The 54,843-nt window shown below is 35.3% G+C and carries 40 protein-coding genes, 1 tRNA gene and 2 pseudogenes; 28 read left to right on the top strand and 15 right to left on the bottom strand.

What is annotated here, in order from left to right:
• Window positions 1-42: 42 nt before the first annotated feature.
• Window positions 43-115 (bottom strand) — tRNA-Lys (locus tag FQU23_RS13435).
• Between the two features lie 129 nt (window positions 116-244).
• Between FQU23_RS13435 and FQU23_RS13440 the strand changes: the two genes are divergently transcribed.
• Window positions 245-763, top strand: a complete 519-nt coding sequence (locus FQU23_RS13440) for a shikimate kinase (RefSeq protein WP_147674280.1) — start codon at window positions 245-247, stop codon at window positions 761-763.
• On the opposite strand, the gene FQU23_RS13445 is transcribed toward FQU23_RS13440, so the two are convergent.
• Both FQU23_RS13445 and FQU23_RS13450 read right to left on the bottom strand, forming a co-directional pair.
• Window positions 755-1,255, bottom strand: a complete 501-nt coding sequence (locus tag FQU23_RS13445; RefSeq protein WP_147674281.1) for a phosphoribosyltransferase family protein — start codon at window positions 1,253-1,255, stop codon at window positions 755-757. The two genes, FQU23_RS13440 and FQU23_RS13445, sit on opposite strands and share 9 nt — an antisense overlap.
• Before the next feature lie 45 nt (window positions 1,256-1,300).
• Complete coding sequence (locus FQU23_RS13450; protein ID WP_132111608.1) at window positions 1,301-1,693, bottom strand: RNA-binding S4 domain-containing protein; 393 nt, start codon at window positions 1,691-1,693, stop codon at window positions 1,301-1,303.
• 79 nt (window positions 1,694-1,772) lie between these two features.
• On the opposite strand from FQU23_RS13450, the gene FQU23_RS13455 reads away from it, so the two are divergent.
• The gene (locus FQU23_RS13455; protein ID WP_147674282.1) at window positions 1,773-2,759 is read left to right on the top strand and encodes an FKBP-type peptidyl-prolyl cis-trans isomerase; all 987 of its coding nucleotides are present in this window, start codon (window positions 1,773-1,775) and stop codon (window positions 2,757-2,759) included.
• Between the two features lie 75 nt (window positions 2,760-2,834).
• Here FQU23_RS13455 and FQU23_RS13460 read toward each other — a convergent pair whose 3' ends face one another.
• Window positions 2,835-3,788 (bottom strand): transketolase family protein, encoded by a 954-nt coding sequence (locus tag FQU23_RS13460; protein WP_147674283.1) that lies wholly within the window; start codon window positions 3,786-3,788, stop codon window positions 2,835-2,837.
• 55 nt (window positions 3,789-3,843) lie between these two features.
• Window positions 3,844-4,698, bottom strand: a complete 855-nt coding sequence (locus tag FQU23_RS13465; protein ID WP_147674284.1) for a transketolase — start codon at window positions 4,696-4,698, stop codon at window positions 3,844-3,846.
• A gap of 208 nt (window positions 4,699-4,906) precedes the next feature.
• Between FQU23_RS13465 and FQU23_RS13470 the strand changes: the two genes are divergently transcribed.
• The 3 genes from FQU23_RS13470 to FQU23_RS13480 all read left to right on the top strand — a co-directional run bounded on the left by FQU23_RS13470 (window position 4,907) and on the right by FQU23_RS13480 (window position 7,210).
• Window positions 4,907-5,488, top strand: coding sequence for a Crp/Fnr family transcriptional regulator (locus tag FQU23_RS13470; protein ID WP_147674285.1), 582 nt, complete (start codon window positions 4,907-4,909; stop codon window positions 5,486-5,488).
• A 90-nt stretch (window positions 5,489-5,578) separates the two neighbouring features.
• Window positions 5,579-6,094 (top strand): hypothetical protein, encoded by a 516-nt coding sequence (locus FQU23_RS13475; protein ID WP_147674286.1) that lies wholly within the window; start codon window positions 5,579-5,581, stop codon window positions 6,092-6,094.
• 21 nt (window positions 6,095-6,115) lie between these two features.
• Complete coding sequence (locus tag FQU23_RS13480) at window positions 6,116-7,210, top strand: alkene reductase (protein ID WP_147674287.1); 1,095 nt, start codon at window positions 6,116-6,118, stop codon at window positions 7,208-7,210.
• Between the two features lie 236 nt (window positions 7,211-7,446).
• Here the strand turns inward: FQU23_RS13480 and FQU23_RS13485 are convergent, their stop codons facing one another.
• From FQU23_RS13485 to FQU23_RS13505, 6 genes are all read right to left on the bottom strand, one after another.
• Window positions 7,447-7,758 (bottom strand): rhodanese-like domain-containing protein, encoded by a 312-nt coding sequence (locus tag FQU23_RS13485; RefSeq protein ID WP_147674288.1) that lies wholly within the window; start codon window positions 7,756-7,758, stop codon window positions 7,447-7,449.
• Window position 7,759: 1 nt separating this feature from the next.
• Window positions 7,760-8,047 (bottom strand): rhodanese-like domain-containing protein, encoded by a 288-nt coding sequence (locus FQU23_RS13490; RefSeq protein WP_132111624.1) that lies wholly within the window; start codon window positions 8,045-8,047, stop codon window positions 7,760-7,762.
• A gap of 294 nt (window positions 8,048-8,341) precedes the next feature.
• Window positions 8,342-8,674 carry a DUF1003 domain-containing protein gene (locus FQU23_RS13495; protein ID WP_245181123.1) on the bottom strand — a complete coding sequence of 111 codons (333 nt, stop codon included), beginning with the start codon at window positions 8,672-8,674 and terminating at the stop codon, window positions 8,342-8,344.
• A 74-nt stretch (window positions 8,675-8,748) separates the two neighbouring features.
• Complete coding sequence (locus FQU23_RS16325) at window positions 8,749-8,877, bottom strand: hypothetical protein (RefSeq protein ID WP_262887288.1); 129 nt, start codon at window positions 8,875-8,877, stop codon at window positions 8,749-8,751.
• A gap of 40 nt (window positions 8,878-8,917) precedes the next feature.
• Window positions 8,918-9,307 carry a hypothetical protein gene (locus tag FQU23_RS13500; protein ID WP_147674290.1) on the bottom strand — a complete coding sequence of 130 codons (390 nt, stop codon included), beginning with the start codon at window positions 9,305-9,307 and terminating at the stop codon, window positions 8,918-8,920.
• A gap of 175 nt (window positions 9,308-9,482) precedes the next feature.
• Window positions 9,483-10,037 (bottom strand): RBBP9/YdeN family alpha/beta hydrolase, encoded by a 555-nt coding sequence (locus tag FQU23_RS13505; protein ID WP_147674291.1) that lies wholly within the window; start codon window positions 10,035-10,037, stop codon window positions 9,483-9,485.
• A gap of 233 nt (window positions 10,038-10,270) precedes the next feature.
• On the opposite strand from FQU23_RS13505, the gene FQU23_RS13510 reads away from it, so the two are divergent.
• The 3 genes and pseudogenes from FQU23_RS13510 to FQU23_RS13520 all read left to right on the top strand — a co-directional run bounded on the left by FQU23_RS13510 (window position 10,271) and on the right by FQU23_RS13520 (window position 12,237).
• The gene (locus FQU23_RS13510; protein ID WP_147674292.1) at window positions 10,271-11,107 is read left to right on the top strand and encodes an alpha/beta hydrolase; all 837 of its coding nucleotides are present in this window, start codon (window positions 10,271-10,273) and stop codon (window positions 11,105-11,107) included.
• 108 nt (window positions 11,108-11,215) lie between these two features.
• Window positions 11,216-11,680, top strand: coding sequence for a hypothetical protein (locus tag FQU23_RS13515; protein WP_147674293.1), 465 nt, complete (start codon window positions 11,216-11,218; stop codon window positions 11,678-11,680).
• Window positions 11,681-11,997: 317 nt separating this feature from the next.
• A pseudogene (locus tag FQU23_RS13520) lies at window positions 11,998-12,237 on the top strand (winged helix-turn-helix transcriptional regulator).
• Window positions 12,238-12,243: 6 nt separating this feature from the next.
• Here FQU23_RS13520 and FQU23_RS13525 read toward each other — a convergent pair.
• On the bottom strand, window positions 12,244-12,864 hold the full coding sequence (locus FQU23_RS13525; protein ID WP_147674294.1) for a hypothetical protein: 621 nt from the start codon (window positions 12,862-12,864) through the stop codon (window positions 12,244-12,246).
• Between the two features lie 1,467 nt (window positions 12,865-14,331).
• Here FQU23_RS13525 and tgt point away from each other — a divergent pair.
• The 16 genes and pseudogenes from tgt (at window position 14,332) to FQU23_RS16410 (ending at window position 44,049) form a co-directional block, all read left to right on the top strand.
• Window positions 14,332-15,462 (top strand): tRNA guanosine(34) transglycosylase Tgt, encoded by a 1,131-nt coding sequence (tgt, locus tag FQU23_RS13530; protein WP_147674295.1) that lies wholly within the window; start codon window positions 14,332-14,334, stop codon window positions 15,460-15,462.
• A gap of 103 nt (window positions 15,463-15,565) precedes the next feature.
• Window positions 15,566-16,654, top strand: a complete 1,089-nt coding sequence (locus tag FQU23_RS13535) for an LptF/LptG family permease (protein ID WP_147674296.1) — start codon at window positions 15,566-15,568, stop codon at window positions 16,652-16,654.
• Window positions 16,641-17,558 (top strand): DMT family transporter, encoded by a 918-nt coding sequence (locus tag FQU23_RS13540; RefSeq protein WP_147674297.1) that lies wholly within the window; start codon window positions 16,641-16,643, stop codon window positions 17,556-17,558. Before FQU23_RS13535 ends, FQU23_RS13540 begins: the two co-directional genes overlap by 14 nt.
• 260 nt (window positions 17,559-17,818) lie before the next feature.
• Window positions 17,819-18,772 carry an acetyl-CoA carboxylase carboxyltransferase subunit alpha gene (locus tag FQU23_RS13545; RefSeq protein WP_132111648.1) on the top strand — a complete coding sequence of 318 codons (954 nt, stop codon included), beginning with the start codon at window positions 17,819-17,821 and terminating at the stop codon, window positions 18,770-18,772.
• A 141-nt stretch (window positions 18,773-18,913) separates the two neighbouring features.
• Window positions 18,914-20,458, top strand: a complete 1,545-nt coding sequence (dnaB, locus tag FQU23_RS13550; RefSeq protein ID WP_132111650.1) for a replicative DNA helicase — start codon at window positions 18,914-18,916, stop codon at window positions 20,456-20,458.
• Between the two features lie 168 nt (window positions 20,459-20,626).
• The gene (locus FQU23_RS13555) at window positions 20,627-21,889 is read left to right on the top strand and encodes an asparagine synthetase B (RefSeq protein ID WP_147674298.1); all 1,263 of its coding nucleotides are present in this window, start codon (window positions 20,627-20,629) and stop codon (window positions 21,887-21,889) included.
• A 543-nt stretch (window positions 21,890-22,432) separates the two neighbouring features.
• Window positions 22,433-23,866: an alpha-L-fucosidase gene (locus FQU23_RS13560; protein WP_147674299.1), complete on the top strand. Its 1,434-nt coding sequence runs from the start codon at window positions 22,433-22,435 to the stop codon at window positions 23,864-23,866.
• A gap of 411 nt (window positions 23,867-24,277) precedes the next feature.
• The gene (locus FQU23_RS13565; protein WP_147674300.1) at window positions 24,278-27,619 is read left to right on the top strand and encodes a glycoside hydrolase family 2 TIM barrel-domain containing protein; all 3,342 of its coding nucleotides are present in this window, start codon (window positions 24,278-24,280) and stop codon (window positions 27,617-27,619) included.
• An 861-nt stretch (window positions 27,620-28,480) separates the two neighbouring features.
• Entirely contained in the window at window positions 28,481-31,765 is a 3,285-nt protein-coding gene (locus tag FQU23_RS13570) for a SusC/RagA family TonB-linked outer membrane protein (RefSeq protein WP_147674301.1), read from the top strand.
• 30 nt (window positions 31,766-31,795) lie between these two features.
• The gene (locus tag FQU23_RS13575; protein WP_147674302.1) at window positions 31,796-33,559 is read left to right on the top strand and encodes a RagB/SusD family nutrient uptake outer membrane protein; all 1,764 of its coding nucleotides are present in this window, start codon (window positions 31,796-31,798) and stop codon (window positions 33,557-33,559) included.
• A gap of 594 nt (window positions 33,560-34,153) precedes the next feature.
• Window positions 34,154-36,226, top strand: a complete 2,073-nt coding sequence (locus tag FQU23_RS13580; RefSeq protein WP_147674303.1) for an arylsulfatase — start codon at window positions 34,154-34,156, stop codon at window positions 36,224-36,226.
• Between the two features lie 57 nt (window positions 36,227-36,283).
• Window positions 36,284-37,858 (top strand): sulfatase, encoded by a 1,575-nt coding sequence (locus FQU23_RS13585; RefSeq protein ID WP_147674304.1) that lies wholly within the window; start codon window positions 36,284-36,286, stop codon window positions 37,856-37,858.
• Window positions 37,859-37,968: 110 nt separating this feature from the next.
• A complete protein-coding gene (locus FQU23_RS13590; protein WP_147674305.1) occupies window positions 37,969-40,266 on the top strand; it encodes a glycoside hydrolase family 20 protein in 2,298 nt (765 codons plus the stop codon).
• Window positions 40,267-40,342: 76 nt separating this feature from the next.
• Window positions 40,343-41,593, top strand: coding sequence for a glycoside hydrolase family 27 protein (locus FQU23_RS13595; RefSeq protein ID WP_147674306.1), 1,251 nt, complete (start codon window positions 40,343-40,345; stop codon window positions 41,591-41,593).
• 8 nt (window positions 41,594-41,601) lie between these two features.
• A pseudogene (locus tag FQU23_RS13600) lies at window positions 41,602-43,731 on the top strand (glycosyl hydrolase family 95 catalytic domain-containing protein); the annotation flags it as partial.
• 6 nt (window positions 43,732-43,737) lie between these two features.
• Window positions 43,738-44,049, top strand: a complete 312-nt coding sequence (locus tag FQU23_RS16410; protein WP_410503918.1) for a glycoside hydrolase family 95-like protein — start codon at window positions 43,738-43,740, stop codon at window positions 44,047-44,049.
• Between the two features lie 669 nt (window positions 44,050-44,718).
• Here the strand turns inward: FQU23_RS16410 and FQU23_RS13610 are convergent.
• The gene (locus FQU23_RS13610) at window positions 44,719-44,871 is read right to left on the bottom strand and encodes a hypothetical protein (protein ID WP_165425773.1); all 153 of its coding nucleotides are present in this window, start codon (window positions 44,869-44,871) and stop codon (window positions 44,719-44,721) included.
• Between the two features lie 104 nt (window positions 44,872-44,975).
• Between FQU23_RS13610 and FQU23_RS13615 the strand changes: the two genes are divergently transcribed.
• Both FQU23_RS13615 and FQU23_RS13620 read left to right on the top strand, forming a co-directional pair.
• A complete protein-coding gene (locus tag FQU23_RS13615) occupies window positions 44,976-45,761 on the top strand; it encodes an alpha/beta fold hydrolase (protein WP_147674307.1) in 786 nt (261 codons plus the stop codon).
• A 312-nt stretch (window positions 45,762-46,073) separates the two neighbouring features.
• Window positions 46,074-46,730 (top strand): VOC family protein, encoded by a 657-nt coding sequence (locus FQU23_RS13620; RefSeq protein WP_147674308.1) that lies wholly within the window; start codon window positions 46,074-46,076, stop codon window positions 46,728-46,730.
• 12 nt (window positions 46,731-46,742) lie between these two features.
• On the opposite strand, the gene purU is transcribed toward FQU23_RS13620, so the two are convergent.
• Window positions 46,743-47,597 carry a formyltetrahydrofolate deformylase gene (gene purU, locus FQU23_RS13625; RefSeq protein WP_147674309.1) on the bottom strand — a complete coding sequence of 285 codons (855 nt, stop codon included), beginning with the start codon at window positions 47,595-47,597 and terminating at the stop codon, window positions 46,743-46,745.
• A 225-nt stretch (window positions 47,598-47,822) separates the two neighbouring features.
• The gene (locus FQU23_RS13630) at window positions 47,823-48,533 is read right to left on the bottom strand and encodes a DUF4197 domain-containing protein (protein WP_147674310.1); all 711 of its coding nucleotides are present in this window, start codon (window positions 48,531-48,533) and stop codon (window positions 47,823-47,825) included.
• 385 nt (window positions 48,534-48,918) lie between these two features.
• Here FQU23_RS13630 and FQU23_RS13635 point away from each other — a divergent pair, with 385 nt between their 5' ends.
• On the top strand, window positions 48,919-52,371 hold the full coding sequence (locus FQU23_RS13635) for a methylmalonyl-CoA mutase family protein (RefSeq protein ID WP_147674311.1): 3,453 nt from the start codon (window positions 48,919-48,921) through the stop codon (window positions 52,369-52,371).
• 978 nt (window positions 52,372-53,349) lie between these two features.
• Window positions 53,350-54,843 (top strand): SprB repeat-containing protein (locus tag FQU23_RS13640; RefSeq protein WP_147674312.1); only part of this gene is annotated, 1,494 nt, incomplete at its 3' end.

Consider the following 54,843-nt stretch of genomic DNA (forward strand, 5'->3'; position numbering starts at 1 on the left):
TTGCATTCAATTTGAAATATTAGGTGTTGATCACTTAATTTGTGACCCGACTGGGGCTCGAACCCAGGACCCCATCATTAAAAGTGATGTGCTCTACCAACTGAGCTATCGAGTCTTGTATTTCATTGCTTGAATGCGGGTGCAAATATAAGGACTTTATTTGATGTTTTCCAAAGTTTTTTGCTTTAAATTTGTCTTTTTTTAACAATAAATTTTAACGTCTTAGTTTACAAGGTTTTATTCTATGAAGAAAATTATATTATTAGGTTATATGGGTTGCGGTAAGTCGACAATCGCGAAAACACTGGCAAAAATCAATGGGCAACCATTTGTTGATTTGGATGCCTATATCGAAAAAAAGGAGGATTTGTCTATAAATGCTATTTTTGAACAGTACGGAGAAATCAAATTTAGGAAGATGGAGCATGAGGCATTTGTTGAATTATTAAACGCTCCCGGACAAATGATAATTGGTCTTGGTGGCGGAACTCCATGTTATGCGAATAATCATGAGTTGTTAAAACGGGATGATGTCGTATCTATATATTTGAAAGCGTCAATTGACACCTTATTTAATAGACTGGTCGTTAATAAAAGCAAAAGACCCCTTATCGCCAATAAAAATGAAGAGGAGATGAAGGAGTTTATTGCGGTGCATCTTTTTGAAAGAAGCTACTATTACAATCAGGCGCAACATAAGGTTACAGTAGATGATAAAACTGTCGATCAAACAGTTCTTGATATCCTTGCGATTTTAGCTTAAATAAGCATGGCTAGTACCATTTTCTTCAAATACAACTTGAACATGCTCTAATAAGGATGTAGATAGTGAGATTCCTTTAAAATCTGCTTTTACGGGATACTTCTTATGATTGCGATCTACTAGAACTGCTGTCTTGAATTTTTTCAAAGGAACGTCTAGGAAATGTCTAATGGCATAAATTAAGGTCGTGCCTGAATTTAGTACGTCATCTACAAGGATTAATCCCTTGTTTGCATATTCTTCTTTTAGTAGCGAGGTGTGTATTGCTGATTCTGGATTGATTTTGTTGATTTTTACTTCGCACAGCGAAACCTTTAAGTTCGAAATGCTTTGTAGTTCTTTTGCAATTTTTTCTGCAAAAATAAATCCATTGCTGGCAATCCCTGCAAGAACAACCTCGTTTTCATCGACAAAGGTTTCGTAGATTTGGTACGCTATTCTTTTTATTTTGTGTTCAATCTCTTGATTCGTTAAAATGATATTTTTGCTCATTGTTTTTGTTTAAAATTAATTTTTTAAAGAGTTCTAGTTTCAAGACTAGTTATCTTCCGGTTCGTCAGTTTTGATTTCATTTCCAAATTCGTCGATATCCCTTCTATCTTTCTTGGTAGGTCTTCCGGTACCATTTTTTCGATAATGCTGCTTTGACAATTTCAATAATTCCAAATGCTGGAAGGATTCTGCAGGCGTATCATTTCTTCGATACATATCTACCAGTTTAGCTCCTACACGGTTTTCGGGAATGTCTAAGACGGTTATGATTTGCGTAATTTGGTCTTTTCTAAAGGTGATTTTATCAGTAGGAAAAACCTCCTTAGATGGTTTCGCAACAAGCCCATTTACAGTGACATGATTTTTTTTACAGGCTTCTGTCACCATATTTCGAGTCTTGTAATATCGAACGCACCATAAATATTTATCTATTCTCATAATAATTCTAAAATCGGAGTTAAATAGTTTACAAAAATCAATCAAAATTGTATCTTGCGCACTTAAAAAATCAGCTATAATGAACAAATTTAAGTTTTATTTTATTTTATCAATTACAACCCTCTCTTTATTTTCATGTTCAAAGAATAATGATAATGCTGAAATTACTCCTCCTAGAAAATATCCAGTACAATATGCCACAGATATTACTGATATTGAAGAATATTTAAACACCTATTATATAACAGTTACTAATAATCCTGGTGCTCCAGATGATCAGGACGTAGTTTTTACTAAGATTCCAGCAGGAGGAACTCAACCTTCTATTATGTCTTATAAGGATAAATCAACGTTTCCGAAATTGCTTAGTAGAGATGTAAAGCTTCATGATATTACTTATAAATTATATTACTTAGTGTTAAGAGAAGGAGTAGGAGTTGCACCTTGTAATGTAGATAATGTTTTAGCATCCTATAAAGGTGGTTATTTAGAACAAACGGTAGCAGAAAGTGTAACTACATTAACAAAAACTGAGTTTGAAGAGGTTAAATTCCCACAACAAATGTTAAGTTTATTCAGCGTTATTAGTGGTTGGAGTGAGGTTTTTCCTCAATTTAAAACTGGAACTTATACTACTAAAGACGACGGAACGGTATCGTACAGAGACTTTGGAGCTGGGGTTATGTTTGTTCCTTCTGGGTTAGGATATTATGCTTCAGGTAGTGCCGCTATTCCTGCTTATGCACCTTTAATTTTTAGTTTTAAATTATATGAAATAGGTCGTTTAGATCAAGACGGTGATGGTATACCATCTTACCTAGAGGATTTAGATGGAGATGGTTATCTTAGAGTTTTAGCTACTGGAGTGGCGAATCCTGATGATTCAGATGGAGATGGAATTCCTAATTTCCTTGACGTTGATGATGATGGAGATGGTTATGGTACAAGAAGCGAAATTACTAAAGCCGATGGAACAATTATGGCTTTTGATGCTATACCGAGTTGTGATGGTAATACAACCAATCCTACTCGAATCAAAAAGCATTTAGATAAAAGCTGTCATTAATAAGTACAGACAGAGAATAAAAAATCCCATCTTGTTTAAACAAGATGGGATTTTTTTTTTGGGATAAGAAATGAATTATTTTCTTTTAATAACTCTTTCTACAGCTTCAACAATTGCTTGATTGTTTAATTTGTATTTATCCATTAATTGTTCTGGTGTTCCTGATTCTCCAAAGCTATCATTAACAGCAACAAACTCTTGTGGAGCTGGATTGTTTAATGCTAACACTCTAGATACGCTTTCGCCAAGACCTCCAAGAATGTTGTGCTCTTCAGCAGTAACAACACATTTTGTTTTAGCCAATGATTTTAGAATAGCTTCTTCATCCAATGGTTTGATCGTATGAATGTTGATTACTTCTGCAGAAATTCCTTTTGCTTCTAAAGCTTCAGCAGCGATAAGTGCTTCCCAAACTAAATGCCCGGTAGCTACGATTGTTACATCAGCTCCTTCGCTTAATAATATTGCTTTTCCAATAACGAAAGGTTCGTCAGCTGGCATGAAGTTAGGTACAACTGGACGTCCAAAACGCAAGTAAGCTGGACCATGATGATCAGCAAGTGCTATTGTAGCTGCTTTTGTTTGGTTGTAATCGCAAGTATTGATTACAGTCATTCCAGGCAACATTTTCATTAATCCAATATCTTCAAGGATTTGGTGCGTTGCTCCATCTTCTCCTAATGTTAATCCAGCATGTGAAGCACAGATTTTTACATTTTTTTCAGAGTAAGCTACTGATTGACGAATTTGATCGTAAACTCTTCCTGTAGAAAAGTTAGCGAAAGTTCCTGTAAAAGGAATTTTTCCACCAATAGTTAAACCTGCAGCAATTCCAATCATGTTTGCTTCAGCGATTCCGATTTGGAAAAAACGCTCTGGATGATTTTTCTTGAAATCATCAAATTTTAACGACCCAATTAGATCAGCACAAAGTGCCACTACATTTTCGTTCTTTTGACCTAGTTCAGTCATTCCCGCTCCAAAACCTGAACGAGTATCTTTACTTCCTGTATTTGTATATTTTTTCATTGTATGATTTAGATTTTTGTCAGTATTCTACTGAACACTAATAACTGAATACTTTCTAATAGTCTAATTGACCTCCAACATTATAGTTTTGAGCTAATGCATTTTCAAGTTGCTCATTATTTGGTGCTTTTCCGTGCCAAGCATGCGTATTCATCATGAAATCTACTCCATTCCCCATTTCAGTATGCAATAAAACACAAACTGGTTTTCCTTTTCCTGTTCTAGACTTAGCATCTGTCATTCCAGCAATAATTGCTTCGATGTCATTCCCTTCTTTGATATCAATAACATCCCAATCAAAAGCTTCAAATTTAGCACGGATACTTCCCATTGCTAAAACTTCATCAGTAGAACCATCAATTTGTTTTCCATTTAAGTCAATTGTAGCTATAATGTTATCTACTTTTTTAGCAGATGCATACATAATTGCTTCCCAGTTTTGACCTTCTTGCAATTCACCATCACCGTGAAGTGTGTAAACTAAATGATTGTCATTGTTTAGTTTTTTAGCTTGAGCAGCTCCAATACCTACAGACAAACCTTGTCCAAGTGAACCAGATGCAATTCTAACTCCTGGTAAATTGTCGTGAGTAGTTGGGTGTCCTTGTAATCTTGAATTAATTAAACGGAAAGTAGCTAATTCTGAAACTGGAAAATAACCACTTCTTGCTAAAACGCTGTAGAAAACTGGAGAGATATGTCCGTTTGAAAGGAAGAAAAGATCTTCTCCAATGCCGTCCATATCAAAACCTTCCTTGCGGTCCATTAGATTTTGGTATAAGGTTACCATAAATTCCGTACAACCTAGTGATCCTCCTGGATGACCTGAGTTGACAGCATGTACCATTCGAAGGATATCTCTTCTGACTTGGATAGTTAAATCCTTTAATTGTTGTGTGTTAGGCTTCATTTTGTGTGTAAAAGTTAAACTGTCGCAAAGGTAATTTTTATTTTGGCGTAAGACAAATGATTTTTGATTTTGTTCTTAGAGTGATTTATAAGGATAATTACTAGAAATTGAGGCTGTAACAATGACTTTTTTTGATTTTGATAGAGTAGTTTTGAATCTTTTTAAGCTTGTTTTTTTTAAATGCTACTGTAATTATTATCTTGCGAGTATGTATGAGCAATTAGCACGAAGTATTGGTGAGAAAGTAACACTAACCGCAATGGAGTTTGATTTGTGTAAGACTTTTTTTATTCCAAAAAAAATAAGGAAGAAGCAAACTTTACTATTAGAAGGAGATGTTTGTACCTATAATGCTTTTATCGAAAAAGGAATTTTACGTTCCTACACGACTGATGCCAAAGGAAATGAACACATCATACAGTTTGCTTTTGAAGGCTGGTGGATTACTGATTTATCCAGTTTTTTAATGGGAGAGAATTCTACTTATACAATTGAAGCCATTGAAGATTCGGAATTATTGTTATTAACGGCGGCAGCAAGAGAAGAATTAATGGATGCGTTACCGGTTTTTGAACGTTACCAAAGACTTCTATTAGAAAACGCTTATATTGCTTTGCAGGCAAGAGTAAATTCAGCGTTGACCGCAACTGCCGAAGAAAAATATACCAAACTTACCATTGCCTACCCTAATATTGTAGCGCGTGTACCCCAACACATGATCGCTTCCTACCTCGGTCTTACCCCAGAAACACTAAGCCGAGTGCGAAAACAAATTACTCTTCGAAAATAAAATTGATTTAGATCAATGGCATTTCTTATTCTATCTCAATGGAACTAAGCGGCGTCTTACTGTAGTTTTGCAGCAGTAAAAACAAGAGAAATGCAAAACGTAAGAACCATTGCCGTTATTGGAGCCGCTGAGAAAAGAAATTTTACAGTACTCAAAGAATTAGGAGAGCAGTTTCAACTGCTTTTATTCGATAAAGATCAAGATGCACTTTCAGAAATTCACGAAAGCCTTTTGGCACAAAATCGCCACGGCTATATTGAAAAAATGGATTGTGCTGTAAATGCAAGTTGGGAAGCTGATATTATAATTCTTTCTGGCTTTTGTATAAACGATGCAGCAGCTGTCGAAAAAATAAAGGAAGTTGCTACAGCAAAAATCATCATTGTTATGGAAAACGAAGAGGAGTTTACTTCATCGATAAACAACCAACTCAGTTTTGATCTTATTTTTCCTCATTCTAAAATAGTCGAAATTATCAATCTCTCTATTGATGAAAATACAGAGAAAGAATTTCTACTAGAAGGCCATAATTCAAAAGCTTTGGATACAGTTTCTGGAATTTTCGAAGGCTGTGGCTTTACGACTTACATATCGCAACTTAATTAATAAAATATAAATAATAGAAATATGAGTAATTCCATTTTATTACGTCCATTTAAACATAACGATACCAATTTTAATAACCGTATGGCAATGGCGCCTATGACCAGAAGCCGTGCCGGTAATGAAGGTAATTTAGCAACAGAACAGATGGCTATTTACTATGCTGACCGCGCTGATGCTGGTTTACTAATTACCGAAGGTACCGTGGTAAGTACAAAAGCAGTCGGTTTTATTAATGTTCCCGGGATTTATAGCGAGGAGCAAACAGAAAGTTGGAAACAAGTGACACAAGCAGTACATGACAAAGGCGGAAAAATATTTGTTCAACTTTGGCATACTGGGAGATTATCACATCCTGACTTGCACAATGGAGCGTTGCCGCATGCGCCTTCGGCAATTAATCCAGAAGCAAAAGCATTTGTAGCGACTGGTTTTATAGATACAGTGACACCAAAAGAAATGACTGTTGCCGAAATTAAAGCAACAATCCTAGATTTTAAAAACAGCACTAAAAATGCGATTGAAGCCGGCTTTGACGGAGTAGAATTGCATGCAGCAAACGGCTATTTGTTTCATCAATTTTTTAATAGAACTTCAAATACACGAACAGATGAATACGGTGGAAGTATAGAAAACAGAGCCCGAATTTTGTTCGAAACATTAGATGCTTTAAACGGAGTTATTGACTATTCTAAAGTTGGAGTTCGTTTAAATCCCTCTATGCACGGAGTACAAGGAATGACAGTAGATCAAGATACAATTCCTACACATGAGTATATCGTGAATCGTTTAAATGACTATGGTTTAGCTTATGTACATTTAACGGAGCCTTTTACTGATGTGAGCGAAGTTCCTTATGCTGTCGCTCAAGTAGCGAAACATTTTAGACCAATATATAAAGGGCTTCTAATGATTAATAAAGGATTTACTAAAGAAACTGGAAACCAAGTGCTAACAGATGGAGATGCCGATATGGTAGCTTACGGAGTGCCATTTATAGCTAATCCAGATTTAGTGGAACGCTTTAAACAAGATGCGCCTTTAAACAAAGCTGATCAAAGTACTTTTTACACTTTCACTGTTGAGGGATATAATGACTATCCAAAAATGGAGGCCTAATTTTTATTTGAATATTTAATTTGTTCGAAGGTTTGACGACTTTACCGCTGAATACTACTAATGCAATGCTAGTATTTAATGATTGTGTTTTAAACCTTAATAAAATAGAAAGCCCCAAAATTGGGGCTTTTTATATGCACTATTTTAAGATCGCTTTCCTGGTTTGCTTCTCATGAATTTATTTCTACCGAATAATTTCGAATAAAACAGCACCATTAATAAGTGCTATACATTCCTTATATTTTGTTTTGCAAACTGCTCCAGCCGCCACCGTTATAAACGTGCTCAAAACCATTCGATTTTAAAATGCTTTTTGCAGAGGCGCTTCGCATTCCTGATGCGCAGCAAGTAATGATAGTTGCATCTTTTTTTAATTTCGAAATATGATTCGAAAGATCATTCAGCGGAGTATTAATGGAACATTTTATATGTCCCTGTTTGTATTCTCCCGGACTACGAACATCAAGAATTACGGCTCCTTTTTTTACTAATTCTGCGTAATCTACTTTTGGCCCAAGACCAAATATTTTTTTTAATAAGTTGATCATTTTACTTTGTTGCTTGCGATTGATAATAATTTACGTCTAGCCAAGAGCCACCATTATGACACTCGATTCCGTGTTGAGAAAGGAAGTTCTGTGCTTGTCCGCTTCTGTTTCCAGAGGCGCAACATAAAATTAGAGGCGATTTCATGTTTTTTAATTCTTCGACTCTTTGCGGTATTTCATTCAGGGGGATGTTAATGGAGCCCGCTACATTTCCGCCCATAAATTCTTCGTACGAACGAACATCTACAACGGTTCCTTGCTTTTCTTTGATTGTATTTTCTAAGCTCATTTTCTGTGGTTTTATAAATTTTGAATTGCGCTAAAAAGCAGTATTACTGCTCGATCGTATCGATATTGTATTCTACTTTGATAAGACAAAAGTAGTACAAAGTAAAAGTATTGTCAGTAACTTTTGTTACACAAGTAAATAATTAACGTTCCGTATTAAAACAGTTAAATTTCAAAAATGGTTCCGCCTAAAGCCCATTTTAAATCTTATTGCACCTGCGCAGAAGGGAGTTTTTACTATTTTTTTTCGAAATAAAAAATATTCAGGATAGAGAGATTTTCTTTTGTAATAAAATCAGGGCTGTTTTCTCATTTCTTCTAGCATGTTAATTATTTTATCCAGTTTGTGGACTTCAATATTATTGAGTTGTGTGGCCAGCGCTTCTATTTCCATTTTGGCATCTATGTTAGTCTGATAATCGGCTTGTGCTTGTGCGCGGTCTCTTTCGTTTTGTCTGTTTTGGGCCATCATGATAATTGGTGCTGCATAAGCCGCCTGCGTTGAGAACACCAGATTGAGTAAAATAAAAGGATAAACATCCCAATGTTTTACAAAGGCAATCAGGTTTAATGTCATCCAGAGAACGACCAGAATCGTTTGTATAATTATGAATTTCCAGGATCCCATACTTTTTGCGACTGCGTCGGCAAGGCGACTTCCAAAACTTAAAGATTCTAACTGTTTTTGATGCCAAGTGTTTTTTACTCCCATACTACGGTAATTTGATGCGTTAATAATTTTTTAAATTGGCGTAAGCTCTTTGTGGTTGCAATAATTTTCATTAACCAAAAAAGCAGGGTTATTTCGGCTTCTTTATTTAATTTTTCCATATTGCTATAATTATTGCGATATTGAGCTAAGAAAATAGTTTTACTCTTTTACATATTTATTTTGGAAACAATCGTAACATTCATCATTAAGAAACAGTTGATTGTCAGCGCGCGAGAAAGACTGTTTCCAATCATTTTCATAAACTATTAATTTCTTTTCACCTCCAAAAATGGAAGTCCCAGTTTGAATCGTATAGGCGGTTTCAGAAACCAAAGCTTCATCGACATATTTTTTTATTTTTGAGTTCGAAATTTCAAGTTGAATCGTTTTTCCGGTAGATTTTGGGGTTTCCGTTCTTCCGTCAATCCCACCAGAGGATTCAACCCAATTCCATTTTCCAATGATAGAGTTGTTCTTTGTGCTACTCGATTCAGAGGAACAGCTTATTATTGAAAAAAGAACTAAGATTAGGCATGTTATTTTTCTCATCACTATAATTTTCGAATAATTAAAAAATAAGTTGGAGTTTTTACTAACTTAGAAAGTTTAGCTTATCCAAATTTAAGTATTTTCGGATTTGTTTTTACATGTCGGGAAAGAAGCAGCTGTTGTTGTAGCGATCTATTTTTGTGTGAGAACTAAACTTTCAATTTGAGAGATAAAATTACTTATTGCTTTCTATTATTTGCAGCAGCGACTGCAAAATCTCTTGACCTTCTTCCCAATATTCCAATTTTGATTCGGAATTGAGATGGCCTTTCTCACCGATATTTATAAAGGAGCTTCCCCATTTTTCGGCTAAGAATGCTGCTCTTTCTACTGAGATATACGGATCATTAGAACTGGTAATCACGATAGACGGAAATTCTAATTTCAGCAAAGGAATAGGAGCAAAGTTTCTAATTTCCTCTGGCGTGTGAGCGGGAGAATCTACATCAGCGGGCGCGACAAGCAAGGCTCCGGCTATTTTATGCCCTTTATTTTCTTTAGACCAATGATTGATCAATGAGCAAGAAAGACTGTGAGCAACGATAATTATTTCGCCTTCGGCAGCTTCGATTGAAGCAGTTAAACTTTCGAGCCAATCTTCTAAAATTGGGTTGTTCCAGTCCTTTTGAGTCACTTTTTCAGAAGTGTCAAAATGCTGTAGCCAATAGTTTTGCCAATGCGTCTCTCCTGAGTCACCTAGTCCAGGAAGGATTAAAATAGTATAATTCATGTATTCCTGTTTTAATATAAGTCTGAATCTAAATTCAATAATTTTTCTATCACCCCACATTTCGCTGTATTCGTGTTGATTCGAATAATCAAAACATACTTTTATTCGAAAGAAAATCATCTCTTACAAATCTAATGAATTCCATTTCGTTCTGTTATCATAAAAGGAATTTTCATTGAAATGTAAATCAGTGAAGCAGCTTTTTCATTAATGTATATATTTGTAAAAAAACCATGCGTTACAAAATTGGCATCCTCGTTCTCTTAAGTAGTATTTTAAGTAGTTGTGCTACAAAAAAAATAACAGACGTCTCTTATTTAGTTGCTTCGAAAGAAAATACGATAGAGGAGCCCAAGCTGAATGTTTTTATTCCTCGAAATTCTAAAGCTAAATCGCTTCCTGTTTTAATATTTGTTCATGGCGGCTACTGGAATAGTGGTAGCAAAGGGACTTATGATTTGCTAGGCCGCAACTTCGCACGAAAAGACGTTGTTACTGTGATTCCTGACTATACCTTAAGTCCAAATACGGATTATGACGGAATGACCAAGCAAATTGCTGCCGTGATTCAGTGGACAAAAGACAGTATAAGTAAGTACAAAGGTAACCCAAATCAAGTTTTTGTAACGGGACATTCAGCAGGTGGACATCTGGCTGCATTAGCGGTTATGAATCCGAAATACGGAATTAAACCAAGCGGTATTTCTGGAATTATCTTGAATGATGCAGCTGGTTTAGACATGAAACATTATTTAGAGGAAAATCCACCTACAGCTGAACACGATTATTTAACAACATGGGGCAGCTCGCCCGCAAAATGGCAGGATGCTTCACCCATTTATTTTTTGGATAAAAACACACCGCCTTTTTTAATTTATGTAGGTGATAAAACCTACACTTCCATAAAGGTAACGAACAAACGTTTTATAGATGCTTTGTATCCCTTTCAGCCAGAAGTTACAGCTGTAATATTAAACAAAAAACACGTTCCCATGATTACACAGTATTTCTGGCCGTATAATAATCGTTTTAATGAAGTGATAGACTTTATGAAAAGCCAGCAGAAATAATTTCTTTTTTAAGATTAATGAAAATCAAAGTAGGGTAAATTAGTGCACAGTTGTCTTACTTATGAGGGTGCCAATAAAATACTATTGCAATAACATTAATTTAAAATTATGAAAACAGTTAAAACACTTTTAATTATAATGATTTTTACTTTCTTGCCAAAAATGAATGCGCAAGAAGCCAGAGTTAGCCATGATAGCAAAGTAGAAGCAAAACATACTTTGTCGTATTATCAACAAAGAGGTCGTGAAGACGCGCAATACGCTCAAAAGTTTACCGCAAGTACGCAAGCCGAAGAACGAGTTTTCTGGAAGGAGCAAAAACAGTACGAAAAAGACTTACGTAAAGAAAATAGACGTGGCTACAAAGTGTATATTCAAGCAAAGAATGATTCGTATGCTGAGCACCATCACAACTGTAACGGAAATTGTCATCATAGTAACTATTGGTATGAAAATGCAGCACATTACCATTATGAATACAGTCAGCCTCGATATGAAAATCGATCTTCTAGCGCCAAAGTGAAAACACTAATAGGGGTTAGTGCGCCAAAGGTAAGAGTAGGAATTTTTTAATTTACGAAAACAAGAAATTACACTACCCCCAAAGTGTAAGTTGAGAGGAAGGACTACGACTTTAAAGTCGGAGGCTTTCTTTTTTTATTTGGTATAATTTGGCTCGAAAATAATTTCCAAATTAAGAATGAGAATCAACCTTATTTTGATTTCTTTTTAAACAGCACATTTTTACTACTTTCAATTTTCATTTTGAAAAATAAAAAAATAATAAATTCTAGATTGTCATATGATTAAAAGTAAAATTGAGCGAAAAAAATTATTGTTTACTTAATTATACTTTGAGTTTAGGAGGGACTTAATGGAAACCATCAGTATTGTTCCATTTATTGGATGGTAGTTAACGTTCTAGATTACTATAAAAGAAAATTCCTGAAATTTCAAATATAATGTTTACCCAAACCGTAAGAGAATTAGAAATGGACGGTCTTATTTCTAGAAAGATTTTCCCGGTCGTTCCGCCAAGAGTTGAATACAAACTAAGCGAGCGCGGTAGATCGCTTGAAGCTATTTTACGGAGTTTGGATACCTGGGGAATTGAAGATAATCCTAAATAATTTAAATTAATTATAAGTTGGAGTCATAAGAATCTCTTCTTCGTAGTTTGTTTTGGTAGAAACTCTAGTCTCTTTCAGACAAGTACCTTTGGGGTCTTTGGCCAAGCAGCTTATTAAAACTTCGTCAATAAGTTTATCATTTTTGTCCACTGTAATAATTTTAATAAGTTCTTTGTTAGCATAATAAAAATGCTGTGTGTGGAAAGTGGTGAAATTATCTACTATTTTAGCAATAGTTCTATTTTTATTATAATGGTAAATGCTTTCGTTTTCTTTGTATTGTTTTTTAGTATAACAGCTAATGCGTTCGCGCTGTTTGGGTTTCCAACGTGTCTTACAGTAATAAGGTTCTCTATCTGGATACGATTCGACAACAAACCATAATTTCTTTTCAGTTTCTTGTAATAGGTTGCCTAAGGAGTCAACAGTTTTTGAGTATTTGACACGGCCATTTTTAGTAAATACCATCTCCTTTTTAGATAAAAGTTTTTTCTCATTATTTATTACTACATATATCTCTTCGGTTAAAAATTTTATCTCTTCGGGCAGTAGTAGCTTCTTGCTGTCTTTTTTTGTGGCACAGGATAGTAATGATAAAAATAGGATTAAAATTAATAAGGCTCTCATAATAGTTAATTATTAATTATGAGTTTAAGTTACTAATTTTAAATGATTTAAAACGTAATTGATATTTAAATAATGCATGATAGATTTTTAGCTAAGAGTCTCGTATTTTATTAATAACTAAAAATGAAAACATTTAATTTAAAAGGTAACTGATTGTACAATAACTAGATAATGACTCACGGTTATGAACTATATAAGTGTTATTATAAGAGGGTTTCATAAAGTTTGTCATTCCGCAGGAATCTCAAGCGCTATACTTCCGTAAAGCAATTAAGTGGAGTAATTGTAATATAAGGAAGTGACAAGTGGAATGAGTACTAAGCTGGAGACTTCACACAGCAGTTTAGTTTTATTTAAGGTTGAATCAATACTTCGTAGAATTGGTTGTGGCTTTGTATTTAGTAGACATCGTTTTTTAATTTTCTAAACCAGTACAATTTAGTTTGCTAACCTCTTGAATATCATATTTAATCAATATACATTAGATATATAGTTTTTGTTTTACTATGTGGGCACGGATTGTAAATCCGCGCTATCGGGCTCTTTCTTACCATTAAAACGAATGGACTTTTTACCAACTTTTGACGCTATTTTATTTTCTAAAAGTATTTAGCGAGTAAATAAGTTAAAGAATTTAAAAAAAATCAATAACAAAAAAATAAAACAATACCCATATTCCTATGAAAAATAGTCCAAGATATAAATTGTTTAAATTTTTACTTAAGTCCTTTTTAATAAAAAGTCGATACATAACCCAACCTATAAAAAATATTGTTAAACCTATTGCCATCCAAATTCCCATCTCTTATTTATTTTTAGTCATGATTAATTCCTAATTTACTCTAATTTTTCCTCATATCCATTAACTTGTAAATAAGTCTGACTGCGTCAGACTTATCAACCTATATTTGAGTGGATCAGTCTGATAAGTATCAGGCTTAGCAATAAGCTAATATATAATATTTTCGTTACAAATTATCAAATCATCAAATTGACTTTTTGTTTTAATCGTCTGCGTAGAAAGAATTTTGTTTTTGATAATAGTCGTTCTAGTGATTGCGTGAGGGATAGTAGCGGCATCTCCCGATTTAGAAAAACAAGGCTTTTGGCCGTAGTTTTTGTTGATTGGGAATACAGCGAATAGCCCGACCTGAGTTAAATTGCAAGGTCGAACATTGAAGTTATTACGAAGGGCACGCCCAAATGATTCTAGAACGATAAATGGTGATTTGTAATTTTAACAATCGCCTGTAAACATCAGAAATTTTTACATTACAATCCCATTTTTACAGGAAATCCTAAATCTTAATTAATTTTTGTAATTATCTAATTTTCAAATTGTCGAATTAACCTATCTTTGCGCTCCCGAATGGTCGGGAGAAAAAAGCATCTATGAAATGTGCTGTGCTGATCTTAATCTAAAAAAAGAGATTGCTAGCATATTACATCTGACTGAAAAAAGCATCTATGAAGTTTGATTTATTACAAAAAGACCCGCAGACGAAAGCCAGAGCGGGAAGCATTACTACTGATCACGGTGTTATAGAGACGCCTATTTTTATGCCCGTTGGGACCGTAGCCTCTGTAAAAGGGGTGCACCAACGAGAATTGAAAGAAGACATAAACCCAGATATTATCCTGGGAAACACCTACCATTTATATTTACGCCCACAAACGGAAATCCTAGAGAAAGCAGGTGGATTGCATAAATTTATGAACTGGGATCGTAACATATTGACTGATTCTGGTGGGTACCAAGTGTATTCACTTTCGGGAAATCGAAAAATTAAGGAAGAAGGAGTAAAGTTTAAGTCACATATTGACGGTTCGTACCACTTTTTTACGCCAGAGAATGTGATGGAAATTCAACGTACTATTGGTGCCGATATTATCATGGCATTTGATGAATGTACGCCTTATCCTTGTGACTACCGTTATGCACAGCGCTCTATGAAAATGACACACCGCTGGTTAGACCGTTGTGTGAGCCATTTGGAGAAAGTGCCAGTGAAATACGGTTATGACCAAGCATTTTTCCCTATTGTACAAGGAAGTTGTTACAAAGACTTGCGTCAACAATCGGCTGAATATATTGCGAATAGCAACCAAGTAGGAAACGCAATTGGCGGACTTTCAGTAGGGGAACCTGCCGAAGAAATGTATGCCATGACGGAGGTGGTTTGCGAAATTTTGCCAGAAGATAAACCTCGTTACCTAATGGGTGTGGGGACTCCGATAAATATTTTAGAAAACATAGCCTTAGGAATTGACATGTTTGACTGTGTGATGCCTACACGTAACGCTAGAAACGGAATGTTGTTTACGGCTAACGGTACGATTAACATTAAAAACAAAAAGTGGGCGGATGATTTTTCTCCTATTGACGAAATGGCAATCACTTATGTGGATACTGAGTACACAAAAGCCTACTTGCGTCACTTGTTTGCGGCTAATGAATACTTGGGGAAACAAATCGCTACCATTCATAATCTTGGGTTTTATATGTGGTTGGTTCGCGAGGCCAGAAAACATATCTTAGCCGGAGATTTTAGAACTTGGAAAGAAATGATGGTTCGTAATATGAGTCAGAGATTATAAAAAATGTTTAAAGTTTTTTAGTTTAAAGTTTAAAACTCCTAGCGTGATTTTGCAACTGTTCTAAACTTTAAACTTTTAAATCTTAAACCTTACACTTTTTTAAATGCTTTCAATAATTGATAAATACATTCTGAAAAGATACCTAGCCACTTTTGCGGCCATGTTGGGTATGTTTATTCCTATCGGGATTGTTATTGATGTATCAGAGAAGGTGAATAAGATGATTGAGAACAAGGTTCCATTGCTAGAAATTGCGATCTATTATTACCATTTCACGATTTACTTTGCTAATTCCCTTTTTCCAATATTCCTGTTTTTATCGATTATTTGGTTTACCTCAAAACTGGCCAATAATACCGAAATCATTGCAGTACTAAGCTCGGGGATTTCTTTTACCCGTTTTTTGAGACCGTATATTATTGGTGCTTCGCTGATCTCAGTGTTTGTTTTGATTATGGGATTCTATGTGGTTCCGGCATCGAGTGAAGGCTTTAATAATTTTAGATATACTTATCTAAAAGGAGGCGGAAAGGAAGCCATGCGAGGCGATAATACCGATGTGTACCGCCAGATAAACGACAATGAATTTCTCTATGTGAACAGTTTTAATAGCGCTTCTAAAGTGGCTTTTAACTTTGCCTTAGAAAAATTTGATAAAGAAAAATTAGTTTCTAAGGTTACTGCTAGTCGTATTAAATGGAATCCTGAGGATAGCACCTATACAATGTATGATTATAACAAAAGAACTGTTGGTGTTTTAAGCGATAAGATAGAAAAAATGCCAGAGAAAAAGACTAAGTTCAGTTTTGATCTCGAAGATTTAACGCCGGTAGTTTATATTGCCGAAACCTTAAGCTTGAAAAATCTGTATCAGTTTATTTATAAAGAAAAAAAGCGTGGTTCTTCTAATATCAATGTCTATATGGTGGTTTTGTATAAAAAGTATAGTGTGCCGGTTTCGGCATTTATATTGACCATAATTGCTGTTTCTGTTTCGTATAAAAAACGAAGGGGAGGAATGGGAATGAATCTAACCATTGGTATTGCGATTGCTTTTGGCTATGTGTTTTTTGATAAGATTTTTGGTACACTGGCCGAAAAATCTACTTTTTCACCACTTTTAGCAGTGTGGTTCCCCAATATTATTTTCGGAATATTAGCGATATTTTTACTACGCAATGCAAAACGATAAATTAAAAAGTTACATCAGCCTTCATCTAATCGTGTTTATTTGGGGTTTCACGGCAATTTTAGGAGCGCTAATTACAATCACTGCCGATGCTATTGTTTGGTATCGAATGCTTTTGGCTGCAGCCTTCCTATTTGTATTTATAATTTTCAAGAAAAAATCTTTTCGGGTTCCTTTAAATTCTTTTTTGAAATTAATTTTTGTAGGATTCCTGATTGCGATGCACTGGATTACCTTTTTTCATGCCATCCATATCTCTAATGTTTCTATAACTCTTTCTGTTTTCTCCTTAGGTGCCTTTTTTGCCTCTATTTTAGAACCGCTTTTTTATGGTCGAAAAGTATTGTGGTACGAAGTATTCTTTGGAGTCATCATAATCGCTGGTTTAGCGATGATTATGAAAGTGGAGGTGAATTACTTAAGTGGAATGCTTTATGCTTTGGTTTCGATAATATTAGGTGTACTGTTTACCCTTATGAACGGGAAATTAATTCAAAATCATGACGCTACCGTGATCTCCTTTTATGAGTTTCTCGCCGGTGTTTTTTTTATTTCTATTTATTTTTTATTCGAAAATAAATTCACTGCCGACTTCTTTGTATTGTCCTATAACAATTGGATGCTAATGATAATTTTAGCGTCAATTTGTACCGCTTACGCCTTCACAGCATCTGTAAAAGTGATGAAAAAACTAAGTCCGTACACGGTTATGCTTACAACCAACTTAGAGCCGGTTTATGGAATTATATTAGCTTATTTTATCATTGGTGGAAAAGAGAAAATGAGTTTCTCCTTTTATATTGGAGCCGTAATTATCCTTATTACGGTAATATTGAATGGTATTATCAAACACAAGGCGGGCAAAAAAGTTCAGCCTATTAGTGAGGTGAATTCTGATTTAATATAGTAAAATCGCTGTAAATCAGGCTTTTTTTAGTTGTTAATTCGCTAATTATGATCAAATTGAAGTTAGTGTATAAAAGTGTTATTTATTACTTTTCTTGATCTTGTCAAAACCGAAAGGAACGGGATGGCTAAGAAAGAAATTAATGATAAAATCACATTTAGATAACGGCTTTTAAGACTAAAGTAAAAAATAAACGATTGCAAACGATTTAAAATTTTATATTTGCAGTTCCAAATAAAAAACAAAAACGCACAAATCCTATGGAATATTTAGATTTTGAGCTTCCGATAAAAGAACTAGAAGATCAGTTAACAAAATGTATCGTTATTGGTAAAGAATCAGATGTTGATGTAACAAATACCTGTTCGCAAATCAATAAGAAACTTATCGAAACCAAAAAAACGATTTACAAAAATCTGACAGCATGGCAACGTGTACAATTGTCAAGACATCCTAGTAGACCGTACACTTTAGACCACGTAAGAGCACTTTGCGGTGATACTTTCCTAGAACTTCACGGTGACAGAGGGTTTAAAGATGATAAAGCAATGATTGGTGGTCTTGGAAAAATTGACGGTCAATCTTTTATGATTGTGGGTCAACAAAAAGGATACAACACTAAGACGCGTCAATACAGAAACTTTGGGATGGCAAATCCTGAAGGATATCGTAAAGCTTTGCGTTTGATGAAAATGGCAGAGAAATTTGGCATTCCAGTTCTTACACTGATTGATACTCCGGGTGCATATCCAGGACTTGAAGCTGAAGAACGTGGACAAGGTGAAGCAATCGCTAGAAATATATTTGAAATGGTTCGTCTTAAGGTGCCTATTATTACAATTATTGTGGGTGAAGGAGCTTCGGGTGGTGCATTAGGAATAGGAGTGGGAGATCGCGTTTATATGCTTGAAAACACTTGGTATTCGGTAATTTCTCCAGAGTCTTGCTCTTCTATCTTATGGAAAAGCTGGGAATACAAAGAAATTGCTGCTGAGGCATTAAAATTGACTTCTGCCGATATGAAAAAGCAAAAGTTAGTGGATGATATTATACCTGAACCATTAGGAGGTGCTCACTACGATAGAGAAACGACTTTTAATACGGTTGAGCAGTATATCATGAAGGCTTATAACGAGCTAAAAGACTTATCAACAAAAGATTTAATCGCTCAGAGAATGGACAAATACAGTAAAATGGGCGAATACAAGGAGTAATTCCTACAAACGTAAAAAAGTCCGTCTCGTCCATAAACGAGACGGTTTTTTTTTGGTTATAAACAAAAAACAGATACTTATAAACAAATCTTTGTAATAAGTCAACAGCAATATTTTTTAAATTTTGGTTACTTTCGCTATATGGAAAACTTCAGGAATATAAATCCCGTTAAGGTTGACAAGTCAACAATTATTAACCTTGAAAAAGGAAAGCTACCCCCACAGGCTTTAGACTTAGAAGAAGCGGTTCTTGGGGCGATGATGATTGACAAAAAAGGAGTAGATGATGTAATTGATATATTATCACCTGACGCTTTTTACAAAGACGGACACAAACATATTTTTGAAGCGATAGTGCAGTTATTTACTGAAACACAGCCTATTGATTTACTTACCGTATCAGCACAATTAAAGAAAAACGCCAAATTAGATTTAGCTGGTGGTGATTTTTATTTAATTCAGCTGACTCAAAAAATTTCCTCATCAGCACACATCGAGTTTCACTCGAGAATTATTCTTCAAAAATTTATTCAGCGAAGTTTGATTCGAATTTCATCTGAAATTATTGAGGATTCTTATGATGATTCTGCAGATGTATTTGACTTATTAGATAAGGCGGAATCTAAACTATATGAGGTTACCCAAGGGAATATTAAACGTAGTTCAGAAACAGCCCAAAGTTTAGTATTACAAGCTAAAAAGAGAATCGAAGAAATTGCTGGCCAAGAAGGATTAAGTGGTGTAGCTACAGGATTTGAAAAACTAGACAAGATTACCTCAGGATGGCAGCCAAGTGATTTAATTATTATCGCGGCAAGACCGGCGATGGGAAAGACTGCATTTGTATTGTCGATGGCTAGGAATATGGCGATTGATTTTGGAATGCCAGTAGCTTTATTTTCACTTGAGATGGCATCTGTACAATTAATTACGCGTTTGATTTCGTCTGAAACGGGATTGTCTTCAGAGAAATTACGTACCGGTAAGCTAGAAAAACACGAATGGGAACAGCTGAGTACTAAAGTTAAAAATTTAGAGAAAGCGCCTTTGTTTATTGATGATACGCCTTCACTTTCTATTTTCGATTTAAGAGCGAAAGCAAGACGTTTAGTTTCACAGCACGGAATTAGAATTATCATTGTGGATTATTTGCAATTAATGACTGCGGGAGGAAATGGTAAAGGTGGCGGAAATAGAGAGCAAGAAATCTCTACAATTTCCCGAAACTTAAAAGCCCTAGCAAAAGAGCTAAATGTTCCTGTAATCGCACTATCTCAACTATCGCGTGCGGTTGAAACTCGTGGATCTAGTAAAAGACCTTTGCTTTCTGACCTTCGTGAATCGGGAGCGATTGAGCAAGATGCTGATATTGTTTCCTTTTTATACCGTCCTGAATATTATAAAATTGACGAGTGGGATGATGATGAAGCTTCACCTACAGCAGGACAAGCCGAAATCATGATCGCGAAACACCGTAATGGTAGTATAGAAAACGTTCGTTTGAAGTTTATTGGACACCTTGGAAAATTCGACAATTTAGAAGATCATAGTGGTAATTATGATGATTTACCCTCTTCAATGAATCAAGACGATAATCCTTTTATAACTAAAAATTTACCTTCGGCACACGAAGCATTTGGGTCTAATCTCAATGACGACGATGACGACAGCGATATGCCTTTTTAATAATTTCCCCAAGCCTATTTTTAATAGGCTTTTTTTATAATTTAGATAAATTGCTTTTTTTTGAGTCGTTTCTTTCAAATGTTAATCTTGGATAGGAATTGATTTAAAAAGTTAGATTTGAGTAAATTAAATATTTCCTTTGCTATCTTTGATTGAAAATCTTATCTCATGATTCCTAAAAGAGTACTTTTTATTCTAGTTTTTCTGGTGTCGATTGCAGCAAAAGCATCTTTTATTTTGTTGCCAATGGATGAAAATACGCAAAAGAATCATTTGAAAGCTTATGGAATTACTTTTTGGTGTTTAGAGAAAAATTACAAAGCCAGTTGGTTACTCAATTATCGCGGCGGCTCTTTCCTCTTGCCAGACGCACCAGAAATACGTAAGGAATGTCAGATTCGCGGCGTTAGTTTCGAAGTGCTTTCTGATAGTGAAGAAGTTCAGATTTTAAATGAAATAGCTAGTCCATCGCAAAATATGGAGTCCGTCATTCTTGAAAAAGCACCTAGAATTGCGGTCTATACTCCAAAAGGGAAACAGCTTTGGGACGATGCGGTTACGCTTGTTTTGACTTATGCCGAAATTCCATTTACACCTATATATGATGAGGAAGTTTTAACCGATCAATTAGTACTTTATGACTGGTTGCATTTGCACCATGAAGATTTTACGGGACAATATGGTAAGTTTTTTGGCTCGTATCGAAATGTTCCTTGGTATATCGAGGACAAGAAAAGCGCAGAGGAATTAGCCGCTAAATTGGGCTTTACCAAAGTTTCTGAGGAGAAAGGGGCTGTCGCCAAAAAAATAAGAGATTTTGTTGTTGGCGGAGGCTTTATGTTTGCCATGTGTTCTGCTACTGACAGTTTTGATATTGCATTGGCGGCTGATGGAGTAGATATTTGCGAATCAATGTTTGATGGAGATCCAAGTGCTGCGAATTATCAATCCCAGATGAATTATGGAAATACTTTTGCTTTCAAAGATTTTACTCTCGAAAGAAGTCCTGAGAAATATGAGTTTTCAGATATCGATATGACGGAGAAACGCCGCATACCAATGGATAAGGATTATTTTACATTAATGGAGTTTTCGGCTAAATGGGATCCTATTCCCAGTATGCTTTGCCAGAATCATACCCAACTTGTAAAAGGCTTCATGGGACAAACTACTTCCTTTGATGCTGCACTAGTGAAGTCGAATATTTTAACGATGGGAAGCTGCGAACTCAATGGAGAAGCGCGGTATATTCATGGCCAAAAAGGAAAAGGAATGTTCACCTTCTACGGCGGTCATGATCCAGAAGATTTCCAGCATCAAGTAGGAGAAGCACCAACAGTTTTAGATTTACACCCAAACTCTCCTGGTTACCGTTTAATTTTAAATAACGTACTATTTCCTGCTGCTAAAAAGAAAAAACAAAAAACCTAATCTTTTAAGGGGCTAGCTGATAGGTTATTATTTTCTAATTCTATTTTTTTATAACGGCGAGTGTTAATTTTTTTAATGCTCTGTATTGCTGTACTTAGGATATTCCACTTCGATTTTCATATTGATTTAAATTTCTCCAAAAACTGGTAGGCACTGTTTTTTGATTCATGAAAACTTATGTAGATTTGATTTATTGATATTTTATTGATAATTATGTGTTTACCCTATATTTTCGAGTGAATATTTACTATATGTATAATTTGTTAGATAAAGAGAGAGGGTATTTCAATTATTAGGATTGATAATCCCAATCAAAAATACTAGTTAAAAGATTCAATTTTTCAATAGTTCTAAAGAATGCAGCTAGTACAAACATATTATAACAACACCTACAAATGAAAATATTTAAAATACAAGCATTAGTTTTAGCACCATCTTGTAGGTGATTTGTACCTCTATTTGTCCAGAATATAACGGAAACAGTTATCATAGTACAACCTACGCTTATGAATTAGTGAAATTTAAATTTATTTAAAAATAATTATGGATATACATACAAAATTTAGAAAGCTATTATTAAGTATTATTTTACTGTGTGTATGCTCAGTAAATGGACAAGTAAAATCCCTGCCGTTACCAAACAAACAACAATTGGCTTGGCAAAAGGCTGAGATTGGTGTAGTTTTTCATTACGATTTACATGTGTTTGGCACATCAAAATACAACCAAGGGACGAACAGGATTACTCCAGTTGAGGATTATAATATTTTCAATCCACAACAATTAGATGTTGAGCAATGGGTGATTTCGGCAAAAGCTGCGGGCGCAAAATTTGCGATCCTAACTGTAACTCATGAAACAGGTTTCGCTTTATTTCAATCGGATGTGAATCCGTATTCAATGAAGAGTCTAAAATGGAAAGACGGGAAAGGCGATCTTTTTAAGGATTTTACAGATGCCTGTCGCAAACATGATATTAAACCAGGTGTTTATTTAGGTATCCGTTGGAATTCATTTTTTGGAGTGCATGATTTTGTAGTAGACGGAGACCCAAATGGATCAATGCAGAAAAAAAGACAGGCTTATTACAATAAAATGGTAGAAGGAATGGTAAAAGAAATTTGTACTAATTATGGTCCTTTATTCGAAATATGGTTTGATGGTGGCGCTAGTACTCCAGAAAAAGGTGCGCCAGATGTTTTACCAATAGTAAAAAAATACCAACCGGATTGTTTGTTTTATCACAACGACCAGCTTGCCGAAGCACGTTGGGGCGGTTCTGAAAGCGGAACGGTAAACTATCCATGCTGGTCTACTTTTCCATACAATTTTACAGGTTCAGGAGAAAGTGCTATTCCTGGAATTTCAAAAAATGGATTTAAATTACTTAAAGAGGGCGATGTAAACGGCGAATATTGGGTGCCAGCTATGGCAGATGCTCCGTTGCGTGGTTTTAATGGAAGACATGAATGGTTTTGGGAACCTGGAGATGAAAACAGTATTTATCCTTTGAAAGAGCTAATGGATATTTATTATAAATCTGTTGGGCGAAATGCAACTTTAATTATGGGATTGACACCAGATAATACGGGGCTTTTGCCAAAAGAAGATGTGCAACGTCTAAAGGAATGGGGTGCTGAAATTAAAAAGAGATTCGATTCCCCTCTGGCCGTGACAAAGGGAAAAGGAAAAATTATTGAATTAAAACTGAAGAAGGAAACAGCGGTAAATCAATTTGTAATACAAGAAAATATTGCTTTAGGACATCGTGTAAGAGCTTTCAGTTTACAAGCATATGTGAATGGGAAATGGCAAACGATCAATAAGGGAACTGCTATAGGGAATAAATATATATATCTTTCTGACACACCGATTCGTACAAATAAATTAAGATTGCGGGTTGATGAATCAGTAACGGAGCCAGATATTGTAAATTTTTCGGTATCTAATGTGCAGGATGTAAGTCTCGATTTGTAAAGGAGACCAGTCTTAGATAGGGTTGCGCAAGAGGTAAAATAAAACTGCATGAAAATGAAATAACTGATTATTTTGTTTTTGCAATAGCAATTAGAAAAGTCAGTTTTCTTAAGTGAAATGTAATTTTTAAGGAAAAACACGAATAAACTGGTAGGTACTGGTGTAATTCGTTCGAAATTCAGTATATATTTGGAATTCTTTATTTTTCTAAAAATCAGTAGGAATGAAAGAAACGGATGTCTTTTTCCATGGGTAAAGTTTTTTTAAACAGTATTATTATAACTAAGAGTTATATAAAAGCGCATAGAAGGATGCAATAAGAATAAGAGGTTGTTTGAGTAGTTATGCTTTGACACCTTAAAGAATAGCATAACAAACAAAAATGAATACTTAATATTTAACCTTTTTAATATGAAAATTAATAGCCTTTTAGTTATTAGCTCTTTATTTTTTTTCGGTGTTAATTCCTACGGTCAGAAAGCTGACATCTGGCATTATATTGAAAATGAAAATGTGATCAGTGAGAACAAAGAACCTGGTCGCGCCACATTTACATCCTTTACTTCTGCTGCCGATGCAGCAACTGGAAATGCAAAGTACAAGCAAGTCCTAGACGGATTGTGGAAATTTAAATATGTTGACTCCCCAAAAGATCGTCCTACCACTTTTATGAATCCTTCAGAGAATCTAAGCGGTTGGGATAATATAAAAGTACCTTCAAACTGGGAAGTAGAAGGCTATGGTATTCCTATATATGTAAATCATCAATATGAATTTGCCGATTATAAAGCGCCTATCGCAAAAGATATGGAGCTGGATGGAGTTTATCCAAAATACCCAGGAAAAGTTCCTCATGAAAATAACCCAGTAGGTTCGTACCGTAGGGATTTTGACATCGCCAATGATTGGGATGGAAAAGAAATTTTTCTACATATCGGTGCAATGAAATCAGGAGGTTTTGTATGGTTAAATGGAGAGTACGTAGGATATTCTCAAGGGAGTAAATTGCCTAGTGAATTTGATATTACAAAACACGCTAAGGCTGGAAAAAATACTATTGCTATCCAAATCTTTAGATGGACAGACGGTAGTTATTTAGAGTGTCAAGATTTTTGGAGAATTAGCGGAATTGAGCGTAGCGTTTATGTATATGCTCAGCCAAAAGTAAGAATCAAAGATTTTGAAGTAGTTTCAACCTTAGATAAAGCCTATGAAACTGGTGTTTTTAGTTTAGATGTCGAGCTTAAAAACCATTTATCAAAAAAGCAAAAATTAAAAGTTGCTTACAGTATCCTTGATGGAAATACAGTATTGCAAAAAGGAGTTGAGGCAATTTCTATTGAGAAAGACGCCGCTGATAAATTGTCTTTTTCTACTGAAATAAAAAATGTAAAAGCGTGGAGTGCAGAGCATCCTAATTTATATACTTTAAATATTGATGTTTTAGATTCTAAAGGAAAAGCGATTGAATCGACTACTCGTCAAATTGGTTTTAGAAGTGTCGAAATTAAAAATGGATTATTATTGGTAAACGGACAACGCATTACTTTAAAAGGAGTAAATGCGCAAGAAACAGATCCAGAAACAGGTCACGTTATGTCAGAAGAGATGATCATGAAAGACATTCGTTTATGGAAAGAAAATAATATAAACGCTGTTCGTTTAAGTCATTATCCTCGCGGAAGTAGATTTTATGAATTGTGTGATGAGCATGGTATTTATGTCGTTGATGAAGCTAATATCGAATCTCATGGTATGTATTATGGAGACCATTCATTGGCTAAAAAGCCAAGTTGGGAAAATGCGCACGTGGACAGAATGACGCGTATGGTTGCCCGTGATAAAAATCATCCTTCGGTAATTATCTGGTCTATGGGGAACGAAGCTGGAAACGGTGTGAATTTTTATGCAGGTTACAAAGCGATCAAAGCCTTAGATAAATCTAAAAGACCTGTTCAATATGAACGTCCTTATAAAGATTATGACGGAAGCAATTATGATATGGATTGGAATACGGATATAATTGTTCCGCAATATCCATCACCAGCTGCATTTGAAGAAATAGGAAAATCTAAAACAGACAGACCATTTATTCCAAGTGAATATGCGCATGCAATGGGGAATAGTACAGGGAATTTCCAAGATTATTGGGATATTATTGAGCAGTATGATAACTTACAAGGTGGATTTATTTGGGACTGGGTAGATCAATCTATTTGGAAAACAAATGAAAAAGGAGAACGTTACTATGCTTACGGAGGAGATTATGGTAAAAACATGCCTTCGGATAATTCGTTCTTGAACAATGGAATTGTTTTTCCAGACAGATCGCCACAACCGGCACTTTTTGAAGTAAAAAAAGCACATGAGTTTATAAATTTCAAGCAAAAAGGAATCAACGGTCATAATGAATTAAGAATTTTAGTAGAAAACTTATATGATTTTACAAATCTGAATCAATTTGATTTAATAGCTACAATTAAAGCAGACGGAAAAGTATTAAAAACTGTTCCAGCTGAAACTTTAGATGTAGAAGTTCACACAGGAAAATTAATCCGTGTTGATTTAAAAGGGATTGATTATAAAAAGAATACGGAGTATTTTGTTGAGGTTTCAGCAGTTACTAAAAAAGACTGGGGAATTTTACCAAAAGGATTTGAAGTAGCTCATGAGCAAATAAAAATTGACAGATTGCATGTTGAAGAACAAGCAGCTGTAGCGCAAGGAGCTTCATTAAAAGTAAAAAATACTGATAAAGGTGTTGTTGTTTACAATGATGTTGTTAGCTTAGAATTTAATAAAAAAGAAGGTCGTATAACCTCTTATGTATTCAAAGGAAACGAATTGCTGAAAGACGGAAAAGGGCCTAAGCCTAATTTCTGGAGAGCGGTGACTGATAATGATTCTGGAAGCAGAATGTACGCAAACAATATTGAATGGAAGAAAGCTTCATTATTTTCTGAGGTGGAAAGCATGTCAACTAAAAAATTAGCAGACAACTTGATCGAATTGAATGTAACTTATGAGTTGCCAGGTGTAAACACTAAGTTTCACAGTACCTATCAAATTGATGGAAACGGAATTGTAAAAGTGGAGAATCTTCTTGATAAAACCGCTTATAAAGCTGATTTGCCAAGACTAGGAATGCGTATGCAATTGCCGCAACAGTATAGTAAGATGACTTATTTTGGTCGTGGTCCATGGGAAAACTATTCTGACAGATACCATTCTGCTTTCTTAGATTTATATGAGTCTAGTGTAAGTGATCAATACGTTCCTTACATCCGTCCGCAAGAAAACGGTTATAAAACAAATGTGAGATGGGTAGCTTTAGCTGATGAAAAAGACAACGGTCTTTTAGTTGTTGCCGATAATGTAAAGAAAGGTTTAGGGATCAGTGCCTTGCATATGACCATGGAAGACTTTGATACGGCTGATGGTTTAGATTATGGAAATAAAGCTAAAATTGAAACTAAATATAGAATTGACGGAGTTCCTGTAATTAACGCGAGCAAGCACACGATCGATATCAAAGAACGTGATTTAGTGGAGCTAAATATCGATCTTGGACAAAGAGGTGTAGCTGGAGACGATAGTTGGGGATCTACGCCACAGGATAAATACAAGATTAAGGGAGATGTGGCACAAGGCTATTCTTTCTACTTGATTCCTTTCGAAAAAGGAACTAAAGAATCTATGTTAAAATTATCAAAAGAGTATGCTAATTCAAAAGTAAAAACAGCTACTAAATAGCAGCAGGATTTTATAAATAGAATTCACTATAACCTTGTATTATAGGTGTTTATGAATTTAAAATTAAAGAAAGAGTAATGGGGTGTAAAAGCCCGATTACTCTTTTTCTTGTTAAAAATACAACTGGTAGGTACTGATTGGTATTTGCTTTTAGTTTTTTTAAGAAATATAAATGGTTTAGTTTTCGATTGATATATACATAGGTTTTTTCCTAATTTCAAATATGAGTGCGTTTTAAATATAGAATGTTTTTAACATAATATTATACTTAATGACAACTTAACTCATTTGGACGACTAAAATTAATCGACAAACGGAGTTAAGTGGATTTTGTTTTTCGGCTTTTAGTACACAAATACATGTAGGAATTTCAACTTGTTTTCGTAAGGTTTATTTTTTAAATAGTAAATGAAATAGCATTCAGAATTGACTTTTTTGACTAGCCGTTTAGAAACTGGTGGGTAGTGGTCTTTTTCGTAAATAATCTATTCTATTTTTGACAGTAGCTTTTATTTTCATTAAATAACTAATTCAGCCAAATAAATGAAAACTATTTTATTTCGAACGGCACTTTATTTATAAATCGTTTTACTAAATCGATTGAGTTCAAAAAAAGTAAAATAAACCTGACAATAGCTAAAAGAGCTACGCTTTCGATTAACGCAATAGAGTACCTAAACATAATACCAATATAATTAATAACCAAACCACTAAAAATGACGAAAGGAAAAACTATTTAGCAAGCAAATGCAAGAAAAACGGAGAGGAGATTGTAAATCTCACTAACTCTTAAAAAAGTTGTTATTGCCAAGGTGTAATAGCTCAATTTTATTTAGTCACGAACTAACAAAAAACTAAAGTATGATTAAAAATTATAACACTAAATCGATTTTTAAAATTAAAAAAATCGTATTTGTTCAGCTTGTTCTGGGAACCTTTATGGTTAGTACAGCATACGCTGAGAATAGTAATGAAGGAGCACTTTTAGAAGCATCTACTTCTTCTACGATTGAAAACACAAGTAAATTAAGCATTAATAGTAGCATTGAGGTATCTAAAATTGCAAACCTAGATGGTGTTGCTTTTGAAAAAATAACAGGTCAAGTAGTTGATGAGCAGGGAATTTCTCTTCCTGGAGTTAACGTATTTAAGAAAGGGAGTAAAACAGGAGTTTCTACTGATTTAGACGGTAATTTTACGATTAACGCTGACAAAGGAGAAGTTTTGGTTTTTTCTTATCTTGGATTCCTAAACCAAGAAATACAAATTAAAGATAAGAAGGTTTTAAAAGTTGTATTGAAGTCTGAGGCTCAACAAATGAGCGAAGTAGTAATTGTAGGTTATGGGTCTCAGAAAAAGACGAACTTAACCGGATCAGTTACTCAAATTGATGCTAAAGTTTTAAAAGATAGGCCAATCACAAGATTATCTCAAGGATTACAAGGAGCCGTGGGTGGTTTGAACATTACTAGTAATGGTGGAGGACCTAACGCTACCCAGTCAATAAATATTCGTGGGTTTACAGGATTAGGTTCTGCTGGGTCGCCATTAATTGTTATTGATGGAATTCAAGGAGGTGATATCAACTCCATTAATGCTAATGATGTTGAAAGTGTTTCCGTTATAAAAGATGCTGCAGCCTCAGCTGTTTATGGATCAAGTGCGCCTTATGGAGTGATCCTGATTAAAACGAAGCAAGGAAAAAAAGGGCAAGCTGTTTCTATAACGTACAACAACAACTTCACCTTTGATACTCCAATCGGACTTCCAACAATGTTGAATTCGTTAAAATTCGCAGAAATATATAATCAATCTCTTGCAAATGGAGGGGGAAACCCTTTTTTCAACCAGGATGCAATTGATAGAATGACAGCGTATCAAAATGGAACTCTTGCAACAGAAACAGTAGCGAACTCCACAGGTGATTCTTATAAAGCATGGGGCGGTGCAAATGCCAATAATGATTGGTATAAAATTTATTTCAAAGATGTATCATTGAGTCAGCAACACAATATTGGCGTAAGTGGAGCATCTGAGAATTCAAATTACTATGTAGGTTTAGGTTATAATAAAAAAGAAGGAATGTATCGCTATGGTGAAGATAACTACAAACGTTATAATCTTCGTACAAACCTTTCAAGTAATCTTACAGATTGGCTTACTTTCAATTTTAGAGGTGCTTTTTCTCAAGATGTGTATGATACACCAAACACTTATGGAGGTAAAACGGGTGGGAATTATATGCACCAAATAGGTAGAAAGCATCCAAATTTAGCGTTGTATAATCCTGACGGAGCAATTTCTGACGAGAGTGATATTTTGTTGATGAAAGAAGGTGGAAGAAATATAGTAACAAACGACAAGCCGATATTTACAGGTGAGTTTGTAACTAAATTTACTAAAAACTGGAGTGGAACTGTTAATTATACTTTTGATGGTGTATTTAACAATGAAACGAATCATACTAAGATTCTTTATACGGCATTACCAAGCGGTACATTAGCTGAAGTAGGAGGAACTGCTCCAAATAGATTTTCAAGATACTTTTCTAAATACCAAAAAAATATCATCAATGCATTTACTAATTATGATTTAGATCTTAAAAAGCATCAGTTTAAATTTTTAGGAGGTTATGTTCAGGAATTAACCACATTTTCTTCTTTGTTTGGTGCTAATAATAATTTGTATTCTGATAAGATTCCATCTATCTCAACTTCATATGGAACCACTCCTTCTGTATCTGACAATGCCTATAAATTAGCCATTCAAGGATATTTTGGAAGAATAAATTACTCTTATGATGATAAATACTTGCTTGAGATTACGGGGCGTTATGATGGTAGTTCTCGTTTCTTAAAAGATGTAAGATGGAAAGCATATCCCGGAGTTTCTGTAGGTTGGAACGTAAACAAAGAAAATTTCTGGAAAGATGGAATTGCTGATGTCGTTAACACACTTAAATTTAGAGCTTCTTATGGTTCATTGGGTGCTCAAGATCCTAATCTTTTAGGGAATTATCCTTTTTACCCAAGTTTAGGAACGGTTTCTCCTACATCAAGTAACTGGTTTTTTGGTGCAAATAGAGAACCTTACGTAAACACTCCAGGATTAGTAGATCCTACGTTAACATGGGTTACAGCTACTACAAGAAACTTTGGTATTGATGCTTCATTTTTGAACAGAAGATTGACAGCGATTTTTGACATGTACACTAGAAAAATGGATGACTACATAGGTCCTGCTCAACAATTACCTGGTGTTTTAGGAATTAATGCACCTCAAACAAACAGTACTGCTTTGGAAACAAAAGGATTTGAACTGACATTAGCTTGGAATGACCAAATAGGGGATTTTAAATATGGTGTACGAGGAGTTTTAAGTGACTATAAAGGACGTGTTACTAAATATCCTAACCCTAATAAGTTATTGAACACTTGGTATGAAGGACAAGAGATGGGTGAGATATGGGGATTTGTAACGGATCGTTATTTTACTGAAACAGATGATTTAGCAAACGTAAAACAATTCAACTTGTCTAATTGGTCTGCTGGAGATATCAAGTATGTTGATTTAAATGGTGATGGAAATATTGACTGGGGCAATTCCACTGTAGATAATCCTGGTGACAGAAAAGTAATAGGGAATTCTACACCTAGATACAGTTATAGTTTATTTATGGATGGTAGCTGGAAAGGATTTGATTATAGCATCTTTATTCAAGGTGTGGGTAAAAGAGATTATTATACTACTAGTAATATGTATTTCGGTATTGTTGGAAGTGAATGGCAAAGCTCTTTGTTCACAGAACATCTTGACAGATGGTCACCTGAGAATCCTAATGGATTTTTCCCAAAATCATATATTGGTGGAGGTAATAACTGGAAGAATACAGAGGCTCAAACTAAATATTTGATAAACGCTGCTTACTTGCGCATCAAGAATGTACAAGTTGGGTATACCCTTCCTAATACTATTTCGAATCAAGTAAAAGTTCAAAAGCTACGTTTTTACATCAGTGTTGATAACTTAGGAACATTCACTAAGATGAATGATCACTCTGTTTTAGATCCTGAGAACACATTCTCTGATGCTAAAAATTATCCTTTGCAGAGAAGTTTTTCTCTAGGTGCTAATATCACTTTGTAAAGACAATAATAATTCTAAAATTATAATAATATGAAATTTATAAAATATTTCAGTGTAGGACTAGTTTGTCTTTTGGCACTTAATTCCTGTGAAAGTGACTTCTTGGAGCGTTCTCCAGAGGTGAATATTAGTGATGGTGAATTTTGGAAATCTAAAAATGACCTAAAATTATACACCAATAATTTTTACAATAACTTCCTTCCTTCTTACCAAGGATATTTCACTCAAGGAATTTACGGCCTAGATTCAGATGAAGGAACAGATAACATGGTTCATCTTAATTTTAACGGAAATATTCTTAACGGGGAGCGCATTGTGCCTTCTTCTGGTGGTGGATGGAGTATAACTGAGTGGGGAAGAATTAGAAACGTAAACTACTTTCTACAAAATTATACTAAGAGTACGGAGAACTTCGAAGTAATTAAAGAACATGTAGGAGAAGCTCATTATTTTAGAGCGCTATTGTATTTTGATTTATTGAAAAAATTCGGGGATTTACCTTGGATTGATAAAGCTTTAACTCCTAGTGACGCTGATTTATTGAAAGCTCCAAGAGTATCAAGAGCAATAATTGCTGATAATATATTAGCAGATCTTGATAAAGCAACTCTTTACTTACCTACCAAAGCTGCTTCATCAAGCAACCGCGTTTATAGGGAAGTTGCTATGGCATTACAAGCTAGAATTGCTTTGTATGAAGGTACTTGGGAAAAGTACCATGCAGGCACTCCTTTTGGGGTAGCTGGTTCTAATGGAGATAAATACCTAACGAAAGCTGCGACAGTGTCTAAAGCGATCATTGATTCAGGAATTTTTGACTTAGATAATAAAGCTACAGGAAGCAATAGAGGATATTGGTCACTTTTTAATCAGTCGAACTACTCAAATAGTAGAGAAGTGATTTTTTGGAGAAGATATGATGTAGCTTCTAATTTTACTAATCGTTGGGCTGAATATGGAGCTCGTGGTAATGGTAAGGGATTTACAAAAAGTTTAGTTGACGATTATTTATGTATTGATGGTAAGCCCATCAGTTCTAGTTCACTTTATCAAGGGGATGAAACTTTAATTGATATTGTTACAAATAGAGATCCAAGGTTAAAACAGTCGATTCATGTAAATGATGGAGCGCATCCAATCACTAATAATCGTCCTTCAGGTTTAGCCGATCTTTTATTTACAAATCCAATAGTAGATCAAGCTACAGAAGACAACTGTTCTACAGGTTTTCAAAGATTTAAAGGAACGGAACCTAACTATGCAAAGCAATTAAATGGTATGGGGGATGCGGGACTTATTTTCTTTAGATATGCTGAAGTACTATTGAATTATGCTGAAGCAAAAGCTGAACTAGGAACAATTACTCAAGGTGATCTTGATATCTCAATTAATCAATTGAGAGCTAGAGTTCAAATGCCAAATTTACTAATGGGACTAATAGTTAGTGACCCAAACTGGGCTTTCCCTACTTTATCACCAGTAATTAATGAGGTAAGAAGAGAAAGACGTATTGAATTAGCTGTTGAAGGTTTCCGTCATGATGACATATGGAGATGGGCTGCTGCAGATGAGTTGATCATTGGTAAAAAACCATTAGGTGCTAAAAAAGCACAATGGGCAAATGTACCAGGAATTAACCTTTACAACACAAATGCTGAAGGTTATGTTGAGCCCTACAAAAATGTTGGTGCAATGGTAACTGGATATAAATTTAAAGCAGATAGAGATTACTTATTGCCTATCCCTTTAAATCAAATTACATTAGCTGGATACAAACAAAATCCAAACTGGTAGTATAAAAATTATCATTGAAAGAATTTGCCCAGGGATATATTAAATATTCCTGGGCATTTTTTTTGGTTTTATTTTCGGAATAGAATCAGGTTGTAACTGTAAGTATAATGAGTACCGCTAAATTTTTTAACAATGTAAGAATAGTAACTTTTATTGATGCTTCTAGACCTTGGTAGCTATTGCTGATGAAACAAAATTGAAGTACAATCTTGCAAACTTCTTAAAATTTGAAATTCTCTATAAATTGCACTAATTTTTATACATAACAATAAAAAAACTGGTAGGTACTGGTGTTTATTTTTAAAAAACTGTTATATTTTTGGAATTCAGTTTTTTTTAATTTCATTTGATCCCCAATATATTTTTTAATTTCTAAAGTAGGCGTTTTGAGGTAATTGGAATTAATAAGAATGAAACAATAGAATTAAAGAAATCGCAATACAATATAATAATAGAGGGCAATTTTACAATGGTTGAGTTAGTTTGAAAAGTGGGGGGAATATTTATTTTCTCCCTTTTTCTTTTGTAAAAGAGTCATTTATTTTAATAACTATATAAAGAATAGAAAAATAATTTTAAAAGATAAATCTAGAGATGAAAAGAATATTTTCGATGCTATTAATAGGCTGTTTCGCCTTAAAAAGTTTTGGACAACAAAAGCCAAATATTATCTACATTTTAGTAGATGATATGGGATATGGCGATGTAGGTGTGTTTTTTCAAAATGAAAGAATGAAAAGTGCTGATCGTTCAAAACCGTACCAAATCACTCCATACTTAGACCAGATGGCAGCATCGGGAGCTATTTTTACCCAACAATATTGTAATGCACCAGTTTGTGCGCCTTCCAGAGGTTCGCTGTTAACAGGGACAAACCAAGGAAACGCGCATGTTAGAAACAACCAGTTCGATAAAGCACTTGAGGATAATCATACAGTGGGAACCGTTCTTCAACAAGCGGGTTATCAAACCATGGCAATAGGTAAATGGGGATTACAGGGAGAAGAAAAAGCGGCGCCTTACTGGCCGTCACATCCCTTAAAAAGAGGTTTCGATTCTTATTATGGATACATCCGTCACATGGATGGTCACGAACATTATCCTTATGAAGGAATATATCGCGGTAAAAAAGAAGTTTATGATAATTATGTCGATGTAGCTGATGGACTTGAAAAATGTTATACTACAGATTTGTGGACGGCTGTCGCTAAAAAACAAATTGTAGATCACACCAAAGGAAAAGAGGCTGACAAGCCGTTTTTTATGTATCTCGCTTATGATGCACCACATGCAGTACTAGAATTACCTACTCAAGATTATCCAAAAGGCTTAGGTTTAAACGGGGGAGTACAATACACAGGAAAGAAAGGACACATGATCAACACCGCTACAGGTGTTCCAGATAGCTTCGTGTATTCTGAATATGCTAACGCGACTTACGATCACGATAATAATCCAAGTACAAAAGAAGTTTCATGGCCTGATACTTACAAGCGTTACGCTACGGCTAACCGTCGTATCGATGATGGAGTGGGTGATATTCTTCAATTATTAAAAGATTTAAAAATTGACGAAAATACCTTAGTCGTGTTTTCATCTGATAACGGCGCGGCTGTGGAGTCTTACCTACCAGCTAAGTACGTTGGTTTTGAGCCTACCTTCTTTTCAAGTAATGCTACTTTTGAAGGGATTAAAAGAGATGTTTTAGAAGGCGGTGTTCGTATGCCAGTTTTAGCTACTTGGCCTAAACATATTGAAGCAGGAAAAGTGATTGCTACACCATCAATGTTATCTGACTGGATGGCTACTTTTGCAGATATGGCTGGAATTCCGGCGCCCGCAAGAACTGATGGAGTTTCATTGTTACCTTCAATGACTTCGAAAGGAAAACAAAAAGAAAGCCTAGTTTATATAGAATATGAAGGGGAAGGTAGAACACCTAATTTTAAAGAATTTGATCCTTCACACAGAGGTCAGAAACGCGGACAAATGCAAATAATTAGAATGGGTGATTACAAAGGAGCTCGCTATGATATTAAATCGGCAGCCGACGACTTCGAAATCTACGACATTGTAAAAGATCCGAGAGAGTTAAAAAATCTTGCTTCAAAATCGGGTTTCGAAAAAATGCAACAGCAAATGAAGGCTGCTGTTTTACAGCTAAGACGTGCTGATACTGAAGCGCCTCGTCCTTATGATACCGCATTAATTCCGGCGGCAGAAGTATCGGCGAAAGTTGCATCTGGAGTTGTTCAACAATTCTTTGAAGGAGATTTTCCTTGGGTAGTGGCTACAGATGGATTGAAAGCTAAAAAACAAAAAATTAGCAAATCAATAAGCGACGCCAAATCAACAAAGAAAAAAGGAATGTTTCTGTATACTGGTTTTGTGAAAGTTCCCACAGACGGGAAATACAGTTTTTCGATGAAAACATCTAGCAAAGCTTTTGTGCGTTTTCACCAAGCTAATTTATTTGATGCCGACTTTGGATACCAAGCTGGCGCAGAATTGACTGCGGAAGTTTTCTTAAAAGCGGGATATCATCCAGTTTCGGTGTATTTACTGAAAAATTCAAAAGCAAATGAAACGATTGACATCAAGTGGAAGTCGGCTTCGCAAGCTAATTGGAAAAATTTAGAAGCAAGTGACTTATTCCATTCGAAATAATATACTTAGTAATACGAATTACGTATTTTGTTGAGAACCAACTAATTTAAAAGAAAAATGAATTTTACACTCAAAATTTTACGCAAAAAAGAGCAGCTTTACCTCGGTTTACTGACTTCGTTATTATTTTCTGTCAGTGTATTTGCTCAATCATCAAAAAGCAAAGAAAATACAAGACCCAATATTGTCGTTTTTCTTGTGGATGACATGGGTTGGCAGGATACTTCTGTGCCATTTTGGACAAAAACCACTGAATTCAATAAAAGGTATCATACGCCTAATATGGAGCGATTAGCCAAAGAAGGGATGAAATTTACCAATGCTTATGCTACGCCAGTTTGCACTCCTTCACGCTCCAGTTTATTAACGGGAATGAATGTTACAAAACACGGAATTACTAACTGGACTTCGCCATACAAAGACAATAATTCAGAGAGTAAAGACCAACAAATGGAGCCGATGTCTTGGAATATGAATGGTTTGAGTTCTGTGCCAAGTATTTCGAACACAGCTTATGCGACGCCATTTCCGCAATTACTGAAAGATGCAGGATATTTTACAGCGCATGTAGGTAAAGCGCATTGGGGCTCTATGGGTACTCCGGGTGCTAATCCTTACAATTTAGGATTTATGGTAAATATTTCTGGTCATTCAGCAGGCCATCCACAGAGTTATTTGGCTACCGATAATTACGGAAATATTCCGGGGAAAGCCAGTGTTCAAGCGGTTCCTGATTTACAAGAATATTATGGTTCAGACACTTTTTTGACCGAAGCATTAACATTGGAAGCTATAAAATCATTAGAGTTTCCAATTGAAAACAAGCAGCCTTTCTTTCTACATATGGCTCACTATGCGGTTCATGATCCTATAATGGGCGACAAGCGTTTTGAGCAAAAATACCTAGACGCTGGAGTAGATCCAATTGAAGCTAAATATGCTTCGTTACTTGAAGGAATGGATAAAAGTTTAGGTGATATAATGGATTACCTGAAGAAAAAAGCAGTAGACAAGAATACGATTGTCATTTTCATGAGTGATAATGGTGGTTTAAGTCTTGTCCCTCCTCGTGGCGGTATTGAGAACACACATAATTTACCTTTAAAAGCAGGAAAAGGATCTGTGTATGAAGGTGGTATTCGTGAACCTATGATTGTAAAATGGCCAGGTGTAGTAAAGCCGGAAACAGTAGCAAATCAATATGTTATTATTGAAGACTTTTTCCCTACAATATTGCAAATGGCGCAGCTTAAAAAGTATAAAACGATACAAGAAGTTGACGGACAATCGTTTCTTCCTATTTTGAAAAACCCAAACTTCGTAGACAATAGCAGGTCATTAATTTGGCATTCACCGCACAATTGGAGAGGAGTAGACGGGCCTGGAATTAACTTCTATAGTGCGATCCGTAAAGGTGATTGGAAAATGGTTTACAGCATGAGAACCGGTAAGAAGGAATTGTACAATTTGAACGATGATATAGGTGAGAATAATAATCTTTCTGCTGTGAATCCTGATAAGGTAAAAGAACTTGCTTCGATTCTTTCTAATGAATTAAGAAAAAATAAAGCGCCAATGCCGAATTTCAAAAGCACCGGAAAACAAGTTCCTATGCCTGATGAAACGCCATAGATAAAAATAATAAAATTATGGAGAGCCCTTTTTTTTATCGATTTCTCTTTTAATAAAAAGTTATAAACCTAAGGCAGTATTATGATTGCCAGATTAAATAGTAAATAAATATGAAAAAAATAATTTTAGCTGCATTGTTATTGCCCTGCCTGCTTTTGGCACAGCAAAAAGTATCTATTATTCCGCAACCAGTTAGTATCCAAATTGATAAGGGTAGTTTTATTGTCGATAATACAACGAGTATAAGTTTTAAAAAATCGGATAAAGATTTAAAAGCCACTGCCGATTTTTTATCAGCAGGGATCAGTAAAATTTCGGGTATTAATTTACCCCAGAATAAAGGCAAAGGGAAAAAGATAGCATTCAAAATTAGTCCTACAGAGGAAATTGGAGAGGAAGGTTATTTATTGAATGTTAGTTCAAGTGAAGTTCGAATTACTGCAAACACAAACAAAGGTTTGATTTATGGTATTCAGAGTTTGTTTCAGGTGCTGCCACAAGTGCGTACCAATGCAATCTTAAAAATACCTAGCATGCAAATAAAGGATTATCCTCGTTTTAAATGGCGTGGGATGCACTTAGATGTAAGTCGCCATTTCTTTACGGTTGACATGGTAAAAGAATATATTGAGCTATTGGCTTATTATAAAATGAACACTTTTCATTGGCATTTAGTTGATGATCAAGGCTGGCGTATCGAAATTAAAAAATACCCAAAACTGACAGAAATTGGAGCTTGGAGAGTAGATCAAAATGATAAAATTTGGGCCAAACGTCCGCAAGCAAAAGCAGGTGAAGAACTTACTTATGGAGGATATTACACTCAGGAAGAAATTAAAGAAGTTGTCAAATTTGCTACAGCAAGAGGCGTTAATATCGTCCCAGAAATCGAGATGCCAGGACACGTGGCTTCGGCAATAGCTTCTTATCCTGAATTGAGTTGCAATCAAAAATTCCAATTGCCTTTAACAGGAGGTGATTATACGGATATGTCTAGCAATTATTGTCCAGGAAATGAAAATGTATTTCAGTTCAATGAAGATGTATTAACAGAAGTGATGGCGCTTTTTCCATCTCAATACATACACATTGGAGGAGACGAAGTCGATAAAAGCTCGTGGAAAAGTTGTCCAAAATGTCAAGCGAGAATGAAGACCGAAAATCTGAAAACAGAGGAAGAGCTGCAAAGTTATTTCATCAAGAGAATTGAAAAGTTTATTGTCAGCAAGAAAAGAAAAATGATTGGCTGGGATGAAATTCTTGAAGGCGGACTGGCACCAGAAGCGGTTGTAATGAGCTGGAGAGGAGAAAAAGGCGGAATAGAAGCAGCCAAAATGCACCATGAAGTGGTGATGACTCCTGGTAATCCAGTATATTTTGATCACTATCAAGCAGGTCCTGATGGTGAACCATTAGCCATTGGCGGGATGAATACTTTGAGAAAAGTGTATGATTACGAACCTATTCCTAAAGAATTACCTATTGAAAACAGAAAGTATATTCTTGGCGCACAAGCTAATTTGTGGACAGAGTATATTACTACAAACGAAGGAGTGGAATATATGGTTTTGCCTCGAATGTTGGCTTTGGCCGAAGTAGTTTGGAGTCCTGCTGCGGCAAAAGATTGGACGAGTTTCAACCAAAGACTGAAATGGCATTATCGCGGTTTTCAACAAAAAGGATTGCATTATTCTGAAGGAAGTAATAAAATTGAAATTACTCCTAAAGTAGAAAACGGACAACTTACAGTTGCTTTAGCATCTGAGGTAGTAGGAAGTGAGATTTTCTATACATTGGACGGAAGTGATCCAAATAATAATAGTATTAAATATGATGCGCCATTTACAATTAAAAAAACGGCGGCGGTTAGAGCTGTATCCGTTTATGACGGAAAAGTAGCAAACGGAATTCCTTCTAAATTAGATTTCGCAATTCATAAAGCGTCAGGGAAAAACGTAAACTATTTGAACAAACCTAGTAGTGCTTATAAGGCTAATGGAGACAACAGTCTAACTGATGGAGTAAGAGGTACATTCAATGTGACAAAATATTGGCATGGGTTTTATGCTAAAGATATGGTGGCAACCATCGATTTAGGAGAGACTACTACTGTGAGCAAATTGGCTTTGGGATGTTTGCAAAATAAAGTAGACTGGATATTTTTTCCAACAGCAGTTAAATTCGAAATCTCTACAGACGGAATAAACTATAAAGAAGTGGGACAAAGTGAATTGCCATTGGAAAAAAGCAATGAGCCTGCAGCAATCCATAATTTCACAACAAACTTTGTAGCTCAAAAAGCTAAGTTCGTTAGAATAACGGCAAAGATTATACCTGCACTTCCTAAAGGACATAATGGAGAAGGAAAACCAGGATGGTTGTTTGCTGACGAAATAGTAGTAGAATAATTTGTATTTAATTTTTGTATAAAATCTATGAAACCCAACTTATAATAGTTGTATTTTCATTTAACAATGTTTAATAATGAAAAAAAAATGTATTAGTCTTATTGCAGCTGCACTTTTGTTTGTTAGCGCTAATGTAAATTCTCAGACGAAATCCAGTAATGGTTCAATATTGGCTCCAACTCCTCCTATGGGATGGATGACCTGGAACTATTTTGCCGATAATTTTAACGAAAAAGATCTTCGCGAAATGGCCGATGCCATGGTGAGTAGCGGTATGCTAGAAGCAGGTTATGATCATTTATTTATTGATGATGGATGGCAAGGAGGCCGAGACAACAAGAATAATATGATTCCAGATCCAGTTAAATTTCCATCTGGAATAAAAGCGCTGGCTGATTATGTGCACAGCAAAGGGTTGAAATTAGGTATTTATTCGGATGCTGCACCGCTTACTTGTGCGGGTTATACTGCCAGTTTGAATTTTGAAGAACAGGATGCCAAAACTTTTGCGTCTTGGGGAGTTGATTATTTAAAGTACGATTATTGTGGCGCTCCTGATGATATGGAAATTGCCAAAACTCGTTATAAAAAAATGGGCGATGCCTTAAGAAATAGCGGTCGTGATATCGCTTTTGGAATCTGTGAATGGGGTGACCGTAAGCCGTGGCTTTGGGGTGCTCAAGCAGGAGGTCAGTTGTGGCGTACTACTGCAGATGTAAGAGATAAATGGAAAAGTCTAAAACCAGCAGAAAAACAAAGTGATCTACATACAACTGGTGCGGGAATACTTGATATTGTCGATTATACGCAGGATCATGCTGTTTATGCGGGACCAGGTCACTGGAATGACATGGATATGCTAGTAGTTGGACTTTATGGTAAAGAAGGGCCTTCGGGTGCTCTGGGTGGTACTGGTTGCACGGATGCAGAATACCAAAGTCAAATGAGTCTTTGGAGTATTATGAACTCGCCTTTGGCTGCTACTAACGATCTGCGAAAAATGAATGCGGAAACGAAACGGATTTTGTTAAATACTGAAGTGATTGCTATAAATCAGGATGTTCTTGGTAAACAAGCGGTAAGTAAAGTAAAGAACGAAAAATGGAGTGTTTTTGTAAAACCGTTATCCAATGGAGATTTTGCAGTTGCAATTTTGAATCGTGCTGATAATACTCAAAAAGCCAATTTCAATTTTGCTGAATTAGGATTAACAGGAAACTACGAAATAAGAGATGTATGGCAGCACAAAGTTATTGGAAAAGGAAAGAAATGGGATGGAAAAGTGTTAAGTCACGAAACAAAATTGTTTCGCCTAAAGAAAATATAGTTTAAGAAATGCAAAATCTAACTCTTTATTTATTAGTTTTTTTTGTGTCGATTAGTTGGATTCACGCTCAAACAGATCAGGAAATTAAATTCGATTCACCAGCAACACATTTTACCCAAACAATACCTTTGGGTAATGGTAGATTGGGAGCCATGGTTTATGGAAATCCTAATAAGGAACGAATTGCATTAAATGAAATTTCAATGTGGTCTGGTGGGATCGAAAACCCCAACAGAGATGATGCTTCTCAGCATTTAGCTGAAATTCAACGATTGCTCAAAGAAGACAAAAATAAAGAAGCTTAGAATTTGCTGCAAAAATATTTTGTTAGTGCTGGACAAGGGACGGCATTTGGTAATGGCGCAAATGCAAAATACGGAAGCTATCAAATCTTTGCCGACTTACTGATTAATTGGCAAGATTCTACCGGAGTTGTTACAGATTATAAAAGAGTATTAAACCTAAATAATGCTACGGCTGTGACCCAATGGAAAAAAAACGGGATTACTTTTAAAGAAGAAGTTTTAAGCAGTGGGGCCGATAACGTAATTGTTGTTCGCCTTACTGCCGATAAACCTAATGCCTTAAATTTTAAGATTTTGCTAAGCAGGAAAGAGCATGCTCAATTTTCTGCAGCAGGAAATAACATTACCATGACTGGGCAGTTGCCAGGTGGAAACGGAGAACTTGGAATCCGTTTTGCGGGATTTGCAAAAGTATTGCCTACAAATGGAAAATTAGAAACAAAGAATAGCAGTATAAAAGTGACGGCGAGTTCGGAGTGTATCATAATTCTTAGCGCTGCTACCGATTTAAATTGGCCTACCGTTGAAAAACGAGGAGAAGATCCTTTAGGAGTTGTGCAAAAAGCGGTGAATACCGCTAGTAAACTTTCATGGAAAAAATTAAGAGGAAGACATATTGCAGATTATCAATCTTATTATAATCGTTGTAAACTAGAATTTACTGCAAAACAAAATGAATCAATTGCAAATCTATCTACAGCAAAGCGTTTGATTCGTTATTCAAAAGGAGAAAGTGATGTTAGTTTGCCTGCGCTATATTTTAATTTTGGTAGGTATTTATTGATTTCGTCTTCACGTCCAGGTGGATTGCCCGCTAATTTACAAGGACTTTGGGCCGAAGAATATCAGGCACCTTGGAACGGCGATTACCATCTAAATATAAATTTACAAATGAATTACTGGCCCGCTGAGGTAACTAATTTATCGGATTGTCACAAGCCTTTAGTGGAGTTTACAAAGCAACTGGTTAAACCTGGCGAGAAAACGGCCAAAGCGTATTATAATGCAGATGGTTGGGTTGCTCATGTAGTTGCAAATCCGTGGAAATTTACTGCCCCAGGCGAAGGAGCTGATTGGGGATCAACATTATCAGGAGGAGCTTGGTTGTGTGAGCATTTGTGGCAACATTATTTATACAATCCTAATAAGGAAGTGCTGAAACAAATTTATCCGGTTTTAAAAGGAGCTTCACAATTTTATAACGACATTTTGATCGAAGACCCAAAAACAAAATGGTGGGTTACAGCACCTTCTAACTCTCCTGAGAATTCTTATAAAACAGCAGAAGGTTTTATAGGCCAAACAACGATGGGTCCGACTATGGATATGCAAATAGGTCGTGAATTGTTTACAAATACTATTACAGCGGCTAATTTATTAGGTGTTGACGCTGATTTTGTATCTACTTTAGAAAAGGTCCGAGGCCGCTTAGCACCAAATCAAATCAGTCCAAAGACTGGAATTGTACAAGAGTGGCTAAGAGATTATGACGAGACCGAAATAACACATCGCCATGTGTCACAGTTGTACGGACTTTATCCTTTTGACGAAATTAATGCTGCCGAGACTCCCGAAATGATGGAGGCAGCTCGTAAAACATTAGTGCGAAGAGGAGACGAAGGCACGGGTTGGTCAAGAGCTTGGAAGGTTAATTTCTGGGCAAGATTAGGCGATGGAAACCATGCTTTAAAAGTTTTAAAAGGATTGTTGACTCCTGCTTTTAAGCAAGATGCTAATAAATACACCGCTACTGGCGCGGGAACTTATCCAAATCTTTTTTGTGCGCATCCTCCTTTTCAAATCGATGGAAATTTTGGCGGTACAGCTGCCATTGCCGAAATGCTTTTGCAAAGTAATGGTCAGAATTCAAGAATTCATTTTTTGCCAGCACTTCCTGAAAGTGCGGAATGGAGCCAAGGAAGCGTAAAAGGAATGCAGGCCAGAAATGGTTTTGAAGTAAATTTTGAATGGGACAATTCCAAATTAAAAAAAGGGGAAATTATTTCTAAAAATGAGGCTGATTGCTATCTGAAATTACCTTTAAATATGGCGGTATATCACTCGAATGGTAAAAAAGTTTCGCTTAAGGCAAAAGCAAATGATGTAGTGGTTTTTCCAACAAAAAAAGGGAATAGCTATTTTGTGAAATAGAAGAACTTTTTAAATGAAGCTTGCTCGATAAGATAAGTTTTACCCAAATTAGTTTCGCTTGTAAAGCCATACTGATGCTTGTGGTGCCTGTCTTTTCAAGCATTCTCTATTACTTTAATTATATAAGAAATCCACTAGTAGATTTAGCTTAACCTGCTAGTGGTTTGATTTAATTATTATCAAACGCTAAATGATTGATTTTAACCATAATGATTTTTATACTTCTAAAATACAAACTCAAATGTTGTATAAAAAGTTCTAGTGTCTGAAGGAATAATTCCTGGTCCTGGATATCCTGTCGCTCTATGAGTAAAATAGCTGTTGTTGGTGAAGTTAGTCACACCCGCTTCGAGTTTCCATTTTTTCCATTTGTAAGATGCAGAAAAATCGGCTACATAATAAGCAGGGATTTCTCCAAATATCCCGTAGGTGTTATCATTGATATCTGTTTTGCTATTGCTGGCTTCCGTAAATTGGGATGAGACATAAGTAAACTGTAGGCTAGAAATGAAATTTTATAACCAATTCCTGTTCCTGTCTTGATGTTAAAAAGGGGAACAAATTCTACTTTGTTTTCTTCTATATTAGGCGCATCAGTTTTTTAATATTATTTAGGTTCTGTTTTTATTGACAAATTTGCTGTTTTGAAGGTTTTAAATTAGAAGGGTATTATGCTTCACATTCTTCTAGGATTAATTCTTCTTTAGGGGTTTTAACTTTCGAAAGATGGTCAGTATCAGTATTGAAATTTAATTCAGAAAGTAGTTTGTATTCTCTTTGGAGTTTTTCAATTTCACTTTTCTCTTGCAGTAATCCGGTCATGGTGGTATTTTTTTGCAAATTTACGGTATACTTTTAGAAAGTAATCTATAAAAAATGTTAAGATTGGGATTTAAAATTAAAGTGCTATTTTTGCAAAAAAAAGCGTGCTTAATTATATCATTTACGAAAATCAGTCTAGCACCCAGTGGGTAACTTTTGTCCATGGTGCAGGTGGAAGTTCGTCTATATGGTTCAAACAAATTCGGGATTTTAAAAAGCAGTACAATGTGCTTTTACTGGATTTAAGAGGTCATGGCAATTCTAAGTCGCCGATAAAAACGGCATTTAAACAGAAATATACTTTTTCGGATCTTGCCAATGATATTTTGGAGGTGTTGGATTTTCTAAAAATTGAAAAATCACATTTTGTTGGGATTTCGCTAGGTACAATTTTAATTAGACAATTAGCTGAAATGTATCCACAAAGGGTGCAAAGTATGATACTTGGCGGTGCGATTTTAAAGATGAATTTTCGCTCTCAAATATTAATGCGATTGGGAAATACCTTCAAGTACGTTTTACCTTATCTGGTGTTGTATCGATTCTTTGCCTTCGTGATCATGCCTAGGAAAAACCACAAACAATCTCGTATTCTCTTTATAAATGAGGCAAAAAAAATATACCATAAAGAATTTCTAAAATGGTTTAAACTAACAGCTGAAATCAATCCTGTACTTAAATGGTTTCGTCAGGTAGAATTAAATATCCCTACGCTGTATGTTATGGGTGAAGAAGATTATATGTTTTTGCCATCAGTGAGAAAAGTAGTGGAGAGTCATTACAAATCCTCAAAATTATTTGTTGTGGCTAATTGTGGTCATGTGGTAAATGTAGAACAACCCAATGTTTTTAACGAGGCGGTTCTTTCTTTTCTAAAGGGTACCAAATAAAAACTGCCGGTACTCAATGAATACCGACAGTGATTTTAACTAACCAAAACCAAATAATAAATAACCAGTTTATTACTCTGCAAAGAACGTATAAATGTGAACCAACTGTTGTTAAGATTTTGTTATTACTTTGTTGTACATAAGTTAAGTTTTTTAACTTTAATCTTTGGTCAGCTAATTACTGATGTTCCCATTAACCTGCATTCTAGTATTTAAAAATAGCTATAGTATTTATATTTAGTATGTTATCGTATAGATATATTTTATTGAATTAAGTGCTTGCATTACAAATTCATTTTTTAGTATAATGATATGAATATAGTAGAGCTCGAATTATTAACAAATGACATCGACAAAACAGCTGCTTTTTATAGCGAGGTTATCGGTTTGTTAATTATTTCAAGAGCAGAATTCAGTATTATGTTTGCTGCGGGGAGTACAAAATTGATTTTTAGACAATCTGACATCGAAGCTCCTGTTTATCATTTTGCTTTTGATATTCCAAATAATAAATTGGGTGAAGTTTTTGCTTGGATCGAAAGAAAAATAGCTATTATTGAAGTGGAACCACCTGAAAAAATTGCCAATTTTATCAACTGGAATGCAAAATCATTCTATTTTTATGATAACAACGGAAATATACTGGAATGTATAACTCGCTATAATCTTGGTATTGATTCTGAAAAAATCTTTGATGGAAGTTCGATTATTTCAATAAGTGAAATCGGTTTAGTTTCCAGAAATATAGCACAATTAAGTGTGGAAATCTACAATAGTTTTGGAGTTTCTGTGTTTCCATTGCAGTCAAAACTGGACAAATTCATTGTTTTAGGAACAGAGGAAGGCCTTTTTATTTTATCAGAAGAAGGACGAAATTGGTATCCCACCAAAATAGTAGCAGGACCTTTCTGGAAAAAGGTAACTTTTCGAAATAAAGATAAAATGTATGTATTCGAAACAAATAATTGAAATAGCCCTTTATTAATAGAACACCACCGTTTTATTAGAATACACCATCACTTTTCTTTCTGAATGCAGTTTTATGGCTCTTGCCAAAACAGTGCGCTCCAAGTCTTTTCCCTTCATGATAAAATCATCCACTGAATTGATATGTGAAACCCTGCTGATGTCTTGCTCGATAATTGGACCTTCATCTAATTCCTCAGTAACGTAATGACTGGTCGCGCCAATTATTTTTACGCCTCTTTTAAATGCGGAATGATACGGTTTTGCACCCGGAAATGCGGGTAAAAAGGAATGATGAATGTTGATGATTTTATTTTCGTAAAGCGCTATCAAATTTGGAGTTATAATTTGCATATAACGGGCTAATACAATAAAATTCACCTCGTATTTTTTGAGTAATTCTATCTGTTGTTTTTCTCCTCCGGCTTTGTTATCCTTGGTAAAAGGAACATGATAAAACGGAATATGGAATTGATCAGCGATGGGTTTTAAGTCCTGATGATTGGATATAATCAACGGAATTTCGACATTTAATTCTCCGGCGCTATAACGTCCTAAAATATCATACAAACAATGATTGTATTTGGATACAAATAAAGCCATTTTTGGTTTTATCTCTTTATTATAAAGATCCCAAGACATATTAAAATCAGTGGCAATCGTTTGCTGAAAATCGGCTTTTATATCTTCGAGGCTAATAGATGGATTGGTGAGTTCACTTTCCAGTCGCATAAAAAACACATTTTGTTCCACATCAACATGCTGATCTAAATAGGTGATATTTCCTTCTACTTTCAGTATAAAATTAGTCACAGTAGCTATAATTCCTTTTTGATCTTCGCAATGTATAAGTAGCGTAATTTTTTGCATTGTAAGTGGTTGTTTTCGAAATTTAAAATTTCTGTTTTATAATTTCACTGGTTCTTGTAGCAACAAAAAAAGTTTAATTTTGATTTTCTTATTTCATATACTGGATGAAACAGCAAAATCAAAACTAAACCATTTTACTTAAAATAAACAAATAGAAAGTGTTTTATATCTGTGTTTATCACTATTTTTTTGTGTGATTTTCAACGTGGAGAGTTGCAAAAAGAATTACATTTTCTTGTCTTGCATTGCAAAAACTCTTTGCAATAAAACAGAAGTCCTGGCGCTAAGATTTGTTCTAATATTTTTCTCTTCGACAGCCACCATTTTAAAAACGCCATTCATTGCTTGATTCGTTACATAATCTGTCAAATCAGGATTTACCTTATTTACAAGTGGAATACTATTGTATTTAGTGATGATGTTAGTCCACACTTTGTCAGCTCCAACTTTAGTAAACGAATTTTTTATTACGGGGTTAAATTTTCCGTATAAAGCAGTAGAGGTACTGTTTTGTAGGTAGTTAGTTGCTGCGCTTTCATTGCCCATCAAGATTCCTCTAGCGTCTGCAAATGACATGCTGGTCACAGCATCCACAAATATTGGAGTTGCTTCTTTTACGGCATCTTCTGCGGCACGATTTAATACTTTTAGACCTTCATCGGCCAAAGAGCTAAGACCAATACTTCTTAATCCTGCATCAACTTTTCTTAATTCTTCTGGCAAAAGTATTTTAACTGCCTCATTTCTATAAAAGCCATCAGTGGCAGTCAGCTTAGTTACCTGTTTAGAAATACCATTGTTTAGCGCTTCTTTCAATCCCGTCGAAATATTAATCATTCCTGTACCGTCAGCCTGTGGAAACTGATTCATGACTTGTTGCATCTCAGCGCAACCAAAAAGTGAAAACACTACTGTTAAAAGCAAAAATTTTTTCATATTCAAAGTTTTATTAGTTTACTTCGGCTGCCTTGCCAATTGGCTTCAGTCGAAAACCCTAGTTCTTCAAATATAAAACCATAAATTGACTTTTAGAGAATAAACTAGTGGATTTATTTAAAAAAAGGTTCGCTTGATCTCAATGCATTGGGGCATTAAATTAAACTTGTCAAAATTTAATAAAAGCTAACTCATGTTATTTTTGCTTTTTGATCATTAATTGGCTCAGATTCGAAGAAAATAAGGAATGAATTTACACATGAAGCTTTTACAATATCAAGCTCAAATTGAATATTTTTACTTTTTTATCAACAACTGAAAGGAACGTCAGGCAATCACTAAAAAAAATTGTAAATTGCAGCACTAAAATTATCATATTCTCAAAATGAAACCACAAACGCCATATATTCCTATAAATAAAGTAAGAATTGTAACTGCAGCCTCACTTTTTGATGGTCACGACGCAGCCATCAACATCATGAGAAGAATTATTCAATCTACCGGTGTTGAAGTAATTCACCTTGGTCACGATCGTAGTGTCGAAGAGGTAGTGAATACCGCTATCCAAGAAGATGCAAATGCTATTGCATTGACGTCCTATCAAGGAGGGCATAATGAGTATTTTAAATATATGTATGATTTGCTTGTTGAAAAAGGAGCAGGGCATATTAAGATATTTGGAGGCGGAGGCGGAGTAATCCTGCCTTCTGAAATTGAAGAATTGCAAGCCTACGGAATCACTCGTATTTACGCACCAGATGATGGTCGTTCTATGGGGTTACAAGGAATGATCAATGATTTGGTCGAGCGCTCTGATTTTCCAACAGGAGATAAGCTAACAAATGAAGTGGATCAATTAGTGTCGAAAAATCCAACAGCCATCGCGCGAATTATTTCTGCGGCTGAGAATTTTCCTGAAATAGCGAAACCTGCTTTGGCTGCTATTCATAAAATGAACGTGACTTGTACAACGCCAGTTCTTGGGATTACAGGAACAGGAGGTTCGGGGAAATCTTCCTTAGTAGATGAGTTAGTTCGTCGTTTTCTAATCGATTTTCCAGAAAAAACAATAGGATTAATTTCTGTCGATCCATCAAAAAGAAAAACAGGAGGAGCGCTGCTAGGAGATAGAATCCGAATGAATGCTATCAATAATCCGAGAGTATATATGCGTTCTTTGGCAACGCGTCAATCTAATTTGGCCTTATCAAAATATGTAGCTGATGCGATCCAAGTAATCAAAGCAGCAAAATACGACATTATCATTTTAGAGACTTCTGGTATCGGACAGTCGGATACAGAGATTATGGATCATTCAGATGTATCATTATATGTTATGACACCTGAGTTTGGTGCTGCAACCCAATTAGAAAAAATCGACATGCTTGATTTTGCTGATTTAGTGGCATTAAACAAGTTTGACAAACGTGGCGCTTTAGATGCTATTCGCGATGTTAAAAAACAATTTCAACGCAATCATAATTTATGGGATGTGAATCCTGATGAAATGCCCGTTTTTGGAACCATTGCTTCACAGTTCAATGATCCAGGAATGAACACGCTTTACAAAGCGATTATGGATAAGATTGTTGAGAAAACAAATTCCGATTTGAAGTCAACTTTCGAAATCACTCGTGAAATGAGCGAGAAGATTTTCGTAATTCCACCACATAGAACTCGTTACTTGTCTGAAATTGCCGAAAGCAATCGTCTATATGATGAAACGGCGGTGACTCAAGAGCAAGTAGCGCAAAAATTATACGGAATTTTCAAAACACTGGAGTCAGTGTCCGGAAAAGTGCCCGCGATTGTTAAAGCTGGAATTGATGATACTTCTGTGTTGCCAACAGCCATTGAAGTTGAAAAGCAAGGCGCTGCTGAAAATAAAATATTCTTGAATCTATTGCTGAATCAATTTGATAAAGTAAAAATGGATTTAGATCCATACAACTGGGAAATAATATTGACTTGGAATGAAAAAGTAAATAAATATAAAAACCCAGTTTATACTTTTAAAGTTCGTGATAGAGAAATAAAAATGGCGACACATACGGAGTCACTTTCACATTCTCAAATCCCGAAAATCGCTTTACCAAAGTACCAAGCTTGGGGTGATATTCTACGTTGGTGTCTGCAGGAAAATGTTCCTGGAGAATTTCCTTATACTGCTGGATTGTATCCATTCAAGAGGGAAGGAGAAGATCCTTCTCGTATGTTTGCAGGTGAAGGAGGACCAGAAAGAACAAACAAACGTTTTCATTATGTAAGTGCAGGATTACCAGCAAAACGATTGTCAACAGCTTTTGATAGTGTGACTTTATATGGTAATGACCCTCACATCCGTCCTGATATTTATGGGAAAATAGGGAATGCTGGAGTTTCTATTTGTTGTTTGGACGATGCTAAAAAACTATATTCTGGTTTTGATTTAGTTCATGCCATGACATCAGTGAGTATGACTATTAATGGGCCAGCACCAATGTTATTAGGGTTTTTCATGAATGCTGCCATCGATCAGCAATGTGAATATTACATTAAAGAAAACGGTTTAGAAAAAGAAGTTGAAGCAAAAATCAATGCTATATATAAAGGTAAAGGGGTCGAAAGACCACATTATCAAGGTGATTTACCTGCTGGAAATGATGGTTTAGGATTGATGCTTTTAGGAGTAACTGGAGATCAGGTTTTACCTTTAGACGTTTATAATGAAATTAAAGCGCGAACATTATCACAAGTTCGTGGAACGGTACAAGCAGATATTTTAAAGGAAGATCAAGCACAAAACACCTGTATTTTCTCTACTGAATTTGCGTTGCGATTAATGGGTGACGTTCAGGAATATTTCATCACTAAAAACGTAAGAAACTTTTATTCGGTTTCTATCTCAGGATATCACATTGCCGAAGCAGGAGCGAATCCAATTACACAGTTGGCGTTCACACTTTCTAATGGATTCACCTATGTGGAATACTATTTAAGCCGGGGAATGAATATTAATGATTTCGGACCTAACTTATCGTTTTTCTTTTCGAATGGAGTAGATCCTGAATATGCAGTTATTGGTCGTGTAGCACGTAAAATTTGGGCGAAAGCCATGAAAAACAAATATGGCGCTAACGAAAGAGCTCAAATGTTGAAATACCATATTCAAACCTCAGGACGATCTTTGCATGCACAAGAAATTGATTTCAATGATATTCGTACGACTTTACAAGCCTTATACGCGATTTATGATAACTGTAATTCATTGCATACTAATGCTTATGATGAAGCAATCACCACGCCAACAGAAGAGTCAGTGCGACGTGCGATGGCTATACAGTTGATTATCAATAAAGAATTAGGCCTAGCCAAAAATGAAAATCCAATTCAAGGTGCTTTTATCATTGAAGAATTAACTGACCTTGTGGAAGCAGCCGTATTATTAGAATTTGACCGAATCACGGAGCGTGGTGGTGTCTTAGGAGCTATGGAAACCATGTACCAACGTTCTAAAATACAAGAAGAAAGCTTGTATTATGAAACATTGAAACATACAGGGGAATTCCCAATTATTGGAGTGAATACGTTCTTGAGTTCTAAAGGTTCACCTACGGTAATTCCAGCTGAGGTGATTCGAGCAACTGAAGAGGAGAAAAAATACCAGATTACAATGTTGGACAATTTACATAAAGCCAATCACGATAAAGTGGATCAACAATTAGCAGCTATTCAAGAAGCCGCAATTAATAACGAAAACTTATTTGGTCACTTAATGGAAGCAACTAAGGTTTGTTCTTTGGGACAAATCACAGCTGCATTATTTGAAGTAGGTGGTCAATATAGAAGAAATATGTAAGCAGAGAACCGCTTTTTTGCTTTGCAAAAAAACGTGTGAATCGCTTATCCCGATGTCTATCGGGATCTCTTAAAGCAGAGTGTTGATTGCTCTGCAAAAAAGTGTGTGAATCGCTTATCTCTATTTATATTGCGTATCGAAATGAAACAAACCTTCCGTTTATGGGAGGTTTTTTCATTTAGACAAAAGACATTGAATTTAAAGTAAAACAAATTCAATATTCTAAAAAGAGTTTATGTTGCTTATAAAAAAGAGATGACATATTCATCTGGAACTCCTACTACAAAACCTTCCGTTTATGGAAGGTTTTCTTATTTATACTAAATTTTTCAATTGTAGGACTATGTATCCAGTATTTAAAAGGGTTGGATAAAAAGAGTTGAATTGGGATGAGAATTTTTATTAAAATTATTAGTGGTTAGGCTGTAATACTATTCTGAGGTTATAAATTTTTTGTAATCAAATAGCTAATAAACTGTTAATCAATTATTTAACAAGAGTAAAAGTATTAATGTTTTTTTTTTGTAATTGCTTTCCTAATTGGTCGTGTTGTTTATCGATTTAAACGGAATGTTACCTTAAATAGGCATAAACTTCCTCCATTTATTTTTATTAATCCCTAACTTTGATTTAACAATAAAAAACGCTAAATAAATGATTTTTAGTAAATTATAGATTTGATTTTACAACTTAGATCTAATTTTAAATTTATTAATACCATTTTCTATTCAAATTAAAATTATTGTTCCTGTTTTATTATTTTTTACTCCTCCAAATCACTTTTTATCAGTTTGTCCTACTGCGATTATTACGCTTTACGTAGTGTAATAAAAGGTCTTTTTTGTTAGCAGCAAAATATCCTTTAGATGATGGTTCACTTCATGTTTTTTATGAAGTTGTTTTTTCTTAATAGTTTATTTCCCAGATCTATAAACTAGTTATATAATATATTTTTTATGACGTAAAATTACTATTATTATGAAAAAGAGTACCGTTTCGAAGTTGTTCGATAGATTATTTGGCACGTTAATATGTTGCTTTATAACGAATAACTTCCTTTTTAAATCAAGTTTTAAAAAAATTGATGGTCTAGACACCATTAATTTTTTATCAAAGCGTTGGCACTACTCGTGGCGCCAATCGTTGGTTTTGCCTATACTTTTGTTGGCAATTATTATGACGGACACTACAGTTCATGCCCAAGGTTCTATAAGAGGATTCGTTCCTGTTTTAGCACCTAAATCAGGATCTGGAGTTGATGGAGATGCCTATGCCCATATGCCCGCTGGCTATGAAGCTGTAGGTGATTTATTTGACGCGCAACATCCTGACATTAATGGTCATGGTGTTATTAATCCCTTTACGGGGGAGTTACTTTATCCTGGACAAACTTTCTTCTTGCAGGATAGATATGAAAATGATTTAACAATCTTTACTTCATCTAATAAAATAAATGACAATCCCAATACATATACTTGGGGGCCGGGCAATTCGCCCAACAAAAATGAAATCCAAAATGCTGGAGCCCATTTTTCATACGGTGATCCTAGTTTACCAGGAGGAGTAGCCACTGACTTATGGTGTTTATTTGCTGGTGACCGACAAGTTACTACCGGTAGTAGCTATATTGATTTCGAATTTTTGCAAAAATCAATGACCATAAATGGCGCCACTATGGCTGCCAATGGATCTGTTACCGGAGGTAGTGGAGGTTTTACTAGTTTAGGAACAGATGGTGGTCGTACACTCGGTGACATTCTGATCACTATTGAGTTTACTAACGGTGGAGGCGATGCCAATGCCGTGATTCGGGTATGGTCAGCTAAGGCTGGAGGAGGATTTGAATATGTGATTCATCCAAATTCAGAATTTCTTGGTAAAATATTCATCACTAATAATACCACAATGACTCACGTTCCGTTTGATGTTTACGGTAGTGATCCAAATGGAACCGGTGTAGGGGGCGACTATGCTCCTAATCAATGGGCCGAAGGTGCCATTAATCTGACGCAGGTATTTAAAAATACACTAGCTCTAAAAGATCCTTGTTTTTCAGTAAGTACGTTATTTATTAGAACAAGATCTTCTGGAAATTCACAACAATCAGAATTAAAAGATTTCCCTGGTGCTCCTATTCAATTTACCGTGGATGGAAGACCAAAAGGAACGGCGGTAGCAACAAATCCAAGCTGCAATGGCGGGTTTGGTTCTGTAGATCTTAGCGTTACAGGGGGATCTTCTATATATACTTATTCTTGGACAGGTCCAAATAATTTTACAGCATCCACTCAGGATATTAGTAATGCATTAGCTGGTACTTATCAATGGACGGTTACGGATTCTAAAGGGTGTAAATCAACGGGATCAGTAGTTGTTTCTCAACCGCCAGCGATTGTAGTTTCAAATGCGGGCATAGTAAGTCCTAAATGTAATGGAGGAACCGATGGTTCAATCACTATTACCGCTTCAGGA

The sequence above is a fragment of the Flavobacterium sp. XN-5 genome, from assembly GCF_008033395.2.
Lineage (GTDB): Bacteria > Bacteroidota > Bacteroidia > Flavobacteriales > Flavobacteriaceae > Flavobacterium > Flavobacterium hiemivividum.

What these genes read in the sequence shown, in the direction of transcription:
- FQU23_RS13475 (WP_147674286.1), top strand. Translation starts at nt 5,579, where the DNA reads ATGCAAAACGTAAGAACCATTGCCGTTATTGGAGCCGCTGAGAAAAGA.
- dnaB (WP_132111650.1), top strand. Translation starts at nt 18,914, where the DNA reads ATGGAAAACTTCAGGAATATAAATCCCGTTAAGGTTGACAAGTCAACA.
- FQU23_RS16410 (WP_410503918.1), top strand. Translation starts at nt 43,738, where the DNA reads ATGCTTTTGCAAAGTAATGGTCAGAATTCAAGAATTCATTTTTTGCCA.
- FQU23_RS13575 (WP_147674302.1), top strand. Translation starts at nt 31,796, where the DNA reads ATGAAATTTATAAAATATTTCAGTGTAGGACTAGTTTGTCTTTTGGCA.
- FQU23_RS13580 (WP_147674303.1), top strand. Translation starts at nt 34,154, where the DNA reads ATGAAAAGAATATTTTCGATGCTATTAATAGGCTGTTTCGCCTTAAAA.
- FQU23_RS13485 (WP_147674288.1), bottom strand. Translation starts at nt 7,758, where the DNA reads ATGATCAACTTATTAAAAAAAATATTTGGTCTTGGGCCAAAAGTAGAT.
- FQU23_RS13450 (WP_132111608.1), bottom strand. Translation starts at nt 1,693, where the DNA reads ATGAGAATAGATAAATATTTATGGTGCGTTCGATATTACAAGACTCGA.
- FQU23_RS13455 (WP_147674282.1), top strand. Translation starts at nt 1,773, where the DNA reads ATGAACAAATTTAAGTTTTATTTTATTTTATCAATTACAACCCTCTCT.
- FQU23_RS13635 (WP_147674311.1), top strand. Translation starts at nt 48,919, where the DNA reads ATGAAACCACAAACGCCATATATTCCTATAAATAAAGTAAGAATTGTA.
- FQU23_RS13510 (WP_147674292.1), top strand. Translation starts at nt 10,271, where the DNA reads ATGCGTTACAAAATTGGCATCCTCGTTCTCTTAAGTAGTATTTTAAGT.
- FQU23_RS13585 (WP_147674304.1), top strand. Translation starts at nt 36,284, where the DNA reads ATGAATTTTACACTCAAAATTTTACGCAAAAAAGAGCAGCTTTACCTC.
- FQU23_RS13480 (WP_147674287.1), top strand. Translation starts at nt 6,116, where the DNA reads ATGAGTAATTCCATTTTATTACGTCCATTTAAACATAACGATACCAAT.
- FQU23_RS13465 (WP_147674284.1), bottom strand. Translation starts at nt 4,698, where the DNA reads ATGAAGCCTAACACACAACAATTAAAGGATTTAACTATCCAAGTCAGA.
- FQU23_RS13445 (WP_147674281.1), bottom strand. Translation starts at nt 1,255, where the DNA reads ATGAGCAAAAATATCATTTTAACGAATCAAGAGATTGAACACAAAATA.
- FQU23_RS13500 (WP_147674290.1), bottom strand. Translation starts at nt 9,307, where the DNA reads ATGAGAAAAATAACATGCCTAATCTTAGTTCTTTTTTCAATAATAAGC.
- FQU23_RS13560 (WP_147674299.1), top strand. Translation starts at nt 22,433, where the DNA reads ATGGATATACATACAAAATTTAGAAAGCTATTATTAAGTATTATTTTA.
- FQU23_RS13440 (WP_147674280.1), top strand. Translation starts at nt 245, where the DNA reads ATGAAGAAAATTATATTATTAGGTTATATGGGTTGCGGTAAGTCGACA.
- FQU23_RS13515 (WP_147674293.1), top strand. Translation starts at nt 11,216, where the DNA reads ATGAAAACAGTTAAAACACTTTTAATTATAATGATTTTTACTTTCTTG.
- FQU23_RS13460 (WP_147674283.1), bottom strand. Translation starts at nt 3,788, where the DNA reads ATGAAAAAATATACAAATACAGGAAGTAAAGATACTCGTTCAGGTTTT.
- FQU23_RS13590 (WP_147674305.1), top strand. Translation starts at nt 37,969, where the DNA reads ATGAAAAAAATAATTTTAGCTGCATTGTTATTGCCCTGCCTGCTTTTG.
- FQU23_RS13505 (WP_147674291.1), bottom strand. Translation starts at nt 10,037, where the DNA reads ATGAATTATACTATTTTAATCCTTCCTGGACTAGGTGACTCAGGAGAG.
- FQU23_RS13630 (WP_147674310.1), bottom strand. Translation starts at nt 48,533, where the DNA reads ATGAAAAAATTTTTGCTTTTAACAGTAGTGTTTTCACTTTTTGGTTGC.
- FQU23_RS13525 (WP_147674294.1), bottom strand. Translation starts at nt 12,864, where the DNA reads ATGAGAGCCTTATTAATTTTAATCCTATTTTTATCATTACTATCCTGT.
- FQU23_RS13620 (WP_147674308.1), top strand. Translation starts at nt 46,074, where the DNA reads ATGAATATAGTAGAGCTCGAATTATTAACAAATGACATCGACAAAACA.
- FQU23_RS13470 (WP_147674285.1), top strand. Translation starts at nt 4,907, where the DNA reads ATGTATGAGCAATTAGCACGAAGTATTGGTGAGAAAGTAACACTAACC.
- FQU23_RS13490 (WP_132111624.1), bottom strand. Translation starts at nt 8,047, where the DNA reads ATGAGCTTAGAAAATACAATCAAAGAAAAGCAAGGAACCGTTGTAGAT.
- FQU23_RS13570 (WP_147674301.1), top strand. Translation starts at nt 28,481, where the DNA reads ATGATTAAAAATTATAACACTAAATCGATTTTTAAAATTAAAAAAATC.
- purU (WP_147674309.1), bottom strand. Translation starts at nt 47,597, where the DNA reads ATGCAAAAAATTACGCTACTTATACATTGCGAAGATCAAAAAGGAATT.
- tgt (WP_147674295.1), top strand. Translation starts at nt 14,332, where the DNA reads ATGAAGTTTGATTTATTACAAAAAGACCCGCAGACGAAAGCCAGAGCG.
- FQU23_RS13535 (WP_147674296.1), top strand. Translation starts at nt 15,566, where the DNA reads ATGCTTTCAATAATTGATAAATACATTCTGAAAAGATACCTAGCCACT.
- FQU23_RS13565 (WP_147674300.1), top strand. Translation starts at nt 24,278, where the DNA reads ATGAAAATTAATAGCCTTTTAGTTATTAGCTCTTTATTTTTTTTCGGT.
- FQU23_RS13495 (WP_245181123.1), bottom strand. Translation starts at nt 8,674, where the DNA reads ATGGGATCCTGGAAATTCATAATTATACAAACGATTCTGGTCGTTCTC.
- FQU23_RS13540 (WP_147674297.1), top strand. Translation starts at nt 16,641, where the DNA reads ATGCAAAACGATAAATTAAAAAGTTACATCAGCCTTCATCTAATCGTG.
- FQU23_RS13555 (WP_147674298.1), top strand. Translation starts at nt 20,627, where the DNA reads ATGATTCCTAAAAGAGTACTTTTTATTCTAGTTTTTCTGGTGTCGATT.
- FQU23_RS13545 (WP_132111648.1), top strand. Translation starts at nt 17,819, where the DNA reads ATGGAATATTTAGATTTTGAGCTTCCGATAAAAGAACTAGAAGATCAG.
- FQU23_RS13595 (WP_147674306.1), top strand. Translation starts at nt 40,343, where the DNA reads ATGAAAAAAAAATGTATTAGTCTTATTGCAGCTGCACTTTTGTTTGTT.
- FQU23_RS16325 (WP_262887288.1), bottom strand. Translation starts at nt 8,877, where the DNA reads ATGGAAAAATTAAATAAAGAAGCCGAAATAACCCTGCTTTTTTGGTTA.
- FQU23_RS13610 (WP_165425773.1), bottom strand. Translation starts at nt 44,871, where the DNA reads ATGACCGGATTACTGCAAGAGAAAAGTGAAATTGAAAAACTCCAAAGA.